This window comes from Flavobacterium sp. ACAM 123, from assembly GCF_000264055.1.
Lineage (GTDB): Bacteria > Bacteroidota > Bacteroidia > Flavobacteriales > Flavobacteriaceae > Flavobacterium.
In genome coordinates this window covers 1-42,924 of sequence record NZ_AJXL01000024.1, presented here as the reverse complement: position 1 = coordinate 42,924, position 42,924 = coordinate 1, and the positions used below count along the sequence as shown (strand labels likewise).

The 42,924-nt window shown below is 35.2% G+C and carries 37 protein-coding genes and 1 pseudogene; 19 read left to right on the top strand and 19 right to left on the bottom strand.

Annotated features, from left to right (window positions below):
• Window positions 1–173: 173 nt before the first annotated feature.
• The 5 genes from A3SG_RS0106320 to A3SG_RS21525 all read right to left on the bottom strand — a co-directional run bounded on the left by A3SG_RS0106320 (window position 174) and on the right by A3SG_RS21525 (window position 3,371).
• On the bottom strand, window positions 174–1,034 hold the full coding sequence (locus tag A3SG_RS0106320) for a DUF5694 domain-containing protein (protein ID WP_016989182.1): 861 nt from the start codon (window positions 1,032–1,034) through the stop codon (window positions 174–176).
• 23 nt (window positions 1,035–1,057) lie between these two features.
• The gene (locus tag A3SG_RS22720) at window positions 1,058–1,192 is read right to left on the bottom strand and encodes a hypothetical protein (RefSeq protein ID WP_255347681.1); all 135 of its coding nucleotides are present in this window, start codon (window positions 1,190–1,192) and stop codon (window positions 1,058–1,060) included.
• Window positions 1,193–1,502: 310 nt separating this feature from the next.
• A complete protein-coding gene (locus A3SG_RS0106310; RefSeq protein ID WP_157485332.1) occupies window positions 1,503–1,664 on the bottom strand; it encodes a hypothetical protein in 162 nt (53 codons plus the stop codon).
• An 89-nt stretch (window positions 1,665–1,753) separates the two neighbouring features.
• Entirely contained in the window at window positions 1,754–2,128 is a 375-nt protein-coding gene (locus A3SG_RS0106305; protein WP_157485330.1) for a hypothetical protein, read from the bottom strand.
• A 1,051-nt stretch (window positions 2,129–3,179) separates the two neighbouring features.
• Entirely contained in the window at window positions 3,180–3,371 is a 192-nt protein-coding gene (locus A3SG_RS21525) for a hypothetical protein (RefSeq protein WP_157485328.1), read from the bottom strand.
• A gap of 809 nt (window positions 3,372–4,180) precedes the next feature.
• On the opposite strand from A3SG_RS21525, the gene A3SG_RS0106285 reads away from it, so the two are divergent.
• The 3 genes from A3SG_RS0106285 to A3SG_RS0106275 all read left to right on the top strand — a co-directional run bounded on the left by A3SG_RS0106285 (window position 4,181) and on the right by A3SG_RS0106275 (window position 11,335).
• A complete protein-coding gene (locus tag A3SG_RS0106285; protein ID WP_016989175.1) occupies window positions 4,181–7,213 on the top strand; it encodes a SusC/RagA family TonB-linked outer membrane protein in 3,033 nt (1,010 codons plus the stop codon).
• A 99-nt stretch (window positions 7,214–7,312) separates the two neighbouring features.
• Window positions 7,313–8,704, top strand: a complete 1,392-nt coding sequence (locus tag A3SG_RS0106280; RefSeq protein ID WP_016989174.1) for a RagB/SusD family nutrient uptake outer membrane protein — start codon at window positions 7,313–7,315, stop codon at window positions 8,702–8,704.
• Entirely contained in the window at window positions 8,705–11,335 is a 2,631-nt protein-coding gene (locus A3SG_RS0106275) for a prolyl oligopeptidase family serine peptidase (protein ID WP_016989173.1), read from the top strand.
• A gap of 170 nt (window positions 11,336–11,505) precedes the next feature.
• Here the strand turns inward: A3SG_RS0106275 and A3SG_RS0106270 are convergent, their stop codons facing one another.
• From A3SG_RS0106270 to A3SG_RS0106260, 3 genes are all read right to left on the bottom strand, one after another.
• A complete protein-coding gene (locus A3SG_RS0106270; protein ID WP_016989172.1) occupies window positions 11,506–11,772 on the bottom strand; it encodes a DUF6520 family protein in 267 nt (88 codons plus the stop codon).
• A 79-nt stretch (window positions 11,773–11,851) separates the two neighbouring features.
• Window positions 11,852–13,399 (bottom strand): DoxX family protein, encoded by a 1,548-nt coding sequence (locus tag A3SG_RS19245; RefSeq protein ID WP_035663513.1) that lies wholly within the window; start codon window positions 13,397–13,399, stop codon window positions 11,852–11,854.
• 317 nt (window positions 13,400–13,716) lie between these two features.
• Window positions 13,717–14,010 carry a hypothetical protein gene (locus tag A3SG_RS0106260; protein WP_016989170.1) on the bottom strand — a complete coding sequence of 98 codons (294 nt, stop codon included), beginning with the start codon at window positions 14,008–14,010 and terminating at the stop codon, window positions 13,717–13,719.
• A gap of 155 nt (window positions 14,011–14,165) precedes the next feature.
• On the opposite strand from A3SG_RS0106260, the gene A3SG_RS0106255 reads away from it, so the two are divergent.
• The 8 genes from A3SG_RS0106255 to A3SG_RS0106220 all read left to right on the top strand — a co-directional run bounded on the left by A3SG_RS0106255 (window position 14,166) and on the right by A3SG_RS0106220 (window position 21,300).
• A complete protein-coding gene (locus tag A3SG_RS0106255; protein ID WP_016989169.1) occupies window positions 14,166–15,068 on the top strand; it encodes a toprim domain-containing protein in 903 nt (300 codons plus the stop codon).
• 277 nt (window positions 15,069–15,345) lie between these two features.
• A complete protein-coding gene (locus A3SG_RS0106250) occupies window positions 15,346–15,738 on the top strand; it encodes a plasmid mobilization protein (protein WP_016989168.1) in 393 nt (130 codons plus the stop codon).
• On the top strand, window positions 15,726–17,018 hold the full coding sequence (locus tag A3SG_RS0106245) for a relaxase/mobilization nuclease domain-containing protein (RefSeq protein ID WP_016989167.1): 1,293 nt from the start codon (window positions 15,726–15,728) through the stop codon (window positions 17,016–17,018). Before A3SG_RS0106250 ends, A3SG_RS0106245 begins: the two co-directional genes overlap by 13 nt.
• 17 nt (window positions 17,019–17,035) lie before the next feature.
• Complete coding sequence (gene mobC / locus A3SG_RS0106240; RefSeq protein ID WP_029596640.1) at window positions 17,036–19,018, top strand: conjugal transfer protein MobC; 1,983 nt, start codon at window positions 17,036–17,038, stop codon at window positions 19,016–19,018.
• A gap of 99 nt (window positions 19,019–19,117) precedes the next feature.
• Window positions 19,118–19,600, top strand: coding sequence for a tyrosine-type recombinase/integrase (locus A3SG_RS0106235; RefSeq protein WP_016989165.1), 483 nt, complete (start codon window positions 19,118–19,120; stop codon window positions 19,598–19,600).
• Between the two features lie 257 nt (window positions 19,601–19,857).
• Complete coding sequence (locus A3SG_RS0106230) at window positions 19,858–20,067, top strand: type II toxin-antitoxin system Y4mF family antitoxin (RefSeq protein WP_016989164.1); 210 nt, start codon at window positions 19,858–19,860, stop codon at window positions 20,065–20,067.
• A gap of 2 nt (window positions 20,068–20,069) precedes the next feature.
• Window positions 20,070–20,384, top strand: a complete 315-nt coding sequence (locus A3SG_RS0106225; RefSeq protein ID WP_016989163.1) for a HipA N-terminal domain-containing protein — start codon at window positions 20,070–20,072, stop codon at window positions 20,382–20,384.
• Window positions 20,377–21,300: a HipA domain-containing protein gene (locus A3SG_RS0106220; protein WP_016989162.1), complete on the top strand. Its 924-nt coding sequence runs from the start codon at window positions 20,377–20,379 to the stop codon at window positions 21,298–21,300. The genes A3SG_RS0106225 and A3SG_RS0106220 overlap by 8 nt, the downstream gene beginning before the upstream one ends.
• Window positions 21,301–21,618: 318 nt before the next feature.
• Here A3SG_RS0106220 and A3SG_RS0106210 read toward each other — a convergent pair whose 3' ends face one another.
• From A3SG_RS0106210 to A3SG_RS0106165, 9 genes are all read right to left on the bottom strand, one after another.
• Complete coding sequence (locus tag A3SG_RS0106210; protein WP_016989160.1) at window positions 21,619–22,626, bottom strand: hypothetical protein; 1,008 nt, start codon at window positions 22,624–22,626, stop codon at window positions 21,619–21,621.
• Window positions 22,610–23,914, bottom strand: coding sequence for an AAA family ATPase (locus tag A3SG_RS0106205; RefSeq protein WP_016989159.1), 1,305 nt, complete (start codon window positions 23,912–23,914; stop codon window positions 22,610–22,612). Before A3SG_RS0106205 ends, A3SG_RS0106210 begins: the two co-directional genes overlap by 17 nt.
• A 169-nt stretch (window positions 23,915–24,083) precedes the next feature.
• On the bottom strand, window positions 24,084–26,957 hold the full coding sequence (locus A3SG_RS0106195) for a type I restriction endonuclease subunit R (RefSeq protein ID WP_016989157.1): 2,874 nt from the start codon (window positions 26,955–26,957) through the stop codon (window positions 24,084–24,086).
• A 33-nt stretch (window positions 26,958–26,990) separates the two neighbouring features.
• Window positions 26,991–27,422 carry a hypothetical protein gene (locus A3SG_RS0106190; protein ID WP_016989156.1) on the bottom strand — a complete coding sequence of 144 codons (432 nt, stop codon included), beginning with the start codon at window positions 27,420–27,422 and terminating at the stop codon, window positions 26,991–26,993.
• Window positions 27,422–27,889, bottom strand: a complete 468-nt coding sequence (locus tag A3SG_RS20720; RefSeq protein WP_016989155.1) for a transcriptional regulator — start codon at window positions 27,887–27,889, stop codon at window positions 27,422–27,424. The genes A3SG_RS0106190 and A3SG_RS20720 overlap by 1 nt, the downstream gene beginning before the upstream one ends.
• A gap of 2 nt (window positions 27,890–27,891) precedes the next feature.
• A complete protein-coding gene (locus tag A3SG_RS0106180) occupies window positions 27,892–28,398 on the bottom strand; it encodes a hypothetical protein (protein WP_016989154.1) in 507 nt (168 codons plus the stop codon).
• Between the two features lie 48 nt (window positions 28,399–28,446).
• Entirely contained in the window at window positions 28,447–29,694 is a 1,248-nt protein-coding gene (locus A3SG_RS0106175; RefSeq protein WP_016989153.1) for a restriction endonuclease subunit S, read from the bottom strand.
• Window positions 29,695–29,696: 2 nt separating this feature from the next.
• The gene (locus tag A3SG_RS0106170) at window positions 29,697–30,707 is read right to left on the bottom strand and encodes a virulence RhuM family protein (protein ID WP_016989152.1); all 1,011 of its coding nucleotides are present in this window, start codon (window positions 30,705–30,707) and stop codon (window positions 29,697–29,699) included.
• Between the two features lie 10 nt (window positions 30,708–30,717).
• Window positions 30,718–32,280: a type I restriction-modification system subunit M gene (locus A3SG_RS0106165; RefSeq protein ID WP_016989151.1), complete on the bottom strand. Its 1,563-nt coding sequence runs from the start codon at window positions 32,278–32,280 to the stop codon at window positions 30,718–30,720.
• A gap of 588 nt (window positions 32,281–32,868) precedes the next feature.
• On the opposite strand from A3SG_RS0106165, the gene A3SG_RS0106160 reads away from it, so the two are divergent.
• Complete coding sequence (locus tag A3SG_RS0106160; protein ID WP_016989150.1) at window positions 32,869–33,339, top strand: JAB domain-containing protein; 471 nt, start codon at window positions 32,869–32,871, stop codon at window positions 33,337–33,339.
• Window positions 33,340–33,464: 125 nt separating this feature from the next.
• Here A3SG_RS0106160 and A3SG_RS19235 read toward each other — a convergent pair.
• Window positions 33,465–34,129 (bottom strand): annotated as a pseudogene (locus A3SG_RS19235) (IS6 family transposase).
• Window positions 34,130–34,359: 230 nt separating this feature from the next.
• On the opposite strand from A3SG_RS19235, the gene A3SG_RS0106145 reads away from it, so the two are divergent.
• The 7 genes from A3SG_RS0106145 to A3SG_RS0106110 all read left to right on the top strand — a co-directional run bounded on the left by A3SG_RS0106145 (window position 34,360) and on the right by A3SG_RS0106110 (window position 42,557).
• Entirely contained in the window at window positions 34,360–34,752 is a 393-nt protein-coding gene (locus tag A3SG_RS0106145) for a hypothetical protein (protein WP_232226286.1), read from the top strand.
• Window positions 34,753–34,874: 122 nt separating this feature from the next.
• On the top strand, window positions 34,875–39,287 hold the full coding sequence (locus A3SG_RS0106140; protein WP_016989146.1) for a CusA/CzcA family heavy metal efflux RND transporter: 4,413 nt from the start codon (window positions 34,875–34,877) through the stop codon (window positions 39,285–39,287).
• Window positions 39,288–39,298: 11 nt separating this feature from the next.
• Window positions 39,299–40,537 carry an efflux RND transporter periplasmic adaptor subunit gene (locus tag A3SG_RS0106135; RefSeq protein WP_016989145.1) on the top strand — a complete coding sequence of 413 codons (1,239 nt, stop codon included), beginning with the start codon at window positions 39,299–39,301 and terminating at the stop codon, window positions 40,535–40,537.
• Window positions 40,538–40,741: 204 nt separating this feature from the next.
• A complete protein-coding gene (locus tag A3SG_RS0106130; protein ID WP_016989144.1) occupies window positions 40,742–41,080 on the top strand; it encodes a P-II family nitrogen regulator in 339 nt (112 codons plus the stop codon).
• Window positions 41,081–41,083: 3 nt separating this feature from the next.
• On the top strand, window positions 41,084–41,497 hold the full coding sequence (locus tag A3SG_RS0106125) for a Fur family transcriptional regulator (protein WP_016989143.1): 414 nt from the start codon (window positions 41,084–41,086) through the stop codon (window positions 41,495–41,497).
• 45 nt (window positions 41,498–41,542) lie between these two features.
• Window positions 41,543–41,899 (top strand): STAS/SEC14 domain-containing protein, encoded by a 357-nt coding sequence (locus tag A3SG_RS0106120; RefSeq protein ID WP_016989142.1) that lies wholly within the window; start codon window positions 41,543–41,545, stop codon window positions 41,897–41,899.
• A 355-nt stretch (window positions 41,900–42,254) separates the two neighbouring features.
• Entirely contained in the window at window positions 42,255–42,557 is a 303-nt protein-coding gene (locus tag A3SG_RS0106110; protein ID WP_016989140.1) for a bestrophin family ion channel, read from the top strand.
• Between the two features lie 30 nt (window positions 42,558–42,587).
• Here the strand turns inward: A3SG_RS0106110 and A3SG_RS0106105 are convergent.
• The coding region (locus A3SG_RS0106105; protein WP_016989139.1) for an IS66 family transposase at window positions 42,588–42,924 on the bottom strand (337 nt) is incomplete at its 5' end.

Sequence of the window (42,924 nt, the reverse complement as noted above, 5' to 3'; positions counted from 1 at the left end):
GATGCTTTACATAGGAGTCCAATGCTTTCAGCGGACAAAAAGTTGTTTCCAACTTTTCCAACAAGCCGCTGAAACGGAATTTTATACTCGAAAAATAACCGACATATAACCCTCTTAAAAGTTGTTAATAACTTAATGATGCTTTACATAGGAATGGCGGTTGGTGGCAGTTTTTATTTTAGGTATTCAAATGTATTGACCATTTTGTATTTTGGACTTCGGCTAATAAAGTCTCTTAGATATGCTGTATGACTTGCACCCAAAAGAACAAAAACTCTATCATTTTCGGTAAGATTTATTCTATTTAAATTTGAGTACATTCTAATATTTCTTTGATAATATTTAGTGGCTTCATCTGCTCCTTCAAAACCTTTTTCACTGCCAACGTGAGCAAGCATTTCTGCATTAACTTCAATTAAAAAGTCTAGATATGAATTATTATTGGTCAATTTCAATTTATCAAGCAAGTTTAACTTGTTCTGATCAAGATTTACTAGTGCATAATATTTTAAAGGATTTTTATAATATTTATTGTACCATAGTGAATCGATTGAATTTACGATTTCGTTTCCAATATTGTAATTATAGCCCATTTTATGGTCAATTCCGTAAATTCTAGTTGTTCCACTTATTCGTCCCAATTCATAAGCTAATAATTCAATTTCACTTGGGTCCTTTAACTTCATTTTCGGGTTAGAGACGTATTCCTTGTACTCTGCTTGAAGTTTTTCATTAAAACTGGGTGGAGTTTCTACAATAATTACCGTTGGGCGAAAAGCAGACAATTTTTGTACTATTTCTTTGACTGCAATTTGGTTTTTTCTATCGTTTTCATCAAATTCAGTTTTATTAGCATCAGAGGTTTCTCCCATATGAAAAGTTCCTAAATTAAGAACAGGTATTTTCTTTAAATCGCCATCAATTACATTTTCGGTAGAAATATTTTGGCTTTTTTTATTTGTCCCAATATTTTGTTCGTTTCTACACGAATAGAAAGTAAAAATGCTTACTATTAAAATTATGCTTCTTGTCATTATTATATCTTTTATGTCTCCATTTAATTTTCTTCTATTTCCAGCACATCAGTGCCTGCAATGGATGTTCCAATAGCCCAAACTGTTTCAATTGTAGATGTTACTCCATTCATTACTCTTGTTCTGACTTTATTGACTCTTTTTTTAACTTGCTCCATATCTGTTTCCTTTTTTTTATTTGTTAATTGGCTCAATATGAACCTTAAAATTATTAAACTAATTACTAAAAAGGCTACTGGAACAAAACCATTGCAGTTCAAAGAGGCTACCTCGAAGGATTTCTTAAATATCTTATAATTATTCTATCTCGTTTCTGTTTTTTTTTAATGAATGCCAACGTTATGCCACTTTGAGATGGCTGGAAGTTCGTAACCGCTAATTTTTCGGATGAAAGAAAATGTGATGCGATACGGTAATTCCACTAAAACCCCACTGTACACAAACTGCTGTTATGCCTTCGGTTTTTTATTAATTTTCTTTTGATGCTGTTTTTTCGGATATAATTCTCAATAGTTTTGTTTGTTCTTTTTGAAGTTCAATTACTTCATCAATTCTCAACATCCAAGCTCCAAACATTCTAATTAAAAATACAAACGCAACAATTAATACTAATCCAACGATAAATTCCATATCTATTTTTTTTAAGGGTTTATTTTCCACCTATTTTAAGTGAAAGTATTTTAAAGTTTATTAATTATGTCAAAAATGAAAGAATTTATTCAGAAATATTTTTTTTTACGATTGCGAAGAATTTTGGTCTTCATTTCCAATTTTTCTATGCTTAATTTCTGCTCTTGCATTATATTTTCTAGTTTTTGTAATTCTTTATCGGATTGCATTTTCAAACTGTCTAATTTTATAGTTAGCGAAAGAACTGCAACTATTAAAGCTAAAACTGGCACTACAATTTGAACAAAAATCTTAACCCAATTAATAATTATGTCTTCATTCTTTTTTTTATATTTTTTGTTGACGAAAGAAGCTACACCTTTGTCTGTGGAGTTTAATCCTAATTTGTATTTAGGATTATGTCGGAAAACTTCTTTTTCTTCAAATAACGACATTTTCAATAGCTCATATTCCTCTATAGTCAATTTAAGTATTGGTAAAATAACATCATCATTCAGTCCGATTTCTGTATTTTCTGCGTTTTAAAAACCAGAAACGACATATTCTTTTGATAATATATTTAATAATTTATGCTTGAGCCTGTTATTATTCATTTTTTATCGTTTCGTTTTCGGTTCTACCAAACTGAGGCATAACTAATAAATAACATCCAGAAGTATCCCCTTTCTTTAAAGTTTTACCATAACTCGTGCTATATGTCTTGTGTTGTATGTTGTAAATAAAAGCTTTTCAATTTTTTATTACTATACCCACTTTTAGTGATATTCGTACATTTCTATCAAGTAAAAGTATACAATTACAATTTTATCCCTTTACGGTTTCCCGCATTATCAAAAAAATGGCATAAAAAAAGACACCTAACAACATCTTTATTTCCTCTCCCTCCTCCCCCAACTATCATTATAAAAATAATTTTTCCTAAATTCATAAATGGCACCTCTGATCAAGACACCAAGTACAACCATAACAACTACCCCTATTATTTCATACCATTCCACAGCTCAAATATAGAATGGGTAATTACTATTTCATTTGCTTGGAAATACAATACTCCGTTTTTGACAACACTTTCTCCTGAATAGACAACTCCAGTTCAAAATAGCACAAAAAAAAGATGCCTTTTTGGCATCTCTATTATTTATCAATCAGTTTAAAAAAATCTAATAGCTTCATGTTCCGTGCTTCACAAATCTTACTTAAAGTATTTACGGGGATACTATAATGTTGTTTACTAGTTTCTAAAGCAGTATTCTTAATTTTTCTAACAATACTTTCTTCAATATTATGGTCTAAAGCAAAGGAACGTTGTGACTTATAAGATTGAATCCAATTCTTATAAATGTAACCGCATACTATATCACTTGTTTCACCCATCGAAACAAAGGAAAGTCAATGCATTAAAAATAATGCGTACTAAAATGCGCATTTTAAAATATTTTGTTATATTTGTTTTAGAATTTATAAATTTGCGATTCTTCATATAAAATATTTGAAGCATTCGCTTTGAATCTCGCACTAGAAAACTGGTAATTTTTGCAACGAGATGATAAGTAAGATGCTCACGTCCCATGGCGTGGGCTCACTTATTGTTGCTCGGTATACCAGTACCTCTAGTGCAGTAAGCTGAGTTCCATGCCATTTTTTATTGGCACAAACCCAGCTGCCATTCTTAGCCAATCTTCCTTTTGTTTTAGTATTGCAAAGCAATCAATTTTTTGAATTAGTTAGTTTGGAAATGCACTGCCTGCGTTGGGCTGCAACTGGCAACGGCGGTGTACTTCCTTTAGAAAACCTTTAAATCCAAGTGCCTATGCAATAAAAAACAGCATTCAAAAATCTTCGGTGAAAGCAACGATGCACATCGAAATCAAAAATCGACCAACAATTCACACACAACGATCTAAAATTTTCGACTCCCTTTAGTCCCGAAAGCTTTCGGGAGGGGTAAAACGAAAAAATTTCATTTAAAGACCTAAACTAAGACGATGAAAAATAAAATTATTAAAAAAAGGATTGGAAACCCATCTTATAAATTAATCTTCTTTTTCAATTTAACTATTATGCAAACAATCAGCATACCCACAACTAATATTAGTAACAATTAAAAAGATGAGGTACTACAAAGAAATCAAAGCTTTATTAATGCTGATTTTAATAACTATTATCTGCCTTTGGCTATATGGTTGCAGCAATTTTACCTCAGCGATTCTTACAAAGTCACCGTTGATTAAAACGACCATTTTTAAAAATTTAAAAAACAACTAATTGATGTAATATGGCAAACCGTACATAGAAGCAACAACAGCTAACAGACAACAGCTAACTGATAACGGACAACCCATAACAGAAAACAGATAACGCCTATGACTTATAAAAAAAAAAAATTCGTGCCTTAGTCCTGATAGCTATCGGGATCGTGGCTAATCACATAAAAAAAGGCCCTCTTACTCGTCGGCAAACTAGACAAGAGGACCAACGCTAACAAAATTCACATTTTAATTAACTAAACCAATAATATGAAAAAATTTTCATTAAACAAAGGGGTACTGGTACTTTGGTCTTCGCTTATTCTGAGCTTTTATCTTAATCCTTCACCAATCTTCGCCAGTAGTGCACTGCGACACAAGATATCAATACCGCAACAAACTCAGATCAATGGCACCATTAGAGATACTAATGGGCCACTACCAGGAGTAACCGTTTCCATAAAAGGAAAAAAAACAAGTGCCATTTCTGATTTTGATGGAAAATATATAATAACCGTTTCTCCAACAGATACACTGGTCTTTTCATTTATGGGGTACAGGACTAGTTATGTACCAATAACTGGGCGCAAAATCATTAATGTCAAACTTCAGCAAGATGCCACAGCACTTCAGGAAGTCCGCGTCAATACAGGATACTATTCTGTAAAAGAAAGTGAACGTACGGGGAGTATCTCTAAAATTACTGCCAAAGACATCGACAAACAACCCGTAAACAATCCATTGGCTGCCATGCAAGGTCGAATGGCTGGCGTAAACATAACACAGAATACAGGTACTCCCGGTGGCGGTTTTGAGATACAAATTAGAGGTATTAATAGCATAAGATCGGAAGGGAATGCGCCTTTATACATTGTCGATGGAGTCCCGTACAGCACACAATCATTAGGCTCAGTGATGACATCAGGAAATATATTAGCTGGAAATATAAGTCCGCTTAATAGCATCAACCCAGCTGATATTGAAAGTATCGAAGTATTAAAAGACGCCGATGCAACAGCCATATATGGTTCCCGCGGATCAAATGGAGTGGTATTGATTACAACCAAAAAAGGAAAAGAAGGGAAAACAAAATTCGATTTCAACACCTACTCTAGTTTTGGCAAACTAACGCGCACCACTAAGCTGTTAAACACAGAGCAATATATAGCCATGCGAAAGGAAGCTTTTAGCAACGATGGAATTACAGAATATCCGGCATATGCCTACGATATAAATGGTACTTGGGATCAAAACCGTTATACTAACTGGCAAAAAGAGCTACTAGGCGGCACCGCCAATACAACTAACATGCAAGGTACCGTATCTGGTGGAAATACCAATACGCAATTTTTATTGAGCGGAAACTACCGCAAAGAAACGACTGTTTTCCCAGGACAAGGTTACTATAATAAATTCGCAGTACACAACAGCCTTACGCATAAATCTAATGATAATCGCTTTAAAATAAGCCTTTCGGCTGACTATTCCACGGATAAAAACGCGCTACCAGCCAACGATTTAACGTATCAAGCTACAATTTTAGCACCAAATGCTCCAGCACTCCACGATGCACAGGGGAATCTGAATTGGGAAAATGGAACGTGGAATAACCCTTTAAGTACTTTAGAAGGCATGTATAGTGCTAAAACGAATAGCTTAATTGCCAATGCAACGCTCTCGTATAAGCTCGTGGAAGAATTAGAAATAAAAACAAACTTTGGGTACACAGATTATCTAGTACAAGAGAATCGAACCTTTCCATCTACTATGTACAACCCATCCTATGGATTGGGTAGCGAAGTCTCGATGCTTGTGCTAAACAATGCGACTCGTCAATCCTGGATAATCGAACCTCAAATCAATTGGAAAAAAAACTGGGGTAGTTCCACAATAAATATGCTGGGTGGAACAACCTTTCAGAAACAGACGGCGCAACAACTGTCGCAGTACGGATCAGGTTTTTCCAGCAACAGCCTTATTCATAACTTGGCAGCAGCTGGCTATCTTACCATAACAGATGATCAGTTGACAATATATAAATACCAAGCTTTCTTTGGCAGGATCAATTACAATTGGAAAGAAAAATACATAATCAATCTAACCGGGAGACGTGATGGTTCCAGCCGTTTTGGCCCAGGAAATCGTTTTGCTAATTTTGCGGCTATTGGTGCAGCTTGGCTGTTTTCCAAGGAAGCTTTTATGGATACAAATACCTTCCTTAGCTTTGGAAAACTACGTGCCAGTTATGGCACAAGCGGAAATGACCAAATTGGAGATTACCAGTTTTTGGATACTTACGAAGGTACAGGAAATAATTATAATGGTGTAATTGGTATAAAACCTAGCCGGCTATTTAATCCTTCCTTTGGATGGGAATCTAATAAAAAATTGGAAGCAGCACTAGAACTTGGCTTTTTAAAAGACCGTGTTTTCATCACTGCCGCTTATTTTAGTAACCGCTCTTCAAACCAACTCGTGGGTGTCCCGTTACCTGCGACCACAGGCTTCTCCTCTTTACAGTCTAATTTAAATGCTACCGTACAAAATACAGGAGTGGAATTAGAACTACGCTCAGTCAATTATAAAAAAAACGATTTCAATTGGACTAGTTCCCTAAATCTGAGCTTTCTAAAAAATAAACTTTTGGAATTTCCAGATTTAGAAGGGTCAACATATGCCAATACGCTAGTACTAGGAAAATCTTTGAGCATCCAAAAAACATACCATTATACAGGAATTAATCCCGAAACGGGTCTATATCAATTCGAGGATTACAACAAAGACGGAAAAATTACAGGGCCCGAAGACCGCCAATGGATAGAAGATACATCCCCAAAATTCTTCGGTGGATTAACAAACCAGTTGAGCTACAAAAATTGGGCAATGGACTTTCTATTTCAGTTCGTAAAACAAAGAGCCCGTAATTACTTATATACTGCTTCTTGGGTTGGTGATTTTTCAAATCAGCCTATTGACGTTCTAAATCACTGGCCTCAAAATGGCACAACTGCAGAAATTCAGCAATACACAACAGGTGCCAATGGGGCAGCACTCGATGCCTATTTTCTATACAGCAACAGTAGTGCATCTATAAGTGATGCCTCCTACATACGATTGAAAAGTATCAGTCTCTCTTATACTATTCCACAACAATGGACAAAAGGTATGACCGGTAGAATTTATGTACAGGGACAAAACCTACTAACGGTTACAAACTACAAAGGAGCAGATCCTGAAAATCAATCTGCATTCTACTCCCCTCCTTTACGTCAAATTACTTTGGGGATAAACCTCAGCCTATGATATAAAGGAATCTATCAAATCGACTGTTATCAACAAAAACAGTCAGAAATGATAAAAGTGACTGAAAAATAATGAATTAGAAACAATAAATATTAAGATATGAAATACTATAGACTAATACAGACATTATTAATAGCAGCATTAATTACACTACTTTGCTTTTGGCTTAATAGCTGTGAAAGTTTTACGGAGGTAGACTTACCACAGTCACAACTTACTGGAACTGCTGTCTTCGAGGATATCAGTACTGCCACAGCAGCGCTCTCAAATAGCTATGCGCAACTCCGAGAAACTGGCATGTTATCCGGTAAACCTGACGGACTTTCCAGCCTAATGGGGAATTATACAGATGAATTAACCTATTTTGGAAGTTCTAGTTCGCCAATAGAAGATTTTTACAACCATACGGTTATCGCTTCAAATCCTTCGGTGGCTACAATATGGAAAAGTGGCTACAGCCAAATTTATGCAGTGAACGCCCTTTTGGAAGGACTTGAAAACAGTACCGCAATTTCTAGCGAAAATCGCAACCAATTAAAAGGCGAAGGGCTCTTTCTTAGAGCAATGACCCACTTTTATCTGCTAAATCTATATGGAGCTATTCCATATATAAATACAACAGACTACAGCATAAATAGTAAAATTTCAAGAATGCCCGAGAATGAAGTCTATGAGAAAATAACAGCCGATTTAATAAAGTCTAAAGAGCTATTAACAGATGCATACACCTCTAGTGAACGAATTCGTCCTAATAAAGCAGCGGCTGCAGCACTTTTGGCAAGGGTGTACCTTTATAAGGAGGAGTGGGCATTAGCGGAAGAAGAAGCTACACTAGTAATCAACAACGGGGCACTTTACCACATGGAAGAGGATTTGGATAAAGTGTTCTTAAAGGAAGCCCCTTCCATAATCTGGCAATTGCACCCCGGTATTTCCGGTTTGAATACGCACGATGCCAGCACCTTTATTTTTAGTACTGGCCCTCCTCCGATTGCAGCAATTAGTTCTAACTTATTAAATGCATTTGAAGTTGGCGATCAAAGAAAAGTGCATTGGATAGGGAATGTAAGTGCTGGATCGCAAACATGGTACTATCCCTATAAATACAAAAAAAACACGAATACCGGAACGACACGAGAATATGCTATTGTGTTGCGCTTGGAAGAACAGTACCTCATTCGAGCGGAAGCGCGTGCCCATCAAGGGAATTTGATTGGTGCCAAAGAAGATATGAACACGATACGCAATCGGGCGGGACTGGCACCTACTACTGCAAATACTTCCGAGAATCTATTGCTGACTATTCTTCAGGAGCGCAGAGTAGAATTATTTACCGAATTAGGACAGCGTTGGTTTGATTTGAAAAGAAGTGGACAAGCACAGGCCGTCTTAGGTATCAAACCAGGCTGGAAAAGCACTGATAAATGGTTGCCATTACCTGAAACCGAATTAGTATTAAACAAAAATCTCTATCAAAATCCAGGGTATTAAATGAAAAACAAGATGGTATTAAAAATAAAATACAACTGGTTTTTTCTACTTTTCATACTAGGAACTGGCTCCGTTTGGAGCCAGTCATTATCAAAAAAGCAGCTTAAACCTATAGATTATGAAACTTGGAGTACACTTTCGGATGAAAAAATTTCAGATGATGGGAATTGGATCAGCTACAAATTAAATTATCAATCAGCGATGGATACCTTGTTTGTACAAAATACCCAAACGAATAAGAAATTGTATTTCCCTAATGCGGAGAATGGTACTTTTAGTCCAGACAACAAATGGTGGGTTACCCACGATCCGAAAAAAGGAACGGCTTTACTAAACTTAAAATCAGGAGCAATACGATGGATACAAGGCGTTTATAAATATGAATTTGTGGCCAGGGGAAACTATTTAGCACTGTTGAAGCAGGAGTTACAACAAGAACAGACACTTTGCATCATCAATTTACAGACTGAAAAGGAACATGCCATCAGCGGTATTACAGAATATAGTTTTAACGCTGCCGGAACAATTTTGGCTTGCGTGATCCAGAATGAAAATGCCGTAAAACTAGTTCGAATGCGATCCGATTTTAGTACGGAAACACTAGTGCAGGAAAAAGAGTGTCGTTATAAAAACCTAACCTGGAACAGTAAAGGGAATGCCCTTGCTTTTTTACAGGAATTAGGCAAAGAAACCGACAAACAAAAAAACCACAAAGTATACTACGCAAAACAATTGGAGCATACCCCTAAATTATATAGTTTAGATCCATTGCTACATGCTAATTTTTTTAAAGACAAGCGCATTGCGATTCCGTTTGCCCGCGCCCCATTACAAATTTCTGAGGATGACGAACGAATCTTCTTTAACGTGGCATCTTCTATATCCTTACCCGAGGAAAATGAAACGGTACAGATTTGGAATAGCGTAGCATCAGGAGAAAATCATGGTCAACATATAGATGGCGCTCATATCCCTAAATTGGCAGCGTGGTGGCCTCAGCAAAACAAAGTAGTGCAAATTGGAACAGATGATTTACCAAACGTGATGTTGACGGGAAAACAAAACTATGCATTAACCTTCAATACTCGAGCCTATGAGCCCCACTATGAATTTGAAGCAATCCCCGACTTCTACTTGACCAATTTAAATACAGGGAAAAGTAGTTTAGTGGTAAAGAAACAACTGCATTCCATCGGAACTATGGGAGCATCGCCCAATGGCGAGTATATTAATTACTTTAAAGATAAAAAGTGGTGGGTATACGATCCAATAGTAGAAAAACATACCAATGTTACTGCTTCAATGCCCTCACCCGTTTATAACTTGAAATTCGACGAGGGTGGAACAACTACTCCTTATGGTAGTCCGGGGTGGACACAGGACGGTCAGCTTATTGTGTATGACCAGTATGATATTTGGATAGTAACTCCAGATGGGCAAAGTGCCAAGAGACTCACAAAGGGACGGGAACAAAAAATCCGTTTCAGGATCTATCAAAATTTATATGAAAGCGTTTTTATAAAGACTTCCTTTAATTTATTAACCCATACTTTCGACCTTAGCAAGGGAAATGTATTAGAAGCGCTAGGAGACAACAAAGCCTCGGGCTATTACTACTTAGATGCCAAAGGCAATTGTGAACCGATAGTATATTTAAATGCAAGAATAAATACCCTACGTAAGGCAAAAATTAGTGAAAAGTATATTTATAAAGAACAGTCCTTTGAAGTAGCTCCACAATTAAAATTTTGGGATAAGAAGAATAAAAATGGAACCGCAATAGTAATAACAAATCCCCAACAAAAAAAATATGCCTGGGGACATTCTGAACTAATTGCCTATTCAAATCCAAAAGGAGAGGAACTGCAAGGAGTATTATTTTATCCTGCAGGGTTTCAATCTGGAAAAAAATACCCCATGATTGTCCATCTGTACGAAAGACAATCTGGTATGATGCATCAGTACATAAATCCTACACAATACAATGAAGATGGATTTAATCCCACGAACTACAAGTTGGAAGGTTATTTGGTGTTGTATCCAGACATTAGCTATGAAATAGGATCTCCAGGAAAGTCTGCAGTGAGTTGTGTTGAGGCAGCCGTTTCCAAGGTTAAAACTATGGGTATAGTGGAGCTCAATCATATTGGCTTGATTGGAGCTTCGTTTGGAGGATACGAAACTGCTTTTATTATTTCCCAAACGAATACATTCACTGCTGCTGTCGCAGGTGCCGCCTGTACTGACTTAGTAAGCAATTACCTGAGTATGGAATCGAGTGGCGAGCGTTCCCACATGTGGCGCTATGAATCGGCACAGTTGCGAATGGGTACCTCTTTATTTACCAATTACAATGGATATATTGATAACTCACCTATAGCGCAGGCGCACAAAATAAATACACCTTTGTTAATCTGGACGGGGAAAGAAGACCGAAATGTCAATTGGACACAAAGCATTGAACTGCATTTAGCCTTACAAAGACTGGAAAAGCCACATACCTTTCTGGTTTATCCTGGTCAAGGGCACGCCATTAGCAAACCCGAGTCCCAAAAAGACCTCGATAAAAGAGTAAAGGAATGGTTTGATTATTATTTAAAAGATAAAAATGTACCTGAAAACAGATCATAAAAGTGTAAACAGTATCATTCAGTACTGAACATTAATCTCTTCCTTACTCGTTCCACTGTAGGTAATACTCCATAGCTCTAAAGAGCGGAGAAGAAAAAAACAATGCCGAACCTGATATTTTCAAGTTCGGCATTGCCATTTTCCATAGCTAAACTATGATTTTCAAAGCCCTACTGAACCTTTTTGTAAAGAGCCTGTGGACAAGCTGTACCGGATGCATTGATTTTGTACAACTGTTGTGCACCGCTGGTACACATTTGAGGGTTAAAAATATCGGAACATATCACACTTGTTTCGGCACAAGTAGATGGAAGACGTCCGTTAACATCAGCTAAGCTGTTAACATCTGTTCTAGAAATGTTGGCTGCAAAAGCCCCTGCTACCGCTAAAACGATAGCTGCAAAAGGCAATGCCTTTTGTACAATACGTGTTTTCATAATGATAAAATTTAAAAATTAATGACCTACTCTTTTCTACAGGTTTTCGATCGTCTTCCTGACACTGCGCAGTATATTTTTATTCCTTTTTACTATCTGACAACCCCTTGTATAGTTTAAAATTACTTGGAGCAAAACCTTTCGTTTGCAATCGGTAGGTTATAATCTTATGGCCCATTAATGCAACTACTAAATTATCTTTGACCTCAAAATGTTCCAGTCTATGTCCTTCTTGATCTTCAATATAAAAACTGAAGTCATACCGTTTGTGCAAAAAATCATATACATCAATTACAGAAGCCTTACGCCACATTTCCTCCGGCTCGTACTGCCCCATTAATCCTGCATTAACAAAAAGATAATTACCATAGGTTGAGGTGCTTTTATTAACCAATAGCGGTGGTGCTGAAAGTTTGTATTGCTTTTTGGAATTAATATAAGCTACCTTTATCCGAGCACGACTCGTCGTATCAATAGTATGACCTACATAATCTAAGTTCAAATGGGAATCTGTGATTAAATACTGATTGCGATAATAGTAGGTATAAATAACTTTCTGCAGCTGTTCGTTGAACAAAAGCATCCCGTCAGTATCAAAGAGTCCGTCAATTTGTTTTTTTAATAAATTATCAGCTAATTTTACTTCTGTAGTACCGTTAATCTTGAGGGTGCCTAAAACATTTCTATGCTTTGTACTGCTGACAGCACGGAAAGCAAAATTTTTTGCATCAGTAGGTTCTATAAGGGAAAAATATACCTTCCCGTACATTAACACTGAAGCTTTCCAGTCATTAATATTGCCTTTAAAAATGATAGGTATAGTCCCATCCACAACATAAAAGTAAGGGGGTTTTACTCTAACTTGAACCCTTAGAAAAGGCAGGACTTCTTTGGAAAGCTGTATTATAAATCGCTCTTGAAATTGCAAAGCAGTATCTATTACCAGGATATTCAAAGGAGCACTAACATTACCAAGATAAATTTTTCCATTGTCGATTCCGGCTATATAATACGAGTTGAATTTGATATCCATTTCATGTGTTTTGATAACTGGATGATGCGGAAAGCGACGAACAAAATTATTTCGATGATGCACAATATCTTCCGATAAAACAAAAAGTAAAATCACCACTCCAATGCTGCAAACGAAGAAACCTAGAACTGTAATAAAAAAGCGTTTAATTTTTACTGTATTCTCAACTGTTTTCGAAGGGGTAATTAGCCGGATTCCAATAAGTGCTAATACTAAAAACCCTATATTAAATAGTAGATGCTCCGTCCAGCCCATCTTCTCCAAAATCCCACCACAGGAACAAGGAATAAAAGAACTGAAATTTAAAATGATAATGATATAGGTCGTAAACATAACCAGCAAACTAAAAGCAGCAAAAAGACCCACAAGACGAAATCTTGGAACAAGCAAAAGTAAGGCGATGACGAGCTCCACAATTGGAACGCCCCAGGATACCCATCCTGCAAAAGCACTTAGCAATGGAGATTGTCCCAGTTGTACCTGAAAGTTTTCAAAATCCAAAAGTTTACTTACCGCCGCATAAATAAGCAGTAGCATGTATAACAAACAAACTACCTCTAGAATTCCCTTCTTAATTGGTGCACTTAGTTTCATATCTGCTGTTTTTTGGGTTAAACCAATTGAATTCTAAATATTCACAACTTTGAAGTTTCTCTGTCTAAGGAATTTAAAGTTTCAAAGTCTTGACGCTTATTTAAAACAATCATTCTTAAATACTTACCAAAATTACAGCCCTTTTTTTGGAAACATGGTTTAAAAAATCAGGCCAAAACATTTTAAAATCAGGCCATTTATAGAATTAAGAGCCGAAACAGCTATTATTATAAACGGAAATGATTAAAAACAAAGAATGCCAAATACGCAGTATCCGCTTATTGGGCATTCTATTAGTTTTTATTTAATAATACATTCTACTTCGTGGTTCCACTTAACGCATTTAGTTTTTCACTCAATTCGATCAGTCCAGCTTTTAATAAGCACTCCCCTCCTAACGACCTCAACTCGTCCAAATTTTCTTCTGGAACACTGGTCAATAAGTTTGATGCTTTATTATCTACTTTAGCCAATAATCCACGTTCAATAACATGGTTTAATAACAATACATTTTTACGGGAGATTTTCAAATCAATCTTCACCAGCTCATTCATGCCAGGGATACTAAGGATCGTATCAAAAACCTGGGCTACATCATTTGTTGTTAGCATAATCTTCTCGTTTTAAATTAATATTTCAGTACTCCAAAAATAAGAAGCTTACTCCAATTTATCCCAGTCAAAATATGATGAGGATTGGTCAAGGGATTTAGCTTTTTTACTTTAGTAAGCGGAATCTGAATTATGAACCTGATAAAATATATGATATGAATTTCAGCAACAATAACTTTTCAATAGAGCAAGCCAAAGCAATAGATCTAGTTAATTACTTAAAGTCTTTGGGTTTTGAACCTGAAAAAATTAGGCACAACGACTACTGGTACCTTTCGCCATTTAGAGATGAAAAAGACGCGTCTTTTAAAATCAATCGCAGATTAAATCGTTGGTATGACCACGGCCTTGGAAAAGGTGGTAACCTGATTGATTTTGGTATCGAATTTTACAAGTGTAGCATTCCTGAATTACTAAAAAACTTAAGTGGTAATCTTTCTCTTCAACAGCCAATACTTTCCTCTTTAGAAAATAGTGTCCAGCAAGAACCTAAAATTAAAATATTAGAAGTTACTTCACTTACTTCTGATCCGCTATTACGTTATCTCGAACAGCGTACTATTCCAATTGCAATTGCGCAACGGTTTTGCAAGGAAGTTCACTACAGTTTAAGTGATAATACCTACTACGGAATTGGTTTCAAAAATGATTTGGGAGGCTACGAAATTAGAAATCCCTATTTCAAAACAACAGCTTCACCAAAGGGAATAACCACCTTCGAAAATGGCAGTAATGAGGCAGTCGTTTTTGAAGGCTTCTTTGACTATTTATCCTTTAAAGCAATGACCAAAAACCTTCCCGAAAATAGTCAGGATTTTGTCATTTTAAACTCTGTTTCTTTTTTCGAAAGAGCACGCCCTTTTATGGAAAACCATGAATCCATTCGGCTATATTTTGACCGGGATGAAACAGGTAAAAGTTATACCAAACGTGCACTTTCTCTGAGTACTAAATACAAGGATGAAAGTACGCTTTATCGAAATTATAAAGACCTCAACGATTGGTCAGTGAATTTCGGAAAATTGAAAAAGAATAATTTGAGACATAAAAACAGTTAGCTACTATCCCACTAATCATAGGGAATTAGTACTATCCCATACAATCTACTAAAAACAATTTTAATGATCGAAGGCCATTATAAGTAGCTGAAAGATTGCCACGTTCCTGCAATCGGCCAGATGTCCGGTTGTTAAACAACCGAGTCTGGCTGCCTATCACTCGGGACTTGTGGGCAGTGAAACTGAAAATCAAAAAAAGGCCTAAACACAATGAAATGAAGTATTGCAGCTCCGCAAGGACAAGTTAAAAATATTGAATTAATGAGTAAAATGAAAGATGATGGAAAAAGGAAATTCAAACCGAACACGCATAATTGGGCTGCGTTTAACAGCTGCCGAGTATGCCAAAATAGAGCGAAAATGGAAAGCCAGTACCTGCCGAAAACTGAGTGATTATATACGCAGAAGTCTTTTTGACAAGCCTATTGTAACTACCTACAGAGACGCTTCGTTGGATGATTTTATGTTGCAAATGATTCAGCTGCGAAAAGAGCTAAATGCAATAGGTAATAACTTTAATCAGGCTGTAAAAAAGCTTCATATTCTACAGCAGATTCCTGAATTTAAAAGTTGGTTGATTCGCTATGAACTGGAAAGTAAAATTCTTTTTAATAAGATTGATGACGTTAAAAAATCCATTCAAAAATTTGCAGAATTATGGTTACGGTAATCAAAACAGGACATTCAATTCATCGTATTTTAAACTACAATGAAAACAAAGTTAAAGAAGGAGTGGCGGTATTTATGGGGGCAGGAAATTACCCTATTGATGATGCTAATTTGACAATAAATATAAAGCTGAATCGGATGTTAAAACAAACTGCCTTAAACGAAAATGTGACACGAAATAGCGTACACATTTCTCTGAATTTTGACCCTTCAGAAATAGCTTTATCTAAAGAAAAACTAATGGCTATTGCGCATACTTATATGGAGAAAATTGGCTTTGGCCAACAACCTTATTTGGTCTATCAGCATCATGATGCGGGACATCCTCACATTCACATCGTCTCCATAAAAGTGAGGGAAGATGGAAGCAGAATTGATACCCAAAACATTGGTCAAAACCAGTCTGAAATAGCCAGAAAAGAAATAGAAATTTCCTTTGGCTTAGTTCCCGCTGAACGTCATAAAAGAAAACAAGATTATGAACTCAAGATAGTTGCAGCTAGCAAAGTGTTATACGGCCGTACTCCCACTAAAAGAGCTATTACTAATGTACTCGATGTAGTGTTAAACCAATATAAATACACCAGCCTTCCAGAGCTTAATGCAGTCTTGCAACAATACAATATAATGGCTGATCGAGGCAGCGAAAATTCGAGGGTGTTTGCCAATAAAGGATTACTATATCGGATTCTAGATCAAAATGGAAATAAGGCGGGAGTACCCATTAAAGCGAGTGACTTTTACAGTAAGCCAACGCTTAAATTTCTAGAAGAGAAATTCATTCAGAACGAACAGCGTCGAAAGCCTCATAAACTAAGGAGCAAAAACACAATAGATTTTATTTTACTAGGGAATAAACCAGTAAGACTTCCAGAACTATTAGAAAGATTGGAAAAAGAAGGTATCAATACTGTCCTTCGTCAGAATACCGATGGTTTACTTTATGGTATCACCTATGTTGACCATAGAACTAAATGTGTTTTTAATGGCAGCGCTTTGGGAAAACAATACAGTGCTAAAGCAATTCAAGAGCGTTGCGGAGCAGAATCTGCTAGTCTAAACAAAACAACTTTTAAAATTAAAAACTCTAGGGAGGGACAGCGTCAATGGGATTCTCAAGATTCTATTTTAAAAGAGACTTCGACCGTACTCCCTATTAGCGATTTAGGAAAAGTATTGGATCAGTTACTACAGCCAGAGCAAGCATCCGATTATTTACCGAAGCAGTTAAAAGGAAAGCGCAAAAAGAAGAAAAGAAAAGGACAATCTGATAATCAGTAAACTATTAAATTATGGCTATGCAAACTGGAGAAAACGACCAAGCCTTGAGGAAAATATTAGATATGACTCGGCTTATCAGCATCCTACTTTTAGGATTACATTTTTACTATTACTGTTACTCCTCTTTCAAATTATGGGAATTGAGTAGTGCATTTAGCGACCAGATCTTAGGCAATATTTATAAGGCTGGTTTGTTTAGTAATTTTCATAAGTCAAAATTATTTGCTTTAGGATTTCTTTTCATTTCTTTATTGGGAGCCAAAGGCAGAAAACAAGAGAAACTAAATCATAAAACAGCTTTTGCTTACATTAGTACGGGAATGCTAATCTATTTTTTAAGTTCGCTTTGCTTACTACTCAAAATCAATATAACGGAAGTAACGATTTTGTACATTTCGATTTCTTCGATTGGTTTTCTATTGATACTTTCTGGAGGTACTATTCTTTCCCGAATCATTAAAAACAGACTGAATAGCAAAGATATCTTCAACAAAGAAAATGAGACTTTCCCACAGGAAGAACGCCTACTCGAAAATGAATTTTCGATCAATCTTCCAGCGCGTTATCATTTGAAAGATAAGGTACGAAACAGTTGGATTAATATTATCAATCCTTTTCGAGCTTTGATGGTTTTAGGGTCTCCAGGATCCGGAAAATCCTATTTTGTAATTCGGCATGTAATTACCCAACATATTCGTAAAGGGTTTACGATGTTCGTCTATGATTTCAAATTCGATGATCTTTCCAGAATAGCTTATAATACGTGGCTGCATCACAAACACGAATATCCTATAGCTCCTAAATTTTACATCATCAATTTTGATGACTTAACACGAACCCACCGATGCAATCCGTTAGATCCTTCTGCTATGACGGATATTACAGATGCAGCCGAATCCGCCCGCACTATTCTTATGGGACTCAACCGAGAATGGATCAAACGTCAGGGTGATTTCTTCGTGGAATCTCCTATCAATTTTCTAACCGCTATTATCTGGTATTTAAAAAAATATAAGGAGGGACAATTTTGTACGCTACCCCATGTAATCGAACTTATGCAGGCGGACTATGACAGTCTCTTTACCCTATTGCGAACGGAGAAGGAAGTCGAAGTATTAATAAATCCTTTTGTCAATGCCTACCTCAACGATGTAATGGAACAATTAGAAGGTCAGATCGCTTCCGCTAAAGTAGCGATGGCACGCCTCTCCTCTCCCCAACTATATTATGTTTTATCTGGGAATGATTTTACTTTGGATATCAATAATCCAGAAGAACCAAAGATTGTCTGTATGGGAAATAATCCTCAGAAAATTCAAATTTATGGGGCTGTTTTATCACTCTATGTAAGTAGGCTGATCAAACAAGTAAATCAAAAAGGCAAACAGAAAAGCAGTTTAATATTTGATGAATTCCCAACAATCTATCTCAACAATATGGATAGCCTTATTGCCACCGCACGATCTAATAAAGTCGCCACGTGTTTGGGGATTCAAGACTTCAGCCAGCTCCGTAAAGAGTATGGACGCGAACAGGCTGATGTAATTATGAACATCACCGGAAATATTGTTAGCGGTCAGGTTACTGGTGATACGGCCAAACAACTTTCGGAGCGATTTGGGAAAATTATGCAGGACAGAGAAAGCCTTTCAATTAATAGCGGAGATACTTCTATAAGCCGTTCTAAACAATTAGAGTCTGCTGTGCCACCCTCCAATATTTCTTCTCTAAGTTCTGGTGAGTTCGTAGGCATGGTAGCGGATGATCCCGACTGCAAAATTGAATTGAAGACTTTTCATTGCGAAATTCTAAATGACCATCAAGCACTTAAAAAAGAACAGGATAACTATAAAGAAATTCCAATTATTCGAAAGTTAGACAATGCCACGGTACAGCGTAATTATCTTCAAATTAAGCAGGATGTTCAAGACATTAGTCATTCTGAGATGGAACGACTATTGAATGATCCTGGACTGGCTTACTTGGTGTTGAAGAAGTAGTCGATTGTATTGACTATTACGCCAAAGAAAGATTTTAGCTCAAATAAAAATAATCAATTTGCAAAAGACATGTATCTATTTAGTTTTTATTGAAGAGGAATGAATTTTATAGACTTGTTAAAATTAAACAACTCAAATTTGTACGATGGTAGACTATCCTATATAAGAACTAAAACTGGAGTACACTTGGATTTTAAACTACAAAATCATTCCCTTAAAATACTGGAAGTTTATAATCAAAAATCGATGAACTCTTATCTGTTTCCTCTTTTACTAAATGAAAATATGACTATAAAACAGATTAAATACCGTAGTCATAAATTACTCGGAAAAATAAATCCAGCACTGAAAGAAATGATGGAAATTTTAAAAATTAGCAAGCATATCACTTTTTACACTGCTCGACATACATTTGCGACATTTTTAAAATTTGAAAACATTCCTATCGATGTTATTAGTGAAATGCTTGGTCATACGGACATTAGAACTACACAGGCCTACCTTAATAAATTACCAAATAAGAAACTAGATAAAATCATTGATGATGTATTTGAAAATTCCAAATATTTCAAAAAAAGTTAGATACATAATGTAGTAAACTGTTTTATAACAAGTTTGTTTACATCAAGAAAATGCGGTGGTAATTGTTGCTAATCACCGCATATATATATGATTATTACCGCTATATCAGCAATTTCACATCTTTCTTACTTTTCATAAGTAGAAACTATCATTTATTACTTAAATATACTGCAATAACAGTAATATCGACTTATTTTCTATTAAAATATTTAATACATTAAATAAATACCGTATTTTTACCGTCTAAACAGTATAAAATGAATGATTTCAATTTAGGAACTTTGATAAAAGACCATCGAAAAGAAGCTGGACTTACCCAACTGGAGTTGGCAAACCTTGCAGGAGTAGGAAAAACTACTGTTTTTGATATTGAAAAGAACAAAGAAACGATACGCTTTAATAATCTGCTTGCAGTACTTAAGGTATTGAATATAAAAGTAGAATTCATCAGCCCCCTAAATAAATAAACATGAGACAAGCAATAGTATTGGTTCACGGCAATAGAGCTGGAATCTTGTCCGAGATTACGAATAAAGAGTATCATTTTGAATATGATCTTGATTATAATGGTGAATCGGTTTCTTTGACTATGCCTACAATACATAAAAAATACAGTTACAACTCCTTTCCTTCATTTTTTGAAGGATTATTACCCGAAGGTGTGATGCTAGAAGGATTGTTGCGCATTGGCAAAATTGACAAAAAAGATTACTTCTCTCAACTCATTGCTACAGGAAATGATTTAGTAGGATCTGTAACGGTTAAAGCATTAGAAAATGAATAGATGTCCTATTACTTACGAACTGTGCGGAACAGATAAATACAGCGTAAAAGGAATGCGTCTTATCGCCCCGAAATTGACGCACTTAAATGATTTGCCCTACACTGCTGTAGAACTTCGACAAGAAGCGGCTAATAGAGCCAAAAAACTATCCATTCAAGGGGTACAACCAAAACTTAGTGCAGCGGTTTCCATTGTAGATCAAGAGTTTAAAATTGTAGACCAGTTTGGTACCTATATCATCAAACCGCAAAATGATTTATTCCCACAATTGCCCGAAAATGAGGACGTAACCATGCGAATGGCAAAAGCATTTGGTTTAGACGTTCCTTTTCATGGCATGTTGTACGGAAAAGATGGAAGTTTATCTTATTTCATTAAACGTTTTGATCGTCACGGTAAAGGAAAAAAATGGGCAACCGAAGATTTTGCACAATTAACGGCTAATACAAGAGATACCAAATACCGTTTTACCATGGAAAAACTGATTCCGGTACTGGATGAATTTTGTTCTTTTCCTGCCATTGAGAAAGCAGACTTTTTTAAAAGAATTCTTTTTTGTTTTGTAACTGGAAATGAAGACATGCACTTGAAAAACTTTTCGTTAATCACCAAAAATGGTAAAACAACCCTCGCTCCTATTTATGACTTTCTGAATTCTACAATAGCGATTAAAAATCCCAATGAAGAAATTGCACTCCCCTTGAAAGGAAAAAAGAGCAACTTAAAAGCTTCTGATTTTATAGATTATTACGCCAAAGAAAGATTGCAACTCAACGAAAAAACAATAGCTACAATTCTAGATCAAATGAAAAAAGCAACTCCTAAATGGAAGGAGCTGCTTGATATTTCTTTTCTCTCACATGAAATGAAAGAGAAGTATTTGGAGTTGTTGGAAAGTAGAATAGCGTTATTTTAATAATTTATGTATCAAAGATGATTTATATAATAATTATAATCGCTTTTACTCAACTGAAGAATTTAGGCATCTAAAAAATCTTGTACGTCAACTACATTACCTTCGCCAAACCAACTCTTGATATTAATTAACGCTGCTTCATCAATTTTAGATAACATTAAAACAGCTAAATTTTATTTTGCTCTTGACCATTCAACATAAAAAAGGTTGCGAGTTCATAGCTTCATTTCTAGGTCAACTACATCATGTATTCTGCTTTCAAATACTTTTTTCCTTGAATTAATTATTAAAAATAATTTGTTTTCTATATTGCTTAATTTATAAAGTTGTCAATTCCTCCATATATTCCTTGTAATTATCTCCAAAGTAATTTTTCTTAAAAAAATAAGAACCTTCATTTTTTCTCGATTCTAAATTATTAGTGAAATATGATAATAAATTATCAACTGAAATTAATTTGGATAACTGTTGGTGAGATGATATTTCAGCGTTCAATCTAACAATTGATGAATTATATACAGATTTAGTTGAAAATCGGTTATTTAATTTCAATAAATCAAGATAATTATCTATTGCAATGTTTCCTTCTCTAGGAGTGATTGTTATCTTATCTATTTCTATATTATAAATTATATTATCTCCAATTTGTCTACTAAAAGGCGACCATATTGGATTTACTGAACCAGCACCTTTTCCTTCTTCTCCTAAATTGCAAGCATTGCAAGATGTGATCAGATTATTTGCATTCATAGAAAGGTAGGGAAATCTATTTCTGGGTAAAAAATGTTCCACTATACCATTACTTTTTGCAATTACAGTATCTGTATCGCATAGACTACAAATAGTTCTATTTCTATTTTCAGTTTTGAAATTATTGTGAAAATCAGTCCTCTTATATTTAAAGCCTGTTTGAATATATTCCCAACAAGCATCGTCATCAAAACATTTAGAGTATAAAATATTAGAAAAAATTCTATAAAATTCGTCAGGTACATTTTCATGTGTTAGAGAATAATTACCAGCATCGATGCTACTATTTTGACTTTCAAACATTATTTTTTGTTCCTTTAGTTCATTCAACGTTTTAGAATTCAAAAGGTCTAGAATTAATTTGTAACACTCTTTTTCGTTATGTTTTATTTTGAATATATTTTTTGGAAAAAGAGGATCTAATAATTTTAAAATTTCCTGTTCAAAATCTTCAAAATTAACTCTGTTATATGAATTCTCTTTTAATTTTATAATAAAATCAAAAAGAGGTACTATAATTTTAGAATGAAATTTATCTAAAATTACTTTGTTTCTGGTATTACTTACCTTCCACATCTCCTTTTAGTTTTTGAATTTTTTGAAAGGCTAAATATTTGTATATTGAATTACCCAAATTATCATAGATTTTCTGAATAACGTCTAAATTATCAGTCTTACTGATCTTTTCTATTACATTAAGCTCACTTGTATTTAATGAGAACTTATCATCAAACATTTCTATAAAAAGCTCTTCAATACCCAATTGAAAAGTATTTGATTGAATTTCATTTTGAGTTCCGTTCTTTAAAAATAAAACTTGATTCTTATTTAATGAATTTATTAAGTAAGGATTGTGAGTAATAAAAATAATATGGGCATTGTATGCCTTAAAAGCAGTATCGAATAATGAAATTAACTGTCTATTCCATGAAAAATCTAAATGCATTTCGGGTTCTTCAACAATTACTAAAGAATCATCTTCAATCTCTGATAGGATAGATATAATTCGATAAATGAGCATTTTTTCACCTGTACTCATGTTGGAAAAATCAATTATTTTTTCATTACGTATAAACTGCAAATCATTTAAATAGGCTTCACCAGCCTCACTTAATGATACTATTTTTTGAAAATTTGAATTATCTACATGCTTCCATTCAAGTTGAGAATCATAATTAATTAAAACATGATTGTTGAATTCAAAACCTAAAGATTTTAAGGTTTCGAAGAAATCTGATCTATCATCTGTAAACATTAATTTTAAGAATCTAGATATGCCTCGAGTTATAGTTGGCAATCCAAAATGATTTGTTCCATATAATTTTGAAATATCATAAACTCTGAGCATCTTGTCACCTATATACTGTCGATGACGATTATTAGGATATTCCCCATGAATTGAAAAGATAGAGAGTACTATAGATTTTGGTAGGTATCCTTTAATAAGAATAAAATGTGTTTGATTTTTTTCGTTATAAAGTTTTTCGTCTAATGGGATAATATTATATCGTCTATAATATATGTTTGGTAAAATTTTTGCATTCTCAAATTCATCTTCTATAGAAATATAATATTTGCCTGCATTAGAATTGATGGTAACTTGTTTTGTTGATTCAGCATACTTTATTTCATAAAATATTTCAATGTCAAAATTTGTTCTTTCGTGAAATCTATCAATATTATGAAAAAAATTACTTAGCATGCTCATTAGCAAAGTCTTTCCAGATCCATTACTACCTGTGATAACATTAAATTTTTGATTTATATTATTCTCTATTGAACCTTCATTCAAATTAAAGTTAAACACCTCTCCCTTTTTGAAAATTAAGTAATCACTATTTATTTTAATATATTTTAATCTCATTTTAAAACTTTAACTATTCGTATAATATTACTCCCCAAACAATTCACCATACCCATATTTCTCTCCAGGCTCCTGAAACACATTTCCTTTCTTCCCCTTAACCACTTTTTCCTTCTTAACCGCTTTCTTTTTATACCACAAACCTGCAACAACATTTCACTATCCCCTCCTAAGCCACCATTCCCTTCTCAAACAGCTCCACAAATTCCTTCATCTTTGCAATGATCCTATCCCCTATTACTCTAGCTTGCAATATGCTTGGTCTATTGTCTAAGCATTGAAAAACTTCATCTTTTATGGGTTCTCGGCCGCTGTAGATGTACGCATCGATTAAGGCTTTGAACTGGGCTTTGTCCAGGTGTTCTTCTTCGCAGAGTTTTCCTAAAGCCAATACTTTTTGCTCTTGCCAGAATTTCTCAAACTCCTCTTCTATGGCATCGTCGTCTTTGATGTGCGGCATGTTTTCGTCAATGAATTTCTGAATCAATTCTCGTTTGCTTCTCAGTTTGATGTCGCCACCTAATAAATCCAATATGGCTTTTCTTTGGGCTTTGGCTTCCGAGGTGTTGGCGCCTTTCAATTGCGCCAATAATTTCAGGATATAAGCCACTCCTATTTTATCCCGGTGTATCAACTCCAATTCAAAATCAATATCATCTAGGATCGAAGTTTTCTGTACTTGGGTGTCTTGCTTCACCTTTTCGTACAAGTCCAAATACTTTCCTTTGTAATCTTCAAATTCTTGTTGCTCAATTTCTAAATCCTCCCAATCAAAATCAGTGTAGGATTGTAAGACATTCATGTTACGCATCAATTTCCGGAAGGCTTGCACAAATAAAGCTTGCGCTTCTTCATCTTTCAAATCATTTACGCTTTGGTATGTGGGTGTGATTTCACGCAATGCTTTCAAGGCTTCGGCAAATTTTTCGGCTATTTTTTCATAGTCGGGAATCGTGACTACGTCTATGGCGTCTTTGTTCGAAAACAAAGTAATTGCATCATCGGTAGCTTTTTTGAGGTTTCTAAAGGACAGAATGTTCCCTTGTGACTTCTGTTCTCCTAGTATTCTGTTTGTTCTTGAAAACGCTTGAATTAAGCCGTGTTGCTTTAGATTTTTATCTACATACAAGGTATTTACTTTCTTGGCGTCAAAACCAGTAAGCATCATGTTAACCACAATGACAATATCTAAACGGTCTGTGGCATCATTAAAGTTTTCTTTCTCTCGTTCTTTCAAACGTCGGCTAATATCTTTGAAATACGATTCAAATAATTTGGGATCTTTGGTCGTAAAACTTCCTTTGTACATTTTATTGTAATGTCCAATATAGCTTTCTAATTTGTCTCGACTGTGGCTTGATTTATAACTTGTTTTGGGTTCGGCTGCTACATCAAAATCATAATCTCCTGGTAAAAAATCTTGTGCTTCGTCTGAATCTTCATTGGCACCATAGGTAAAAATGGTCGCTATGCGCAAATCGTGTTCTCCTGCTTCTTTCTTTTGTTGAAAGAAATCATAATACTGTATGGCATTGTCAATACTACTCACAGTCAACAAAGCCGAATACTGTTTGCTGAACGTTTTCTGATCGTGGTAGGCTATAATGTAATCGACAATTTTCTCAATCCGTTTGGGTGAATCCAGCACTTCTTGTTTGTCGATTTCTTCGACTTCAATATCAATAAAAGTATTGCTTTTGTTCTTGTATTTTCCGATATATTCTATACCGAAACGCAATACATTTTGATCTTTAATAGCATCAGTAATTACATATTTATGCAGGCAATTACCAAATAAATCTTTGGTGGTGCGCTTTCCGAATTCATTTTTAGAAGCATTTTCGGCAAAAATGGGTGTACCAGTAAAACCAATCAACTGACTTTTATCAAAAAACTTGGTAATGCGTTCGTGGGTTTCCCCGAATTGTGAGCGATGACATTCATCAAAAATGAAAATAATTTTCTGGTGTCTTAGCGCTTCAAGGCTATTTTTGAAACGGTCTGAAACAGCACTGTTTAATTTCTGAATCGTAGTTAAGACTAATTTTGTATTATCCGTCAGTTGTTTTACTAGGGATTGTGTATTGTCAGTCACATCAACGCTGTCTTTCTTGAAGGCGTTGAATTCATTCATCGTTTGGAAATCCAAATCTTTTCTATCGACTACAAATACCACTTTATGCACTTCTGGCAAATCCATCACAATCTGGCTCGCTTTGAAAGAGGTTAAGGTTTTCCCCGAACCCGTGGTGTGCCAAATATAAGCGTTATCGCTAGAATGTTTAACCTGATGAATTATAGCTTCGGTAGCGAAATACTGGTACGGACGCAAAATCATCATGACTTTGTGCGTCTCATTGATGACAATATAATGCGCTATGATTTTGCCCAAATGGTTTGGATTTAAAAATGCTGCTGCAAATTCTATTAATTCGGTAATATTTTTGTTATTGGCATCAGCCCAAAAGAAGGTCTGTTTGACCGATTGTAATTTATTATTGGCCAAATACTTCGTATCTACACTATTGCTAATCACAAAGAGTTGCACGAATTGAAACAAACCGTGATTGCTCCAGAACGAATGTTTTTGATAGCGATTGATTTGGTTAAAGGCTTCTTTGATTTCGGTACCGGAACGTTTGAGTTCTATTTGTACCAAAGGCAGACCATTAATCAAAAGTGTGACATCAAAGCGATTCTTGTAGCTTCCTTCCAGACTAATTTGATTGGTTACTTGATAAAGATTTTCCGTTGTAGTTTCACTATTAAAAAAACGAACATAAAACGAAGTACCATCTTCTTTAGTTAACTGAAAACGGTCACGTAGGGTTTTGGCTTTTTCAAACACATTGCCTTTGGCGAGATGATTCAAAACAGCATCAAACTCCTTAGTACTGAAGCTAGTTTGGTTAAACAATTCCAGTTGGCTTTTTAGATTAGAGACTAAAGCGTCTCCATCTCGAATTCTTACGGATGTATAACCCAAACCCAGTAATTGCTTGATTAGATTGTTTTCTAATTGTGCTTCAGATTGATGACTCATAATTTAATAAGAATAATTGTTAGAACACCTTTCCTATATATTGATAATAAACTCAGCATCTTTTTCAACTAACTGATTCACATTAATAGTTGGGAGAATAAATTTATTAAATTCGGTACCTTCTGTTTTAGCGTGAAGAATTCCTCTTGAAGTTCCAATAGTTAACATGGTTAAATGACAAATGAAGTTTTTTGGAAAAACCACATTGTTGTCTTTTAGAAATGACGTCCAAGTATTTGGTTCAATATTAAAATGACAGCTTACTTGTATTTTAATAAATATTTTTTTTGATTGTTCAAAAGTAAAAGTAGCAAAAACACCAATTAATTTTTGCTCCTCATTAATTTTAAATTCTAATGAGGTTGTAATATTCAATTCCTTTTTTGATGAATATTTCTCTTCAAATAAAGCAAATTGTTCCGTTTTAATTGCTACTAAAGCAAAGCCGATAGATTCATTTTCCATTATGCAGTTTGTTCGAAATAGTTATACTTTTCAGAAATAGGATTGTACTCCATTTTAAATTCTTTTTTAGCCAGCAAAATTTTATCGGCTAGTTTGAATTTTGGTTTTGGAGCAAAGTATCTTTCAGTTGTCGTTTTTACAATTTCCGCGCTATTTTTTTCTTCAATAGTATCATAATACGAGGCTAAAATTGGAATTTTTAAAATGTCTTGAAGTTTTATTTGAGTTTCCAAGGTAAGATTTTCTTGGCCTTTTACTATTTTGGTCACTTGCTGCGGACTTACTTCTAACTTTTCTGCCAATTTTTTTTGAGTCCAATTTAAATCGTCCAAACGATCCAGAACTTTTAAAGCAATATTTTGAGACTCTCTCAACATCGCTCTATTTTTAATTCTATCTTTATTTTTGGCAACTGTATTGGTGTTTTTTGAAGAAACCAATGCGGTTAATTTTTCTATATTACTCATTTTTATTCGTTTATAAGTTCGTAAAAAGAATCAGTATCAAATATGGAGTGCTCCTGTAAATATTCTTTTGCTGTCTTAATTTTTGTTAATTCATTATTTGAATCAGGATGATCTTGCATAGTTTGAGTCATCTTTATGGCGCCACCTGTAATGACAAAACAATTGGTGTCAATTTTAATGGCATAGATTCTAATTCCATTTTTTATAATTTTTCCTTTTTGTAAAGAAAGTGTCTTAATCCCTGATTCTGTATCAAAAAGTGTTCTGAAATAAAATTCTAAAGGTTGATTATTTATTGTGATTTCTTCTAATACATCTTGTATTTGTTCCGCATCTTTTAGTCTGTCTTTTACAAATTGATTGATGTTTACTACGGCATTTTCTTTTGCATATTTTCTAAGATAGCTAACATCTGTCCAATGATCCATTAGACGATCATACTCATTGTCTACTTCTCCAGAGTAGTGGAAAGTAAATAATGATGGTGCAAATATAGCATCTATTTTCATATAATCAACTTATAGGTTTATTATTTGTATTCTTATTAACAATTTTAATTACACAAATAGTTGCTGCAACAACCCTTTTTTCCAAATCGTGGTTTGGTCTATTTGTTCTTGGCAATGATTGATTTTTTCATCGATTGCAGACAGAAAATTTGCGATTTTGGTTTGTTCTGGTAATGATGGGAATTCTAATAATAAATCCGACATTCTTCCTATTGAAATACTAAGGACTTTCGAACCCTGTGCAATTTTCATAATGTGATTCCTTATTTTTTCGGATTTCATTAAACGATTTCCAAATCCAATTGAAATTTTAGATAAATCTGGTCTTGCCAATAAAGTATGTAAACCAGCTAAAGTTCTTTCATTATTTAAATTTATTATTTCAATACACTTCCCTATATCTGCATAATCTTCAGAAGCATCAGCGAAAACTAAATCACCTTCCTTACAATAATTATCCTCGGAAATCCTTTGAATTGAAATTTCAGGATTTATGTATGGTACAATTTCATTTGAAATATTAAAATTAGATTGAAATTTAGTATGAATATCACCGTAATGAATATTTTTAACATCACCATTATCGTAATTCAAGTTTTCTCTTGAAAATGAATTTGTTACTTTAAAATTATAAACCTCCCCTAACTTTTTCTCTTCCCAATCCGCAAAGTCATTTCCATCATCGTCTTTAAAGCGGAGTCCTTGCGAGAAAAATTGCTGCATCACGCCTTTTTTGTATTGCTCTAAAAGGATTTTATTTTGTTTTAAGGCGGTTAGTTTTTTATCGACTTCAGTTAGGAAAGAAGCGATTTTGGTTTGTTCGGGAAGGGATGGATATTGCAATTCAATTCTATAAAAATCAGAATGATTTAAGTCTGGTATTGTTGAAGTTCCAGCTAATTTTTTTATCAAATTCTGAGTTCCATCAAGTTTCAGAAAATTATATAAGTATGTTTTATCAATATATTCAGGATATGCAACTTTAAAGAAATTGTTATGAAATACACCTTCAACATTAGTTACAACCATACCAGTATTACCAGTTCGAGTCATTAAAATATCTTCCTTTTTACAAACAACTGATTGGTTTGGGTTTTTTACAAAATATTTTTTTTCAGAATTAGCTTTTAAAAATTCATTTGTAATATAAAAATATGAGTTTTCTATTTGGTCGGTAAGTCTTTCTGAAATTGGTATTTGCAACCCTTGATTAATTTTTACAATATCTTTAAAGGACTTCTCTTCCCATTCCGACGTAAACTCAGGAAAGCGCAATTGTGGTAGTAGTTTTTCCATGGTTATTTTTTGGGTTTGTTTTTTATTTGGTTTTCCAGTTGTTTTAGTTCTTCCAAATCTTGCTCATCTGCTTTTTGGACATCGAATTGTTTTCTTTGGGTATTGAATTTTTCATAAATAGCATCTACTTTTTTCTCCATTTGCGCATGAGTTACTTTGCCCAGATGGTTCAATACTTTTTTATCATTAAACTCAATAATACGATCTACATTGGTTTTCCAAAAATTCATCGTAATATCCTGTTTGTTTTTAGCTCTTAATTCAGCCGTTTCTAGAAACACCACCACAAAACGATTTAAACTATCTATTTCGTCAGTGGTCAAATAGTTTTTTGCGGTATAAATATCTTGCTTTCGTACTACTGCACCTTTCCAATTGGTTAAATTCATATTGGGTTGTTTTGGATTAGCACGAGTAATGACGATTTCGGCAGCGGTATTCCCTGTTATGGCGTATAATAATTTGTTTTGCGTTTCGGCAAAAAACATTTGTGTTGCTTTATCTGTTTTATCGTAATCGCTACTTAAAGAAAATAAATCACGCACTTTTTGATAGAACCTTTTTTCGGAGGCTCTAATATCACGTATACGAGCTAATAACTCATCAAAATGATCTGTCCTGCCGTTTGGGTTCTTCAGGCGTTCATCATCCATGATAAAACCCTTGACCATATATTCTCTTAGGTTTTGATTTGCCCATTGGCGAAATTGCGTTCCTCTTTTACTTCGAACCCTAAAACCGACAGCAAGAATCATTTCAAGGGAATAGAAAGTAATGTTATAATTTTTACCGTCAACGGCAGTTGTCAAGTAATCCTTGACAACTGAAATCGCTTCTAACTCCTTTTCTTTCAAGATATTTATAATATGTAAGCTTATATTTTGTTTAGAGGTGTCAAAAAGTTCTGCTAATTGAATTTGATTCATCCAGACATCTCCTTCCTTAGCAAAAAGAGCTACTGATGCTTTTCCGTCTTCTGTATTATAAATAATAATTTCTTGTTCTTCTTTCATATTTTACTATCTAAAAAGGAGTTGAAATATTCAGTTCTGCACAAAAAGCTTCAATGGTTTTATCCGTGGCCTCTATTTGCGTGTCTAATGCTTTTATTTCTTTTGCAACAGCATTAATATCGATCCTGTCTTCGGCTTCAAAGGTATCCACATAACGAGGGATATTCAGGTTGTAATCCTGCGACGCCATGAAATTTAGTGCGGCAATACGGCTGTATTTATCTTCTTCAAGGCGGTTGCTGTAGGTATTTATGATTTTGTCAATGTGTTCGTCTAGCAATACATTTTGGGTTTTGATCTTCTCAAAATGTTGGCTGGCGTCTATAAATAAAACATCATCGGGGTTTTGGCGTGTTTTTTTCAATACCAAAATACAAGTAGGAATCGAAGTTCCGTAAAATATATTGGCGGGAAGGCCAATCACGGCATCGAGGTAATTTTTGTCTTCGATTAGGTATTTACGAATATGACCTTCGGCACCACCACGAAACAAAACGCCGTGGGGCAAAACGATAGCCATGGTTCCGTTGTCGGCCAATTGGTGCACCATGTGTTGTACAAAGGCAAAATCGGCCTTACTGCTAGGTGCTAGTTTACCATAAGCCGAGAAACGCTCATCCGTCATAAAAAGTGGGCTTGCACTCCAGTTGGCCGAGAAAGGCGGATTAGCAACGATAGCTTCAAAACGTTGGTCAATATGCTGTGGGCGTTCTAAGGTATCTTCATTCTTGATATCAAAACGTTTGTAATGCACATCGTGCATGATCATGTTCATACGACAAAGGTTGTAGGTCGTAGGATTCATTTCCTGTCCGTAAAAAGCGCTTACGTCTTTTACTTCTTTGGCAACACGTAACAGCAAAGAACCAGAACCACAAGTAGGATCGTAAACACTCTTTAATTTGTCTTTGCCTACCGTTACTAGTTGAGCCAAAACGCTGCTTACTTGTTGCGGGGTATAAAATTCACCCGCTTTCTTTCCTGCTCCACTAGCAAACTGACCAATAAGGTATTCGTAAGCATCACCAAGAACGTCGCTATCTGTATTCTCTAGATCAAAATCAATTTCATCCAGATGTGTCAGAACTTTAACGATCAATTCGTTTTTATCACTTTCCGACTTCCCTAATTTGTGAGAGGTTAAATCCAAGTCGGAAAATAAGTTTCCAAAATCTTCTTCACTCTCTGAACCCATGGTACTTTGCTCAATGTGAGTCAGTACTTTGGCAAGGTCGCCTAGAATGAAATTGTTTTTTCCACCGGCATTTCCTCTATGCGCCAATTCAGAAAACAGCTCTGACGGTTCTAAGAAAAAGCCTAATTTATCAATGGCAAGTTGTTTTACTTCCTGCAGTAGCAAGGCTTCATCAGCATGTCCTTCAATCTCCTGAAAAGTTAGTCCGTCTGGTTGTAGTATTTGGTTGGCATACAAATCCATTTTAGTACTCAAGTACTTGTAGAAAATGAAACCTAATATGTAATCTCTAAAATCGTCGGCATCCATTTTACCACGAAGGGTGTTTGCGATGTTCCAGAGTTGTTGTTCTAATTTTTGTTTTTGTTCGGCTGCCATTAATTGTAATTAATCAAATTTGTTTAAGAGTTCTAAGGTAGTATAATTGAAAAGGTAACGCTTTGTAAAAAGGCTAAATTTAAAATGCTCTACCACGTCTTATTTTTCTTTCTTAGTTGACTTGTAAATAAACGCATTTTTGTAGAGTTAGGCAATACCTAGTTTTGGTGATATTTTTAAAATTAATACGAATAGTCCTTAAGCTGTAGTAAAGGTGTTTTATAATAAATAATGACACTGGCCACTTTATTTTCTATTCAACTGATTTTGAGAACGAATCAATAGTAAGCCTATAACTGTACACCTTTAAATCATGTCATTAGAACCATACAATTCTTATTAAATACTTTAAAGTCAGTCGTCATCATAAAATGGAATATACAACAAACGACACTTGAGCAAATAGTTCCAGTCCTAAGAGACTAACCTTCGACAAATACTACAACAAAGTTAGGTAATGGGCTTCGGTTCGCTAGCAAAAAATTCCCCCATAAATACTCGGGTTCCCCTTACTTTATTGCGTTGCTTTTTGCACTCGCTCGCCCATGACCTTTCGAGTTCTATTATTAATCTTTAATTATAGAAATCATGGAAAATCATGCTAAAAATCCAAATTGGGGAACTGTTTCAGAAATCCAATTGCATTACAAATCAAGAGTAAAAGCAGCAGAACGTCCTCTAATCACATCCTCTAAATCTGCTTATCAAATTGCATTACAGATTTGGAATCCCAATACCATTGAATTCTTTGAAGAATTTAAAATCTTATTATTAAACAACAGCAACAAAGTACTAGGTGCTTATGAAATATCATCAGGAGGTATCACTGGAACCGTAGTTGATGTAAGATTGATATTTGCCGCAGCCCTAAAAGCCAATGCCACTGGGATCATCATGATTCACAACCATCCCTCAGGTAAACTAATCGCCTCGGAAGCTGACAAACAAATTACTGCTAAGGTTAAAGCAGCCAGTAAGATTCTTGATATCCAATTATTAGATCATTTAATTATTACTCCAGAGAACTATTATTCATTTACAGATGAAGGGGCTTTATAGCCCCTTTTATTATAACATACGTATCAGATTTTGGTAAGCGTTCCTATTTTAAAGAGCTTTAAATTTCGACAAAAGGTTCTGTCGCATCTGCCATAAAAATCCAAGAGAAATCAGCGACCCGAAAATTATGCAGCCAATTTGCAAAATGATTTGAACATACTTGTGCCTGGCTTAAGCATCTGATTCTTTCTCAACATGTGTAACACTTCAATTCCTCCTGAGGTTCTTTTGGCGGACTCAAAACTTTTAAAACCCAAACCGTTTTGTATCCTCCATTTTATAAAACGATGATCCTGCTCAACAATATTATTGAGGTATTTACATTGCCTAATCTTTATATTCGAAAATGATCGTTTGTTGTAAACCCTTATTGCGCTGATGTTAGAGCCGCTTTTGTCTATATTTATTACCGTTGGTCGGCAATTATTATTTATTGGTTAATTAGGAATGGCTGCGCACTCATTCTTTGTCTTCTTTTGGTAAGAAGAAAATCCACCGTATTACCCAACTTATCAACAGCTCGATATGAGTAACACCAGATACCTTTTACCTTTATATAAGTTTCATCAATTCGCCAGCTGGCGCCTACTCTGTTCTTTCGCTTTTTGATTTGTGATTCAATCAAAGGTGCAAATTTTAACACCTAACGCTAAATCATAGCATGATCAAATGCTATTCCACGCATTTTCATTATTTCCTCAACATCCCTGTAAATCAATGTAAATCTTAATTTGAAATAAACGGCCTGAAGAATAATAGCTTTGGGATAACAATGACCTTTGGTATTCATTTAATATATTTTGAAGTTCTAAAGATAATAGTTACTATACAGACGCGACAGAACCACAATGAAGCGAATTGTTTAAAGACCAGAAACAATACCAACCTATAGTAGATTTTATTCTCAATTTAAGCTGCAGATTAGCTTAGTATGTCCATCGAATAGTATTTCGATGGACATACTAAACTTGAACTTTGCAACAGTGTTGCACAAAAATTATTCTATCTTTGCACTCTATTATGAAAGCACTAATTTCCATATCAATGTCTATTCTATTCCTTTTTCAAGGGATTAGCGCAGATATGGATATATGTAATCCAATTCAGGAAATTTCAAACTTTATTGCCCATTATCAAGATCATAAGATATATGGTGACTCTTTTTTTGAATATGTAGTAGAAGATTATATCGATAATGATGGAACGAATACAGGTCATCATAACAATCCAGATAAGGAGAATATGCCTGTTCACTCCCATCATCAATGTTGTCGTGCTGTATTATTTATCGCAAACCTCAATACAGATCTAATTGATCAATTAAAGTTTGTAAATGATAAAAAATTTACTCGATATTTTCTCAATTTCAATTCCAGATATCTGGAATCCTCTTTTCAACCACCAAAGGTTTAATTCAGTTTTTTTTTAATGGATAACTATATCCTAAAGTCATGCTTTTAAAAATAAGCATCGCTTCAATTTTAGCTTGCGCTCTTGCGTAAACTCATCATTTAAACTGAATTAAATCACATTATATGATTAACAAAATCATTTCATTTTCCATTAATAATAAATTTATTATTGGACTCTTTATAGTGGCACTTATCGGCACAGGTATTTACTCTATGTTCACTATAAACTTGGGTTCTGTGCCCGATATTACAAACAACCAAGTACAAGTTATAACTACTACCCCTAATTTAGGAACGGAAGATATTGAGCAATTCGTAACCTATCCTGTGGAATTAGCAATGGCAAATTTGCCCGATGTTATTGAGCTGCGTTCCGTTTCACGTTTTGGTCTTTCCGTAGTAACCATTGTTTTTAAAGACGAAGCTGGAACTTATCTACCGAGACAACTGGTACAAGAAAAACTTGCGGAAGTTAGTGAAGAGATTCCTAATGGATTTGGAAAACCCTTTATGGCACCCATCACTACAGGATTGGGCGAAATTTACCAATACTCATTAAAAGTAAAGAAAGGCTACGAAGGTAAATATGACGCAATGGAGCTTCGTACCATCCAGGATTGGATTGTAAAACGTCAAATGGCATTAGTGCCTGGAGTTGTGGAGGTCAATGCCTTTGGAGGCTATGTGAAGCAATATGAAGTAGCCATAAATCCCAATAAACTCAAAAGTTTTGGTATTACAATGAATCAGGTCTTTGAAGCCCTGAAAGTTAACAATGCAAATACGGGTGGAGCTTATATCGAAAAAAACCATCAAGCTAACTTTATTCGTGGTGAAGGTTTAGCTCGTAGCATCGCCGACCTAGAAAATACTGTAGTAACCACACAGAATGGTACTCCTGTATTGATACGTGATGTGGCCGAGAAAGTAGGTTATGGCAGTAAAGTGCGTTATGGTGCTTTCACCCAAGATGGTCATGAGTCCGTAGGCGGACAAATTTTAATGCTGAAAGGAGAAAGTCCAGGCGAAGTAGTTAAAAATGTAGAAACTCGGATAGCCGAAATTCAAAAATCCCTTCCGGAAGGTGTATATATCGATACTTTTTTAAGTAGAAGCGATCTAATTGATAGAACAACAAGTACCGTCGAAAAAAACCTTGTTGAAGGCTCATTGATTGTAATATTTGTTTTAGTGCTTCTTCTAGGAAGTTTCCGTGGCGGATTGATAACAGCTTCAGTAATTCCATTATCACTATTGTTTGCCTTTATTTTGATGAAACAATTTGGAGTTTGGGCAAACTTGATGTCCTTAGGTGCGATTGACTTCGGGATTATTGTGGATGGTGCTGTCATTATTGTGGAAGGAATGGTATTCCATATCCATCAGCGGATCAAAAAAACCTCCGCAGCCATTGACCAAAAGGAAATGGATGAAATCGCCTACGATTCCGCCAGTAAAATGATGAATTCAGCCTTTTTTGGACAATTAATCATTTTAATAGTTTTTACCCCCATTTTATTCTTAACAGGGGTTGAAGGAAAAATGTTCCGTCCAATGGCGTTTACTTTCGGTTTTGCAGTTTTAGGGGCTATTATCCTTTGTCTTACTTATGTTCCTATGATTTCGGCATTATTTTTAAAACCTACAAAAAATCAAAACAGTTGGTTCGCCAAATTTGAAAATAAGATTGATAGGCTCAGCGATAAAATTATGAACGGCCTCAATCGCGCGTATCTACCATTGCTAATCTTTGCACTTCGATTTAAAGTAGTTGTTATTTCTGCTGCGGTAGCTTTATTATTGATTGCAGGCTTTATTTTTAGCACTATGGGAGGCGAATTTATTCCAAAATTTGATGAGGGAGATATCGCAATGCAGGCGTTGATAAAACCGGGTAGCAGTCTTACCGAATCTATTGAAACATCAAAAAAACTTCAAAATATCGTGAATCAGTTTCCCGAGGTCAAAACAATGATATCCAGAATTGGGGTTGCCGAAATCCCCACAGACCCGATGCCTATGGATATTGCTGACAGCTATATCATTCTGGAAAAAGATAAAAGCAAATGGACCTCGGCAGATAGCAAGGCAGAACTTGTAGAAAAAATTAAAGAGAAAGTTTCTGTGATTCCGGGAGTTAATTTTGTATTTACGCAACCTGTTGAGCTTCGCTTTAATGAATTGCTTACAGGCGTTCGGGAAGATGTCGCAATAAAATTATACGGAGAGGACTTGGAGGTTCTAGCAGCTAAGATTCAGGAAATTGCAGCAGTCATCAGAACCGTTCCCGGTGCAGCAGACTTAAATGTGGAAGCCACCAGTGGCTTGCCACAAATGACCGTGGTATACAACCGTGCAAAGATGGCACAATACGGCGTAACCGTTGACAAACTAAATGATTATGTGAGTGCAGCCTTTGCAGGAGAAAAGGCAAGTGTCATTTTTGAAGGTGAAAAACGCTTTGATGTGGTTATGCGTTTGGCAAAGGAATTTAGAACAGATATTAACAGCCTTAAAAATCTATATATAGATTTACCAAATGGCGCACAAGTGCCTTTAAAGGAAGTAGCTGACATTAGTTACAAACCTGGTCCAATGCAAATTTCAAGGGACAATACCTACCGTCGTATTTCGGTTGGTGTGAATGTACGTGGACGTGATGTCAAGTCGATGGTTGAAGAGATTCAGCAAAAACTGGAAACCGAAGTTAAATTACCCCCTGGTTACTACGTAACTTACGGTGGTTCGTTCGAAAATTTACAACGAGCTACAGACCGCTTAATGATTGTGGTACCAATAGCATTGTTCTTAATATTTATATTACTCTACTTCGCACTCAATTCATTTTCACAATCCATAATGATTTATATGGCAGTACCATTGGCAGCCATAGGTGGTGTATTCGCTTTATGGATACGTGGTATGCCTTTCAGTATTTCTGCGGGCGTCGGGTTTATTGTCCTCTTTGGCGTTGCAGTACTGAATGGATTGGTCCTCATAAATAAATTCAACGAACTAAAGGAAAGTGGAATGACTAATCTAAAAGACAGAATATACGAAGCTACACACGAACGTTTGCGACCAATTTTACTTACGGCAACAGCAGCTATCATGGGCTTTATACCAATGGCGGTTTCGACCTCTGGAGGTGCCGAAGTACAACGTCCTTTGGCAACGGTAGTCATTGGTGGACTCCTTACCGCAACATTTTTAACCTTAGTCATTCTTCCGGTTCTTTATTATTTGCTAGAAGCACGTAAAGAGAAAAAAGGTAATGGTGGAGATGTGAGCTACATCAATAAAAGCACGACAGTAGTTACTATACTTGTTTTGTTAGGAGGTGTGTTCACTTCTGGAAACAGCTTTGCACAGGAAATAAAGCAGGGCAATGCACTTTCAAAGACTATTACATTGGAAGAAGCTATTGCAATGGCAAAGCAAAATTACCCTTCTCTTAAAGAAAGTCAAGCGTTAATAGAACGGGAACAGGCTATGAAAGGCACAAGTTTTGACTTGGGTAGTACCTCTTTATATACTGGTATGCAAGACCAAGGCCTGCAACAAGGAACACTGCGTACCTTTGGGATACAACAGGGAAATATTGATTTGCTTTCGGGTTTTTCAAAATCGAAGTTTTACAAACAACGTATTGCTTTAGGCGAAAAATTCTATGCGTTAAATGAACAACAGCTAGTTCGAAATGTGATGCAGACTTACGACCAGATAAATTACAATAAGGCTCAACTGCTTTTTGCGGAACAATTGGATAGTGTGTATGCTAATTTTAAGACCGCTGCACAACTACGTTATACTACGGGAGAAACAGGTAAATTAGAATTCATTTCCGCTTCTACGGAATACCAGCAAATTCAGGTACTTCGACAACAGGCAAACGACGATATTGAAATTGCCAAACGTGCTCTAAGACAATATTTAGGAACTGACGGCTACATTGAAACTATTTCAGATACTTATAAACCACTATATACTAGTGCATTGATAGATTCAACTTCTTTAGCAGAAAATCCCATATTACAATATTCTCTTCAAAATGTGGAAGTTAGCAAAGCAAATATTAGTGTAGAGAAATCACAGTTTTTACCCAAATTTAGCCTTAGCTATGATAATCTAAAGTACAATGACGTTTCTGGGTTTTCTGCTTATCAGGCTGGCATTACGATTCCACTCTGGTTATTTCCACAAAAAGCAAGAGTAAAGGCAGCCAAGGCAGATGCGATGGTTGCAGAAAACCAGTATTTAGAACAAAAGGCAATTACCGCAAGCCGTATTTCGCAATTACTCAAATCCATTGAAAAGACGCAGAAGATATTACGATATTACGAAGAAGGTGCCTTGCGTTTGGCCGAGGAGCAGATAACCACTGCACAGTTAGCGTCCAAGGAAGGTGAAATAGATTATGTAAACTATATCACAATCCTCAATAGTGCAATTAAGATTAAACAAACACATTTACAATATATCAATCAATACAACCAACAGACCATTGAGGTAAAGTACCAATTGGGGAATTTATAATATAAAAAGAAATGAAAAATAAAGCAATAGCAATAACAATATTTTTAGCCTTGACTTTAGTGTTCGCTTCCTGCAATGAAAAGTCTAAGGGAGAATCGGGACATAAGAAAACAAATTCTAAAAACACTGAAAAAGCAGAGGATTCCCACGTTGAAGAAAATAGCGGACACAAAGGTGAAAAAGATGTCGTGGAAATCACGCAGCAACAGGCCGAAATAATAGGTCTCGAGGTGATAACGCTAGAAAAACGGAATTTAGGCAACAGCATAAAAGTGACGGGAACCTTAGAATTGTTCCCGCAGGACAAAGCAAACATAAGTCCTTTTGTAGGAGGTAACGTTAGCTCAATTAAGGTGATACCAGGTAACAATGTGAGCAAAGGCCAAGTTTTGGCATATATTGAACATCCCGATATCATTGCTATGCAACAGGAATTTCAAGAAAAGAATAATGAACTTGTCTTTTTGAAACAGGATTTTGAGCGTAAGCAAACCCTATACGATAAAGGGGTTTCTTCAGGAAAAGATTTCCAAATGGCGCAATCAAAATTCCGTTCCACCACGTCTAGTGTCAATGGTCTAAAAGCTAAACTGCGTTTATTAGGCATTAATCCCACAAAAGTTGCAGAAGGGAAGATATATTCGGCGGTGGCTATCACAACGCCAATAAGTGGTTATGTGGATGAAGTAATGATTAGCTTGGGAGATTATGTGGGTACACAATCAAAGATGTTCTCGATAAGCGACAATTCTAAGATCTATCTCAACTTTAAAGTATATGAAAAAGACATTAGACAAATTCAAAAAGGACAGGAAATTTATTTTTCCACAGCTTCCCGACCTGATGAATTGTTGAAAGCTACTGTGCGTTCAGTAGGTAAAACATTCGAGACAGATCCAAAAGCGATAGAGGTTCTTGCCGATATAAAGAATAAGGATAAAAATCTTCTTCCCGGAATGTATGTTCAAGGCAGAATCGTACAGGGAGAAAAATCCGCATTTGCAGTTCCCCAAGCAGCCATTATCCAAAACGGTGAACAGTCCTTCATTTTCATTTTGGATGAAGATGAAGAAAAGCAAGGAAAAAAAATGAAGTTTAAAATGATACCTGTAACTGTTGGCGTGACCGATTTGGGATTTGTGGAAGTGAGTCTTCCTGCTGATGTTAATCAGGCCGCTAAAGTGGTTACCAAAGGTGCATACGTCCTTTCATCAGAAATGGTAAAAGGCGAATTAGAACACAATGATTAATAAACAATAGCGGTTTTAAAGCTGAGTTTGACTTCTTTCTACTTTTAATTAAAGTTTATCATGCAAACTCGGTTCAATACCAAAATAAAAATCAATATTTAAAAGTCTTAACATATAAAACGACCCCGAACAAATCGCGGTACCAAACAAGATAGCTAATGTCCAATTATATCAGAAAGATAACAAACAATAAAATTCTAACAGATGAAAGAAATAAAAGCATTCATAAAACCAAACAGAATACAAAAAGTAATCGATGCCCTTATCACTAATGGGTTTAAGAGTATGACCCTATCACAATCTGAAGGTACCGGTGCATTTAAGGCAACGGGAGCGCGACCTTCATTGGACTTTCATGTTACGGACAGTCCCATAATAAAATTGGAACTAGTCTGTCAAAACGAAGAAGCCCAAGCCGCAATTGAGCTAATTTTGGAGAATGGTAAAACCACTGAGCCTGGAGATGGAATCCTATACGTTTCCAACATTGAAGATGCCTTCCAAATTAAAACGGGAGAATCCTTGAAACGCAATACTTTTTGAAAAATGGATAATTTAGATAAATTATTAGAAATTAAAAATGTAAGGCCAACAGCAATGCGGTTGTTAGTCTTAAAATTTCTCTTTCAAAAGAAAGTAGCAGTAAGCCTTACGCACATAGAGGAATATTTCGACAATTCTGAAAGAACCACTTTGTATAGAACACTAAAGACCTTTGAAATAAATGGCATTGTCCATAAAATAGACGATGGCACAGGTACAACTAAATATGCTATATGTGAACAAAATTGCAATTGTGAACTGGAGCAAGACCTCCATTTACATTTCCATTGTAAAATCTGTAATGAGACCGTTTGTTTAACAGAACATAAAATTCCACATATAAATTTACCAGAAGGCTTTATTGCAGAAGATGTAAACCTAGTTGTTAAGGGTATTTGTGGCAAGTGTAGTGGGTAATTATTGCACTTCCGTTGCAAGTATAATATATTTAATTTTATCGAGATGTTACAAATAATAGATATTAAAAAAGAGAATATAATCACAACAATTGCAATTGGGGAATTACATCAAAAAGATATCGAAAAAGTCCACCCCATTATACATACAATTCTTGATAAAGGATTAAAAATCCGATGGTATTTTGAGATGCAAGATTTTGAGGGCTGGAGTATCAATGGCTTTTGGGAAGACTTAAAAATGGATGCAGCCCACGAAAAAGAGTATGAGAAAATTGCAATAGTTTGCAAAGAAAAGTGGCAGGAATGGATAGCACGGTTTATGGAGCCTTTTACCAATGCCGAGATAAAATACTTTGATATAAATCAAAAAGGCAAATCACAAGAATGGATTGAAAGTTAATAAAAAATGGAATCATTGATGTTGCTTTGAAATTTTCAAATAACAAGAAATAAATTTAAAATGAAATATTATGGGATTTTTAAAACATTTATTAGTAGAAGATGCTAAATTTTGCTCAGGCTGTGTTACTGAAAAATAGATACCTAAAAAACATCTAACTTTATTCGCATTCATGAGCTTAACTCATAGGAATCAGATTTTATTGAAACTATATTTTAGTTAGGATGGAGTTATATTTATTTATTCTATTATTCAAAAAAATAGGAAATGAATTTGAGTTACATACCCTAGATGAAAAATACTTTTTTTCTTTGATGATTTTATTGTTAAACAAACAATTATAATAATTTTAATTATGCTTTTAAATAAACGTATTTCAATATTTGATTTTTTGAATACCATTAAGTTTGACATACTATTTATAGCTTGTTACGCTATTTTAGTTGGCTTTATGGATCAGTATGGCTTTTTATCCAAAATTTCTATCCCTATTGGACTGACAGGTGTTTTTGGTACAGCCGTTGCCCTCCTTTTAGGTTTTCGAACCAATCAGGCCTATGATCGCTGGTGGGAGACTCGTATCATTTGGGGTGCTATAGTCAATGACTCGCGCACCCTTGTACGACAGTATCCACCCGAGCAACTACATATTGTTTAGTTCAATAAGATTAATGATAGGAGCGTAATGTTACAATGATTTAGATTCCGCTAGCCGCTTGTAATTGTGGGGATACAGGTCGTTAATATTCTTGTGGTTTATAGATTGGATATTCTCAAGGGTATATTTTAGCCACTCAAAAGGATTTACGTTATGCTTTTTGCAGTTAGAAAAAAAGGTATAGGCCATAGCCGCTCTTTGAGCAGCATCGTGCGATCCGGCAAAAAGATAATTCTTTCTACCTAGGGCCACTGGTCTGATTGCATTTTCCACCAGATTATTATCTATTTGCAAGTTACCATCTAGTAGGTACGCCGATAAATTATCCCATCTTGTTTGAGAGTATGCAAGGGCTTTACTAATTTGG

Coding starts and splice junctions, on each gene's coding strand:
- A3SG_RS0106235 (WP_016989165.1), top strand. CDS start 19,118: ATGAATTTTATAGACTTGTTAAAATTAAACAACTCAAATTTGTACGAT.
- A3SG_RS0106130 (WP_016989144.1), top strand. CDS start 40,742: ATGAAAGAAATAAAAGCATTCATAAAACCAAACAGAATACAAAAAGTA.
- A3SG_RS0106145 (WP_232226286.1), top strand. CDS start 34,360: ATGAAAGCACTAATTTCCATATCAATGTCTATTCTATTCCTTTTTCAA.
- A3SG_RS0106210 (WP_016989160.1), bottom strand. CDS start 22,626: ATGTGGAAGGTAAGTAATACCAGAAACAAAGTAATTTTAGATAAATTT.
- A3SG_RS0106170 (WP_016989152.1), bottom strand. CDS start 30,707: ATGAAAGAAGAACAAGAAATTATTATTTATAATACAGAAGACGGAAAA.
- A3SG_RS0106230 (WP_016989164.1), top strand. CDS start 19,858: ATGAATGATTTCAATTTAGGAACTTTGATAAAAGACCATCGAAAAGAA.
- A3SG_RS0106205 (WP_016989159.1), bottom strand. CDS start 23,914: ATGAGATTAAAATATATTAAAATAAATAGTGATTACTTAATTTTCAAA.
- A3SG_RS19245 (WP_035663513.1), bottom strand. CDS start 13,399: ATGAAACTAAGTGCACCAATTAAGAAGGGAATTCTAGAGGTAGTTTGT.
- A3SG_RS0106160 (WP_016989150.1), top strand. CDS start 32,869: ATGGAAAATCATGCTAAAAATCCAAATTGGGGAACTGTTTCAGAAATC.
- A3SG_RS0106270 (WP_016989172.1), bottom strand. CDS start 11,772: ATGAAAACACGTATTGTACAAAAGGCATTGCCTTTTGCAGCTATCGTT.
- A3SG_RS0106255 (WP_016989169.1), top strand. CDS start 14,166: ATGAATTTCAGCAACAATAACTTTTCAATAGAGCAAGCCAAAGCAATA.
- A3SG_RS0106260 (WP_016989170.1), bottom strand. CDS start 14,010: ATGCTAACAACAAATGATGTAGCCCAGGTTTTTGATACGATCCTTAGT.
- A3SG_RS0106250 (WP_016989168.1), top strand. CDS start 15,346: ATGATGGAAAAAGGAAATTCAAACCGAACACGCATAATTGGGCTGCGT.
- A3SG_RS0106175 (WP_016989153.1), bottom strand. CDS start 29,694: ATGGAAAAACTACTACCACAATTGCGCTTTCCTGAGTTTACGTCGGAA.
- A3SG_RS0106120 (WP_016989142.1), top strand. CDS start 41,543: ATGTTACAAATAATAGATATTAAAAAAGAGAATATAATCACAACAATT.
- A3SG_RS0106140 (WP_016989146.1), top strand. CDS start 34,875: ATGATTAACAAAATCATTTCATTTTCCATTAATAATAAATTTATTATT.
- A3SG_RS0106285 (WP_016989175.1), top strand. CDS start 4,181: ATGAAAAAATTTTCATTAAACAAAGGGGTACTGGTACTTTGGTCTTCG.
- mobC (WP_029596640.1), top strand. CDS start 17,036: ATGCAAACTGGAGAAAACGACCAAGCCTTGAGGAAAATATTAGATATG.
- A3SG_RS0106195 (WP_016989157.1), bottom strand. CDS start 26,957: ATGAGTCATCAATCTGAAGCACAATTAGAAAACAATCTAATCAAGCAA.
- A3SG_RS0106275 (WP_016989173.1), top strand. CDS start 8,705: ATGAAAAACAAGATGGTATTAAAAATAAAATACAACTGGTTTTTTCTA.
- A3SG_RS0106180 (WP_016989154.1), bottom strand. CDS start 28,398: ATGAAAATAGATGCTATATTTGCACCATCATTATTTACTTTCCACTAC.
- A3SG_RS0106280 (WP_016989174.1), top strand. CDS start 7,313: ATGAAATACTATAGACTAATACAGACATTATTAATAGCAGCATTAATT.
- A3SG_RS22720 (WP_255347681.1), bottom strand. CDS start 1,192: ATGGAGCAAGTTAAAAAAAGAGTCAATAAAGTCAGAACAAGAGTAATG.
- A3SG_RS0106165 (WP_016989151.1), bottom strand. CDS start 32,280: ATGGCAGCCGAACAAAAACAAAAATTAGAACAACAACTCTGGAACATC.
- A3SG_RS0106220 (WP_016989162.1), top strand. CDS start 20,377: ATGAATAGATGTCCTATTACTTACGAACTGTGCGGAACAGATAAATAC.
- A3SG_RS0106225 (WP_016989163.1), top strand. CDS start 20,070: ATGAGACAAGCAATAGTATTGGTTCACGGCAATAGAGCTGGAATCTTG.
- A3SG_RS0106190 (WP_016989156.1), bottom strand. CDS start 27,422: ATGGAAAATGAATCTATCGGCTTTGCTTTAGTAGCAATTAAAACGGAA.
- A3SG_RS0106125 (WP_016989143.1), top strand. CDS start 41,084: ATGGATAATTTAGATAAATTATTAGAAATTAAAAATGTAAGGCCAACA.
- A3SG_RS0106135 (WP_016989145.1), top strand. CDS start 39,299: ATGAAAAATAAAGCAATAGCAATAACAATATTTTTAGCCTTGACTTTA.
- A3SG_RS0106110 (WP_016989140.1), top strand. CDS start 42,255: ATGCTTTTAAATAAACGTATTTCAATATTTGATTTTTTGAATACCATT.
- A3SG_RS0106320 (WP_016989182.1), bottom strand. CDS start 1,034: ATGACAAGAAGCATAATTTTAATAGTAAGCATTTTTACTTTCTATTCG.
- A3SG_RS0106310 (WP_157485332.1), bottom strand. CDS start 1,664: ATGGAATTTATCGTTGGATTAGTATTAATTGTTGCGTTTGTATTTTTA.
- A3SG_RS0106245 (WP_016989167.1), top strand. CDS start 15,726: ATGGTTACGGTAATCAAAACAGGACATTCAATTCATCGTATTTTAAAC.
- A3SG_RS20720 (WP_016989155.1), bottom strand. CDS start 27,889: ATGAGTAATATAGAAAAATTAACCGCATTGGTTTCTTCAAAAAACACC.